Origin of the sequence: Pseudomonas sp. ANT_H4, from assembly GCF_008369295.1 — a bacterium.
GTDB lineage: Bacteria > Pseudomonadota > Gammaproteobacteria > Pseudomonadales > Pseudomonadaceae > Aquipseudomonas.
This window is the reverse complement of record NZ_VOBG01000007.1, coordinates 115079-171684: the sequence shown is the minus strand read 5'-3', so window position 1 is coordinate 171684 and position 56606 is coordinate 115079. Positions and strand designations below refer to the sequence as shown.

Here is a 56606-nt window from a genome sequence, read left to right as displayed (position 1 = left end):
CCTTGCTGTTTATCGCCGTGCCGTTGCTCAACGCGCTGACTACCACCGAGCACTTGGGCGTGTCCCTGGTCAAGGGCGATTGGGCCATGGCCGGTTTTGACTTGACGTGCCTGGGCAGTGGCGTGTTCCTCGCCTGGGCCGCCTGGAAAATGCAGCGGCGCACGGTCGCTCACAAAACCCTGCGCACCCGCCCCTTGACCCTCAAGAGCGAGGTGAATTGATGCTGCTGGCACTGTTGCTGTGTTACGCCGGGTTTAGCGCGTTGTGCTTGTCCACGGATCGTCACCACGGCGAGTTGCTGCACAGTAAACCCTCGCCCCGTCGGCGCTTGTGTCTACGTGTCGGCGGCTGGTTGCTATTGATCGTGTCAATCTGGCCAGCGGTGCAGGTGGCTGGTTGGGGCCAGGGCCTGGTGGAGTGGTGCGCAGTGCTAATGCTCAGTGCGTTGCTGCTGGTGTTGCTGTTGCCGTATCGGCCAAGGCTGGCCTTGACCCTCGCGGGTGTTGGTCTGCTGGCCAGTCCCGTCGCAGCCTTCGCGGCGCTCTGAGCAACTTATGATGATCACCACGCCGCCCGAAGCCCAGGATCGTCAGCACGCTGAGTCGACCGGCGGGCGCGCACATTTTCTGCAGGTATTCCTGTCCCAGCGCTCGCAGATGGAAGCGTTGGTCAGCCGTCGCGTCGGATGCCGGGCGACGGCAGCGGACCTGGTGCAGGATTTGTTCCTGCGCTTCTGGCGCCGGCCGCTGGTGCAGGTCGAAGAACTCAGCACCTACCTGCTGCGCTGCGCCGGCAACATCGCCATCGACCATTTACGCAGCGAAGGCGCGCGGGTGCGCGGCAATGAAGGCTGGTTGCCGGAGCAACCAGACCATCACGGTAGCGAGCCCCAGGCTGCCCTGGAAGCTGGCAACGACCTGCGTCAGGTCGAAGCCGCCTTGCGCAGTTTGCCTGCGCGCACGCGACAGATCTTTTTGCTTAACCGCATCCACGGTCGCAAGTACGCCGAAATTGCCAAGGCTATGGGCCTGTCCCAAAGTGCAGTGGAAAAACATATGATGCGTGCCCTCGACGCCTGCAAAGCCAGCCTGCGCGAATCGTCGCCTGCGCGCTTGCCAGGGAAAGCACCGTGATCAGCACTGCCCGCGTCACCCCGACACCCGACCAGGAACAGGCCGCACTCGCTTGGCTGAGCCTGCTGCATGATCAGCCCAGCAGTGGCGACCAAGCTACGTTTAGCCGCTGGCTGCGTGCCGATTCGGCCCACGTCGAGGCCTACTCCCAGGCCCAGGTGCTGTGGGAATTGAGTGAAGTGCCGGCCAGCAAACTGGCGGATGAAGAGGCCCTGGCGTTGCAGGGTTATCTGAATGCGATGAACCGTGCGAAGCGCTCAAGCGGGCGCCGCTGGTCTGGGGCGTTGGCCATGGCCGCGTGCCTGTTGTTGATGGTCTCCATTGGCGCCGGTTGGCAGCCTGGGCGCTGGGTCGACGACTTTGGCGCCGATTACGTCACGGCTCCCGGCGAAGTCAAAACCGTCACCCTGGCGGATCAAACCCAAGTCACCCTCGATGCCGACAGCGCCATTGCCGTGGATTTCAGTCACGGAGAGCGTCATATTCAGCTGCGCCGTGGCGCCGGTTTTTTCAACGTGACCCACACCGGGAAATCCTTCGTGGTCGAAGCGGGTAGCGGCGAAGCGCGGGTCTTGGGCACGCAATTTGAAGTACGCTTGCAACCGGCGGGCGCCGAGGTGACGGTGTTGTCCGGTCGCGTTGGTGTTGCGCCATCCAAGACAGGCACCCAACAAATGCTCACCGCAGGCCAGCAAGTGGCCTACGCCGATGGTATCGCCGATGAGCTGCATGCCGTTGACAGCGAGTCGCGCCTGGCCTGGCGCGACGGCTGGCTCAACTATTACAAGACGCCCATGGCCGATGTGGTGAAGGATCTGGCGCGCTATTACCCAGGCCGAATCCTGTTGCTCAACGACGAGCTCGGCGCCCGACGGGTCAGCGGCAGCTTCCCGAGCAAAGACCCCCAGGCGGTGCTCAATGCGTTGCAAGCGGTGCTTGGGTTTGAGCAGCACAATGTGTTGGGGCGGGTGGTTGTGCTGCGCTGAGGGTTTTGAAATTATTTTCAGATTCCCGTGAGGTAAACCCACCGCCCATTCGTGTAGTGCTTGAAACTGCGATTAATTCGCATTAACAGCGTTTTTACACACGGGTTCTCACCATGAAGTCCAGGGCAAAGTCGACGACACGCGGTTCGGTTAAACAATGGCTGGGAGCCTCGATATTGGCGGTTTCGGGGTTGGCGTTGTTGCCCTTGAGCGTGGCGCAGGCGGCGGACGCTGAGCAGCAGAGCGCGCTGTTCAGCTTTGCTTTGGCGGCCAAGCCTTTGCCCCAGGCCTTGAGCGATTTCAGTCGCATCACCGGCATCAGCGTGGTCTATACCGACGAAGCACCCTACGGCCTCAAAGCCCCGGCAGTCAGTGGCCGGATGAGCGCAATCCAGGCCATGCAGCGTTTGCTGGGCAACTCGGGGTTTACCTTCCGACAGATCGACGCCCGCACCCTGGCCCTCGAACCGCTGCCCACCGAAGGTGCAGTGAACCTGGGTGCCACCACCATCAGCGGTGCCAGCCAGCAGCAAGCCACTACCAGTTATCAGCCGCCGCCCACCAGTTCGGTGATGCGTTCCCACGGGCTGTTGCTGGAAACCCCGCAAACCGTCAACGTGGTACCGGCCCAGGTGATGCGCGACCAGCTGCCGCGCAACCTCGACGATGCCTTGACCAACATCAGCGGCATCACCCAATCCAACACTTTGGGCAGCACCCAGGACTCGGTGATGTTGCGCGGCTTTGGCGACAACCGTAACGGCTCGATCATGCGCGACGGCATGCCCGTGGTGCAGGGTCGTGCCTTGAACGAAACCGCCGAACGCGTGGAAGTGCTCAAGGGACCGGCCTCGCTGTTGTACGGCATCCAAGACCCCGGCGGCGTGGTCAATATCGTCAGTAAGAAGCCTGAACTCACTCAATCCACGGCCCTGACCGTGCGCGGCTCGACCTTCGGCGACGGCAAGAATGGCAGCGGTGGCAACCTCGATACCACCGGCCCTATTGGCGACACCGGCCTGGCCTACCGTTTGATCGTCGACCATGAAGACGAAGACTACTGGCGCAACTACGGCACCCACCGCGAAAGCCTGGTCGCGCCGTCCCTGGCCTGGTACGGCGACAGCACCAAGCTGCTGCTGGCCTACGAGCACCGCGAATTTCTCTCGCCGTTCGATCGTGGCACTGCCATTGACCCCAACACCAACCACCCGCTGGACATCCCGGCGACTCGCCGCCTGGATGAGCCGTTCAACAACATGGAAGGCCGCTCCGACCTGTACCGCTTCGAAGCTGATCACGATTTGAACGACGACTGGAAAGCCCACTTCGGCTACAGCTGGAACCGCGAAACCTACGACGCCAGCCAGGTGCGCGTGAGCAAGGTCAACGCCAACGGCACCCTGACCCGCAGCATGGACGGCACCCAGGGCGCGCTGACCACTGACCGCTTCACCACCGCCAGCCTCGAAGGCAAGGTCGACGTGTTGGGCATGCGCCATGACTTGGTATTCGGGCTGGACGACGAGTACCGCAAGATCTACCGCGCCGACCTAATTCGCCAGGCCAGCCGCAGCACCTTCAGCTACACCGACCCGGTCTATGGTCGTGAAGTCGCCGGCAGCACCGTCAGTGCGCCGGACAGCAACCAGACCGATCTGTTGCGCAGTGACTCGGTATTCTTCCAGGACGCCATCCACCTCACCGAGCAGTGGATTCTGGTGGGCGGGGTGCGCTTCCAGGAGTACGACCAATACGCTGGCAAAGGTCGCCCATTCACCGCCAACACCGACAGCAACGGCCAGAAATGGGTGCCTCGCGCCGGGCTGGTGTATCGCTACACCGACCAATTGTCGTTCTACGGCAGCTACACCGAGTCGTTCAAACCCAACTCGACCATCGCCCCGCTGGGCAACAAGACCGTGATCGACGGCAGCATCGCCCCGGAAGAGTCCAAGTCCTGGGAGCTGGGCGCCAAGCTCGATATGCCGGGTCGCATCACCGCCAGCGCGGCATTGTTTGATATCGACAAGCGCAACGTGCTGGTGTCCATCGGCGAAGGCGCGACCTCAATCTACAGCGTCGCCGGCAAGGTGCGCTCCCGTGGCCTGGAAATGGACCTGAGCGGCCAGTTGACCGACCAGTGGAGCCTGATCGGCAGCTACGCCTACACGGATGCCGAGGTGACCGAAGACCCGACCTTCCAAGGAAAACGCCTGCAGAACGTGGCGAAAAATACCGGCTCTGTATCCGCGGTGTATGACTTTGGCACCCTCGTCGGCGGCGACCAGCTGCGGGTCGGCGCCGGTGCCCGCTATGTCGGCGAGCGAGCCGGCGATGCCCTCAACAGTTTCGACCTGCCGGGCTACACCGTGGCCGATGCCTTCGCCACCTACGACACCAAGGTCGAAGGGCAGAAGGTCAAGTTCCAGCTCAACGTGAAGAACATCTTCGACCGCACTTACTACACCTCGGCGGTCAGCCGCTTGTTCGTGTCCATGGGCGATGCGCGGCAGGTATCGGTGTCCAGCACCCTAGAGTTCTAAGACCAGTGCAAGCCTGTGGCGAGCGGGCTTGCCCGCGTTGGGCTGCGCAGCAGCCCCAATAAGGTCACTGCGATCTATCAGAAAGACCGCAGTTGTTTGTTTTAGGGCCGCTTCGCGCCCCAACGCGGGCAAGCCCGCTCGCCACAAGGTTGTTGAGCTGCTAGCGTGGCCGTTTTTGATGATTGTCGGGAAACACTAATGCAGTTGGGACGATGGATGCACGCCAGCGGCATGCTGGTTGGATTGAGCTTGCTGCTGGGCGGTTGCGCCACGGTGTCGAAACTTTCCACTGAAGAGACGCTTGAGCAGCTGTTGGCCGATCCAGCGCTCAACGGTGCCACTGTCTCGCTGATGGTGCGCGATGCCCGCAGCGGCAGCACGCTGTATCAGCACAACCCTCGCAGCCGGCTGACCCCGGCCTCCAGCCTCAAACTGCTGACTACGGCTGCGGCGATGGATGTTCTCGGCCCGCAGTATCGGTTTTCCACACAGCTGCTGAGCGATGGTAACCAACAGGGCCAGCGCTTGATCGGCAATCTCTACCTGCGCGGCCTCGGCGACCCAACCATTCAGTGGGCTGATTACCAGGTCTTGGCCGCCAGCCTGGCCGGGCAGGGCATCAAGCAGATCCAAGGTGATCTGGTGTTCGATGACACCTGGTTCGACGCCGAGCGCCTGGGCACCGATTGGGCCAATGACGATGAAGGCAAGTACTACGGCGCGCAGATTTCGGCGCTGACAGTGTCGCCCAATGCTGATTTTGATGCGGGTACCTTGATCGTCACAGCCAAGGCGCCGATAGCGCTCGGCCAACCAGTGACCGTCGCTATCAGCCCGTCTACCGATTACGTGCAGATCAACAACCTTGCGGTCAGCGGATCGGGTAACAGCTATGGCCTCAATCGCCAGCACGGCACCAACCTGCTACGTCTTGGTGGCGCACTGGCGCCAGGTAAACAAAGTCGGCAATGGGTCAGCGTCTGGGAGCCGACGCAGTTGGTGGCCAATCTGTTTGAACGGGCGTTGGCGGAGCAGGGGATCACGGTCCAGGGCAAGCGCGTGATAGGCGCTGGCAGCCCGACGACGGCTACCGTTTTGGCGGTGCATGACTCGGCGCCGTTGCAGGAACTGATCAGGCCATTGCTCAAGCTTTCCAACAACAGCATGTCCGAAGCACTGCTTAAGGCCATGGGCCGCAAGACTGCCAATGTTGGCTCGGCGGCTGCGGGTGTGGCGGCGGTGGCGGGCTTCCTGAAACGTCAGGGGCTGGACCCGACGACGTTGAATCAGGTCGACGGTTCGGGCCTGTCCCGGCGCAATCTGGTGTCGTCGCAGAACCTTACCGACCTGTTGCTGGCCATGGGCAAACAGCCGTGGTTCGACGCCTGGTACAACGCGCTGCCCATCGCCGGCAGCCAGGATCGTATGACCGGCGGCAGCCTGCGTTATCGCTTGCGGGGCACTGCGGCGCACAACAACCTGCACGCCAAGACCGGCTCGATGGGCGCAGTGTCGTCGTTGACCGGCTACATCACTGATGTAGAAGGGCGGCGGTTGGTGTTTTCAATGGTGACCAACAATTATGTGGTCGATGGCGCGCGCATCAAGGCGTTGGAAGATCGACTGGCCGTCGCGCTGGCGCAGTGGTCGGATTGAACGCCTGGCGATATTCCCCCGGCGTAGCCGCCATTGCCTGGCGAAACCGATTGGTAAAGTGACTGGCACTGGAGAACCCGCAGGCCAGGGCAATTTCACCCAACGCCAGTGAACTGCTGCGCAGTAGCTCGCGGGCACGGCTCACGCGGCGGGCCAGCAGGTACTGATGGGGCGGTAAGCCAAAGCTTGCGCGAAACATCCGTGCAAAGTGGTATTCCGACAGCGCGCATAACCCCGCCAATTGCCCCAGGCTGATGGGCTCTGCCAGTTGGTGCTCGATGTACTCGACCAACTGTCGACGCTGATGGGCGGCCAGCCCACCTTTTAAACGCAACCCATCCCGCAGGCCTACCTGGCTGAGCAAGGTGTGGCTGAGCATTTCATGGGCCAGGCTGCTGGTCAGCAGGCGTTCGGCGGGTTCCTGCCAGTTCAGGTTGATCAACTGGTGAAAGCGCTGAGCCTGGCGGGCATCTTCAAGAAAGGTGCTTTCGCGCAGTTGCAGTTCGCGGGGGTCGCGGTCCAGCAGGGTGACGCAGCCCAAGGCAAATTGCTCGGTGCTGAAATACACATGGGCCAGGCGAATCTCGCCATTGATCACCCAGGCCGACTGGTGTTCGGCGGGCAGAATGCACAGCTTGTCGGGGCCGCCCTTGGTGCCGGGCTGGTCGCGGCGAAAGGTCCCGGTGCCACCACCCACATAGCAGGACAAGGTGTGATGGCTGGGGGCTTCATAGTTCTGGGAGTCGTGGTGGTTGCTCCACAAAGCCGCAGACAAGCCGTCACCGAGCTCGGCGCTCAGCTCAAGGCGAGCATTGGGCGAGCGGTTCAGGGCTTGAAAGACTTGCAGGGTTTCCAGTGGTGGCATATTCGTACTCTCTGACGACTCGCATCCTACTCCCGGCAGCTGGCGCTGTGATCCCGTCAGCCGACAAAAGCGCAAGAATGTGCAAGAGCCGCAGGTACGCGCAGGGCGACACTGTGGCTCAACCACCGGAGCCCGTCATGAACCTTTCCCTGTATTTACTCACCGTGCTGATCTGGGGTACGACCTGGATCGCCCTCAAGCTGCAACTGGGCGTGGTGGCCATTCCCGTGTCCATCGTCTATCGCTTCGGCCTGGCGGCGCTGGTGTTGTTTGTGATGTTGCTGCTCAGTCGCAAGCTGCAGGTCATGAACCGGCGCGGGCACTTGATTTGCCTGGCCCAGGGGTTGTGCCTGTTTTGCGTCAACTTCATGTGCTTCCTGACAGCCAGCCAATGGATTCCCAGCGGTCTGGTAGCGGTGGTGTTCTCCACGGCGACCCTGTGGAACGCGCTGAATTCCCGGGTGTTTTTCGGCCAGAAAGTCGCCCGCAATGTGTTGATGGGGGGTGGTCTTGGTTTGCTGGGGCTGGGGCTGCTGTTCTGGCCGGAACTGGTGGAGCACACCGCCAGCCCGCAAACCTTGCTTGGCTTGGGGTTGGCGTTGTTGGGGACGATGTGTTTCTCGGCGGGCAACATGTTGTCGAGCCTGCAACAGAAGGCCGGGCTCAAGCCGCTGACCACCAACGCCTGGGGCATGGCTTATGGCGCTTCAATGCTGGCGATGTATTGCGTGGTCCAGGGCATTCCCTTTGATATGGAATGGAACGCCCGTTATGTCGGTTCGCTGCTGTATCTGGTGATTCCGGGCTCGGTGATCGGCTTCACCGCCTACCTGACCCTGGTCGGCCGCATGGGGCCGGAGCGCGCGGCCTATTGCACGGTGCTGTTCCCGGTGGTGGCGCTGAATGTCTCGGCCTTTGTTGAAGGCTACCAGTGGACGGCCCCGGCGCTGGCCGGGTTGGTGCTGGTGATGTTGGGCAATGTATTGGTGTTTCGTAAGCCAAAGCCGGCGGTGATTGTAACCAGGGCGGCAGCATAGACCGGACTTGTTGTGGCGATCCGACCAGCGCCCTCGCCACAAAGGTAGCATCGGCAATACGCGTTTTATTTCATCCCCAACCGCTTGGCCATCCGTCCCAGGTTCGCCCGGTCCAGCCCCAGTTCACGGGCGGTGCTGGCCCAGTTGTGCTGGTGGCGTTCCAGGCAGGCGCTGATGACCTGGCGTTGGTAGTTTTCGGTGGCCAGGCGCAGGTCACCGGTGACGTGCGGCACCTCTGGTTGTTCTTCGATCAGCGGTGCAGACACGTTCGGCAAGTCCAGGTCCGCCGCGCTCAGGCTGAGAATTTTCGGCCGTTCCCGGCAATTGCCCAAGGCCTTCAAGGCGCTGCGGCCGATCAGGTGTTCCAGCTCGCGCACATTGCCCGGCCAGGCATAGGCGACCAGCGCCGCCTGGGCATCGCTGGTCAGGCGCAGGCTGCCCAGGCCCATGCGTGAGCGGTTCTGCTCAAGGAAAAAACCGGCCAGCAGCAGCACATCACGACCACGCTCGCGCAGGGCGGGGACTTGCAGCGGGTACACGCTCAAACGGTGGTAGAAATCGGCACGGTAACGACCGTTGCGCACCTCTTCGGCAAGGTCGCGGTTGGTGGCGGCGATCAGGCGCACATCCACCTGATGCTCCTTGTCCGAGCCCAGGCGTTGCAACTGGCCGCTTTGCAGCACCCGCAGCAGCTTGGCCTGAACCGCCAGCGATAATTCGCCCACTTCATCGAGAAACAGCGTGCCGCCATTGGCCAGTTCGAACTTGCCCCGTCGTTCGTTCAGCGCGCCGGTAAAGGCGCCGCGTACGTGGCCAAACAGCTCGCTTTCCACCAGTGTCTCCGGCAATGCCGCGCAGTTGAGGCTGATCAGTGGCTTCTCTGATCGCGAGGACGCAGCGTGGATGGCCTGGGCCACCAGCTCCTTGCCGACGCCGGTTTCACCGGTGATCAGCACCGTCAGGTCACTTCCACCCACCAGTTTGATTTCCTCTACCAGGCGCTTGTGGGTCTTGCTCTGGCCGATCATTTCCTTGTGCTGCTGGCCGCTGGCCTGGCGGTAGATCTCGGCGCGCTGGTGCTCGTCTTCGGCGCGCAAGGCCAGGCGTTCGATGCGTTCGGCGGCGCTGACCGTAGCAGCGGCGAGGCTGGCGAAGGCTTGCAGGGCGTCGAGGTCGACCCGCTCGAAACGCGACATGTCCAAGGCGTCGAGGGTCAATAGGCCCCAGGGCTGGTCATCGATAAACAGCGGACAGCCCATGCAATCGTGGACTTCCAAGTGCCCGTGCAGGCCATCCACCAGACCGTCGTAGGGGTCGGGCAGCTCGCTGTCGCTGTCGAAGCGGGTCGGGCCTGGGCTGCTCAACAGCACTTCAAAGCGCGGGTGTTCACTGACCTTGAATCGTCGCCCCAAGGTGTCGGCGCTCAAGCCGTCCACCGCCAGCGGCACCAGCGATTCACCGTCCAGGCGCAGCAGGGCGGCGGCGTCGCACGGCAGCAGGGCGCGCATGGCTTGCAGCAGGCGGCGATAGCGTTCACCTTCGGGCAGTTCGCGGGACAGATCGGCGACCAGGGGCAGCAGAGTGGTGAGCAGAGATTTCGCAGTCATAATGACTCCTTGTAGTCCTAATGACTATAGAGTGTTGAGAGTCATACTGACCACAAATAATTTAACTAGTTGATATTTAACGATTTATTAGTTGGCACGAATACTGAGTAGTACAGGGTAATCAGTCAGAAGCCGAAAAAGCTCAGGAGTTTCTCATGCTTAGCGTTCAAGACCGCGCCATCGTCAAATCCACTGTGCCGTTGCTGGAAAGTGGTGGCGAAGCCCTGATCACCCATTTCTACCGGATGATGTTGTCGGAGTATCCCGAAGTTCGTCCGTTGTTCAACCAGGCCCACCAGGTCAGCGGCGACCAGCCTCGTGCCCTGGCTAACGGTGTGCTGATGTACGCCCGGCATATCGACCAGTTGGACCAATTGGGCGATCTGGTGGCGAAGATCATCAACAAGCACGTGGCCCTGCAAATCCTCCCGGAACATTACCCGATTGTCGGCAGTTGCCTGCTGCGGGCGATTTCTGAAGTGTTGGGTGACGAGATTGCCACGCCTGAAGTGATGAGTGCCTGGGGCGCCGCTTACGGCCAACTGGCAGACATCCTGATCGGTGCCGAAGCCGCAATCTACGAAGAGAAGGCCCTGGCCCCCGGCGGCTGGCGCGGTGCGCGCTCGTTTACCCTGGTAAACCGCGTGGAGGAGAGCAGTGAAATCACCTCCTTCTATTTCGCACCTATGGATAAAGGTCCGATTCTAGCCGCCGAGCCTGGGCAATACATCGGCATGAAGCTGGCGCTGGAGGGTGAGGAAGTTCGACGTAACTACTCGCTGTCAGCCGGCACCGACTCGGGTCAGTACCGCATCAGCGTCAAGCGCGAAGCGGGTGGCCGAGTCTCCAACTACTTGCACGACCAGTTTCAGGTCGGTGCCGCGATCGAGCTGTTTGTGCCAGCGGGTGAGTTCACCCTGGTGGCCAGTGACAAGCCGCTGGTGCTGATCAGCGGTGGCGTTGGTATTACGCCAACCTTGCCGATGCTGGAAGCCGCGCTGGCAACCGAGCGCCCGGTGCACTTTATCCACTGCGCGCGAAATGGCGGCGTGCATGCATTTCGTGACTGGGTTGATGCGCTCGCCGCGCGTCATCCGCAACTCAAGCGCTTCTATTGCTACGCCGAGGACGACGGCGTGAGCCCGGCAGCGGACAAGGTCGGGATGCTCAGCCAGGAGCAACTGGCAGCATGGTTGCCTGAGCAGCGGGATGTGGATGCTTACTTCCTGGGTCCAAAAGGCTTTATGGCGGCGATCAAGGGCCACCTCAAAGCGTTGGGTGTGCCAGAGAAACAGAGCCGGTATGAGTTCTTCGGGCCGGCGTCGGCGCTGGAGTAATCCACACTCCCTTGCAAGAGCGAGCTTGCTCGTTCTTGCAGAGGCCTTATTAATCCGCCGTTAACTCCTTTCTGTTTAACCTCCTGACGCCTAGCCGCTCAACTTTCACGTCCTGCGTGTAAACTTGCGGCCATTGGCATAACCATCATTAGGCAAAGGGAAACGGGGATGAGTGACGAAATGCGATTGGCGCGTGAGCGGCGCGCTCTGGTGTTGCTGGGCATTATCTGCCTGGCGCTGATCGGCGGGGCGCTGTACATGCAGGTGGTGCTGGGCGAGGCGCCGTGCCCGCTGTGCATCCTGCAGCGCTATGCCTTTTTGTTGATTGCGATCTTTGCTTTTATCGGTGCCGCCATGCGCACCACCTCCAGCGTTACGGTGTTTGAAGTGCTGGTGGTCATCAGCGCCCTCGGTGGCGTCGCCGCAGCCGGGCATCATGTGTACACCCAGTTCTACCCGGCGGTCAGTTGCGGCATCGATGTGCTGCAACCGATTGTCGACAGCTTGCCCCTGGCGACGATCTTCCCCCTGGGCTTCCAGGTCGACGGCTTTTGCGGCACGCCGTACCCGCCTATTCTCGGCCTGTCCCTGCCCCAATGGGCGCTGGTGGCCTTTGTGCTGACGGCGATCCTGGTGCCGCTGGGCATCTACCGCAATCGCCAGAGCAAAGCCTAACTAAGTCGTTACCCAAAACGCCCCGATCTTCTCCAGAGAAGGTCGGGGCGTTTTTGTATGCGGTCATTTTTGTGAAAGTGCCGTGACCTCGGACAAGGTTAGGCGGCCATCATGTGCGACATGTTGTCACACTGAGACTGCCACAGGACCTTTTCTATCCCTTGGGCAGTCCCTTAAATGACGGCCGATTTGACAAATGGGCCTGTCAGTTCATCGTTCGGGCAACGCCGCGTTCCATCTGCCGTCCACGAGATTGCGTGATGTCTGAATGCCTTGTTTTTAGCGGGCTTGGATGGGTTTTACGCATCCATCAAAGAGCGCGGGATGCGACAGGATGGCCAATAACACGGCACTTTTTGTGGTTTTTGTTGAGAATTAAACGCGATACGATCCCGAACCTTGGCAACAATGGTGCAAGATTATTGCTGGAAATGATAAAAATAATTTCTGGATAAGACATGGTTTATACATCGCTAGCTAACTACAATCGCCCGCACTGAATGTCCGGTGCTGCTCATCCCTGAGCACATAAGGGCGGTCGAGGAGCGGTTTTTGCTTCATGCGACCCCAGGTGCCGGCAACCTTTCTACTATCCGCACCAAATGGAATTGGTCTGCAAAGGCCTTTGACCACGAATTCGAATAAGAACTCACCGCTAGTCCTGGACGTGTCAAACCCATAGCTGCGCCGGGCAGGCCCTTATTCAATCGAAGAGAAATGCCAACCCTTGGCAGGGTGAAGTGTTGGCGATCAAAACCCAACTGCATTGCGCAAGCTGCTTTAGAGGTCGTGAGATGAGTAAAAACAGGTACACCCGATTACTAGGCTTATTGCCGCTGGCCGGCATGTTATTGCTGGGAGGCTGCAAGTGGACTTTGCTCGATCCCAAGGGCCAGGTCGGTCTGGAACAACGCAACCTGATCATCACCGCCACCTTGCTGATGCTGCTGGTCGTGGTACCGGTGATCGTGATGACCTTCGCGTTTGCCTGGAAATACCGCGCGTCCAACACCAAGGCCACCTACGCGCCGAAGTGGTCGCACTCCACCAAGATTGAAATCGCGGTGTGGGCTGTTCCGGTACTCATCATCATTGCCCTGGGTTACATCACCTACACGTCGACCCACGCCCTGGACCCGTACCGTCCGCTGGAATCCGACGTCAAGCCAATCACCATTGAAGTGGTCGCGCTGGATTGGAAGTGGCTGTTCATCTATCCAGAGCAAGGGATCGCCACGGTCAACAAGATCGTCTTCCCGGCCAATACGCCAATCAACTTCAAAGTGACCTCCGATTCGGTGATGAACTCGTTCTTCATCCCGGGCCTGGGTGGCCAGATCTACGCGATGGCCGGCATGCAGACCAAACTGCACCTGATTGCCAACGAGAACACCGAGCTTGAAGGTATCTCCGCCAACTACAGTGGCGCGGGTTTTACCGGCATGAAATTCAAAGCGATTGCAACGTCCGAGGCTGATTTCAACGCCTGGGTCGCTGAAGTCAAAAGCTCACCTAAACAGCTTGAAAAAGCTGAGTACGAAGCTCTTGCCAAACAAAGCCAGAACAACCCTGTAGAGCTGTACTCCTCGTTCACGCCGGACCTGTTCCAGAACATCATCAATAAGTATGAAGGGATGAAACCAGGCAAGCCGGTCAAGCATGAGAAGAAAGAAGTGGCTGCTACAGAAGTGATGGGCACGAGCTCGCATTCAGCCGCCGGGGCAGAGGAGTAAACAATGTTTGGTAAATTAAGTTGGGAAGCGGTCCCGTTCCACGAGCCGATTGTGATGGTGACCATTGCCATGATCGCGCTGGGTGGTCTGGCGCTGTTTGCGGCACTCACCTACTTCAAGAAGTGGACCTATTTGTGGACCGAGTGGCTGACGTCGGTCGACCACAAGAAAATCGGCGTGATGTACATCATCGTCGCCATGGTCATGCTGCTGCGCGGTTTTGCCGACGCCATCATGATGCGTACCCAGCTGGCCATGGCCACCGAGGGTTCGCCTGGCTACCTGCCGCCTGAACACTATGACCAGATCTTCACCGCCCACGGTGTGATCATGATCATCTTCATGGCGATGCCATTCTTCACCGGCCTGATGAACCTGGCAGTGCCGCTGCAGATTGGTGCCCGTGACGTTGCCTACCCGTTCCTGAACTCCCTGAGCTTCTGGCTGCTGGTATCCGGCGTGGTACTGGTCAACTTGTCCCTGGGCGTCGGCGAATTCGCCAAGACCGGTTGGGTTGCCTATCCGCCGTTGTCGGGGCTGCAATACAGTCCGGGCGTGGGGATGGACTACTACATCTGGGCGCTACAGCTATCAGGACTTGGGACGACACTGACGGGGGTCAACTTCCTGGCCACCGTCTTGAAAATGCGTACCCCTGGCATGAAGCTGATGGACATGCCGATCTTCACCTGGACCTGCACCTGGGCCAACGTGTTGATCGTGGCTTCGTTCCCGATCCTCACCGCTACCCTGGCACTGCTGACGCTTGACCGTTACATGGATTTCCACATTTTCACCAATGAACTTGGTGGCAATCCAATGATGTACGTCAACCTGTTCTGGGCCTGGGGTCACCCCGAGGTGTACATCCTGATTCTGCCGGCGTTCGGGATCTTCTCCGAAGTCATCTCGACCTTCTCCGGCAAGCGTCTGTTCGGCCACCACTCGATGATCTACGCCTCTGGCGCGATCTCGGTACTGGGCTTCATGGTTTGGCTGCACCACTTCTTCACCATGGGTTCGGGGGCAAGCGTCAACGCCTTCTTCGGCTTGGCGACGATGCTGATTTCGATCCCGACGGGGGTGAAGCTATTTAACTGGCTATTCACCATTTATCACGGCCGTTTGCGTATCACCAGCCAGGTTCTGTGGACCCTGGGCTTTATGGTGACCTTCGCCATCGGCGGCATGACCGGCGTACTGCTGGCCATCCCGGGTGCTGACTTCGTGCTGCACAACAGCCTGTTCGTGATCGCTCACTTCCACAACGTGATCATCGGCGGTGCTGTATTCGGTTACATCGCTGGTTTCAGCTACTACTTCCCGAAAGCGTTCGGCTTCACGCTGCACGAAGGTTGGGGCAAGGCTGCATTCTGGTTCTGGATCACCGGCTTCTTCGTCGCATTCATGCCGCTCTATGCACTGGGCTTCATGGGCATGACTCGTCGTCTGAACGCCACCACCAACCCTGATTGGGTGCCGTACCTGTACGTCGCCATGTTCGGTGCGGTGATGATCGCTTTTGGTATCGCCTGCCAGTTGATCCAGCTGTATGTCAGTATCCGTGACCGCAAGCAGAACGCCTGCGACTCCGGCGATCCATGGAACGGCCACACCCTGGAATGGTCGACCTCGTCGCCACCGCCGTTCTACAACTTCGCCGTGCTGCCGAAAGCTGAAGGCATCGACCCGTTCACCGAAGCCAAGGAAGACGGTACCGCATACCAGAAACCTGCTCGCTACGAGCCGATCCACATGCCTAACAACACCGCGACCGGTGTGGTCATGGGCGCACTGTTGACGGTGTTTGGTTTCGCGATGATCTGGCACATCTGGTGGCTGGCGATCATTAGCCTGGTCGCAACCATTGGCTACTTCGTGATCCACGCTGCCCGTGATGATCAAGGCTACATGGTGCCGGTCGAGGTGATCGAACGCATCGAAGCCGAGCAGCACGCTCGCCTGGTAGCCGAGAAGAAGATCCCGGCCAACCGTGTTGAAACCTCGCTGGAACAGGCTTAAATCATGTCGAACTTAGTGACCAATGCTGGACACGCCCATGTCGATGACCATGGGCATGATGACCACCACCACGATTCGAGCGAGACAACCGTCTTTGGTTTCTGGCTCTACCTGATGACCGACTGCATTTTGTTTGCGTCGATCTTCGCGGTGTACGCGGTACTGGTAAACAACGTAGCGGGTGGCCCGTCGGGCCACGACATCTTCGAACTGCCTTACGTGCTGGGCGAAACCGCCTTGCTGTTGTTCAGCTCGATCACCTACGGCTTCGCCATGCTGGCGTTCTTCCGGGGCAACAAGAAGCAGGTCCTGGTCTGGCTGGGCCTGACCTTCCTGCTCGGCCTGGGCTTCATCGGCATGGAGATCAACGAGTTCCACCTGCTGATCTCCGAAGGCTACGGCCCTAGCCGCTCAGGCTTCCTGTCCGCGTTCTTCACCCTGGTCGGTACCCACGGTCTGCACGTGACCAGCGGTCTGATCTGGATGGCGATCATGATGTATCAGGTGCAGAAAAACGGCCTGACCACCACCAATAAGACCCGCCTGACCTGCCTGAGCCTGTTCTGGCACTTCCTGGACGTGGTCTGGATCTGCGTCTTCACCGTTGTCTACCTGATGGGGGCTCTGTAATGGCTAATGCTCACTCTCATGATGCCCAGAACAGCCATGATGCTGGCCACGGCAGCGTAAAGTCGTACACCATTGGCTTCATCCTGTCGGTGATCCTGACGATCATCCCGTTCGGCCTGGTGATGTACCCAACCCTGCCGAAATCCATAACCCTGATGATCGTCCTGGCATTTGCGGTGATTCAGGTTGTGGTTCACCTGGTGTACTTCCTGCACCTGGACCGTTCCGAGGCCCAGCGTAGCAACGTGATTGCGTTTGTCTTCGCAGCCATGGTGATCGTCCTGCTGGTTGGCCTGTCGTTGTGGATCATGTTCAGCATCCACACCTACATGATGGCGAAGTGAGGTAAGACCCGATGTCGCTTAAGCACTTTATCCAAATCACCAAACCGGGGATCATTTTCGGTAACGTGCTTTCTGTGGCAGGCGGCTTTTTCCTGGCCTCCAAGGGGCATGTCGATCTGGCCATTTTCCTGGCGGCAATGATCGGCACCTCCCTGGTGGTTGCATCCGGTTGCGTGTTCAACAACTGCATCGACCGCGACATCGACCTGAAGATGGAACGCACCAAGAATCGCGTGCTGGTCCAGGGCCTTATCTCCCTGAAACTGGCACTGATCTTCGCGACCGTCCTAGGCATTGCCGGTGTGGTGTTGTTGTCCACGGTGGCCAATCCGCTGGCGGCGCTGTTTGCCGTGATCGGCTTTGTCATCTACGTCGGCTTCTACAGCCTGTACTTCAAGCGCAAGTCGGTTCACGGCACGCTGGTGGGCAGTCTGTCGGGGGCGATGCCGCCGGTGATTGGTTATGTGGCTGTGACCAATAGCTTCGACATGGCCGCGCTGGTGCTGCTGGTGATGTTCAGCCTGTGGCAGATGCCGCACTCTTATGCCATCGCGATCTTCCGCTTCAACGACTACCGGGCGGCCTCGATTCCGGTATTGCCGGTCAAGCGTGGCATCCGCGTAGCGAAGAAACACATCCTGCTCTACATCCTGGCCTTCCTCGTGGCGACCTTGATGTTGACCTTCAGTGGCTACGCCGGCATGAGCTACCTCGCCGTGGCCGCCGCGATGGGCATGTACTGGTTGTACATGGCCTGGACCGGCTACAAGGCGGTGGACGACACCGTCTGGGCGCGCAAGCTGTTCGTCTTCTCGATCTTTACCATCACTGCGTTGAGCGTGATGATGTCCCTGGATTTTCAGGTGCCTAAAGAGTTGTTGCTGACTTACGCGCACTGAGTGGTATTGCTGTGAAAAAGCCCCGCCTTTGAGAGAAGATCGGGGCTTTTTATTGGGTGGGGGGTGTACATATCCATTGCTGCGCATAACGGATATGCACTCCAGGCTCCAGTCCCGCTTAACCAATCTGCAATACCGTATGTTGAAGCTCATAAACCCCATATAACAATCGTTCCTATCTGGCTCGATAAATTACTAGCTACCGGGATGTTTCATGTTGTTACCGGAAAAATTGCTGTACGGTGTTTAACCCACCGTTCTAAACGTTAGCGCTATTCTCCATTCCTATTATTAACAAGCTGCACGACAGCTTGGCGTTCTCTTGGCAGTTATAAAAAGGGCTCTTAAAGTCCGTTCAACTTCAGTGAACGAAGTACTCAGCCTTTTGCCGTGAAGTCGAAATTGGCCCTGCGCCGATAGTTGCTCGACTCATGAGGAGATATCCCCGTGATAACCCGAAGAAAACTCCTATATTCAGGCGCGGCCTTGACCGGTGCCGGCCTGTTCGCCCCACTGTGGGCGAGCTCTGCGCTGGCGCAGGACGTCAACAGCGCTGCCAGCGACGATATTGAATCCTTGCGCCAATTGTCGATGTTCCTCCTCGAACGCCAGACCCTGGATGCCACATTGTCCTTGCGCATCCTGGCCCAGTGCACGCAGAGCGACCCACAGTTCCCGGACAAGATGAAAGCCTTGTGGAGCAAGGTCGGCCAGCATCACTTGCGCAGCGTCAGCCAGTTGTCCGGCAGCCCGTTCTACCGTGACTCGGTAATGAAAGACACCGTGCAAAAAATCGTCTCGGCCTGGTACCTGGGTTACACCGGCACACCGGTCTCCCTGCGCGCTACTGACGGCACGCGCCTGGTCACGTTCACCGGGGCCCTGGCCTACGAGCCAACCACGGACGCCACAGTGATCCCGACGTACTCCCGAGGAAAAACCAATTACTGGGTTAATCCTCCGGCCACGCTGGCCAACGACTAAGACAAGGCACTTTTATGAATCAGGATTATGACGCCGATGTCATTGTGGTTGGCTCCGGCGCTTTAGGCAGCAACGCGGCGTTTGAATTAGCCAAACTCGGCAAGTCAGTGATTATTCTGGAAGCGGGTGAACATATTCCTCGCTGGAAGATAGTTGAGAACTTCCGTAATTCCTCGAACAAGGGCAATTACAACTCGCCCTATCCCAATGAACCCTGGGCCCATCATTCTTATGATGAGCAATACATCGAGAACACCGGTTCTTTCGAGTTTCGTCCAGGCATGTTGAAACTGGTGGGCGGTACCACTTGGCACTGGGCGGCAGCGTGCTGGCGTTATCTGCCTAACGATATGAAGCTCAACACCCTGTATGGCGTAGGTCGCGACTGGCCGCTGGAGTACAGCGAGTTGGAACCCTATTACGTGCGGGCGGAAATTGCCCTGGGCGTGTGCGGCAATGACACCCAGGATCAGAGCGGGCAGGGCGGCGGCGCTTTCCCTCCGCGCTCCAGCCCTTATCCGATGGCTCCGGAAGGCGATACCTACCTGTTCCAGCGCCTGCGCGAGCGCATGGCCCCGGCCGGTTATCACTTTATCCATGAGCCCAATGGCCGAGCCACTGAACCCTACGACGGGCGCCCAGCGTGCAGCGGCAATAACAATTGCATGCCGGTCTGCCCCATCGGTGCCATGTACAGTGGCGACGTCCACGCTCGCCACGCGCAGCAGGCCGGCGCCAAGCTGATCACGGACGCCACGGCCTACAAGCTGGAAAAAGGTGCGGACGACAAGATCGTTGCCATCCACTACCGCAGCTCCACCGGCGCCGATGTGCGACTCACCGCCAAGTACTTCGTGGTCGCTGCCCATGGCCTGGAAACCCCCAAGCTGCTGCTGATTTCCGACGTCGCCAACTCGTCCGACCAGGTCGGTCGCAACCTGATGGACCACACCGGCCAGGGCCTGCAGTTTTTGGCGGATGAGCCCTTGTGGCCAGGACGCGGGGCGGTACAGCAAGGCGGGATTTTCAATCGCCGCGACGGTGAGTTCCGCAAGGAACGGGCCTCGGTCAAACACTCGATCTCCAACAACGTGCCGAACATCGCCGTGGCCAAAAGGCTGATTGCCGAGGGCGTCTACGGCAAGGAATTGGACGAACGCATCCGCCACGACGCGGCGCGTTGGGTCGATGTGTCCACTGTCTATGAAACCCTGCCATTGCAGACCAATACAGTGCGCCCGAGCCGCACCCGCAAGGACGCCCTGGGCATTCCGATGCTGGTGGTCAATTACGAGGTGGGCGATTACGTCAAGGCGGCCAAGGCCGGCGTCGACGAGGACTACGCGCACTTTGTGCAGCTGATGGGCGGCAAAGTGGTGGAAAACAATACCGGCTACCAGAACCGCGACCATCTGATGGGTACCGTGATCATGGGCGCCAATCCCAAGGACTCGGTGGTCAACCACGAGTGCCGCACCCACGACCACGCCAACCTGTTCCTCGCCACCACCGGGGTGATCCCGGCGTCTGGCACCATTAACCCGACCCTGGCTGGCGTGGCGCTGAGTATTCGCATGGCCGACATCATTGCGCGGGAGGTCTAGGTCATGGGTTTACTGAAGCTTCCCCTGTTGGCACTGCTACTGGCCGCGTTGCCGGCATTTGCCGCTGAAGATAATGCCGCGCTGATCCAGCAGGGCGCCTATGTCGCCCGTGCTGGAGACTGCGAGGCCTGTCACCGCACCGCCGAAAATGGCGGCGCGCCGTTGGCCGGCGGCTATGTGATCGACTCGCCCATGGGCAAGATCATCTCCAGCAACATCACTCCGTCCAAGACCTACGGGATCGGTAACTACACCGAGCAGCAACTGGCCGATGCCTTGCGCAAAGGCGTCAACGCCAAGGGCCAGCACCTGTACCCGGCGATGCCTTACACCTCGTATCAGGGCATGAGCGAGCAAGACATCCATGCCTTGTACGTGTACCTGCAACAGGGCGTGAAACCGGTGGACCAGCCGGTGCCGGAAACGCGACTGGCATTTCCCTTCAACATCCGCCAGTTGATGTTCGGCTGGAACCTGGTGCTCCTCGATAGCCAGGGTTTTGTGCCCAAGCCCGGCGCCACCGAACAGGTCAACCGTGGCCAATACCTGGTGGACAACCTGGCTCACTGCGGCGCCTGCCACACCCCGCGCAACGTCTTGATGGCCGAGGACAACAGCCAATACCTGGGCGGGGCGAAACTGGGGGGTTGGGTTGCGCCCAACATCACCTCGGACAATGTCAGCGGCCTGGGTGACTGGAGCGAGGATGACCTGGTCGACTTCCTGAAAAACGGCCACCTGGCCGACAAGGTCCAGGCAGGCGGTGGCATGGCCGAGGCGGTGGAAAACAGTTTCCGCTACCTCAGCGACAGCGACCTGCACGCCATGGCCGCCTACCTGCACACGGTCCCGCCGATCCGCGATCCGCAGCAGAGTGAGCGCGTGGTTCGTGAGGTCAAGCCAGTAGACATGAGCACCCTGGAAACCGGCCAGGGCGATCAAGCGTCACTGTCCGATGCCAGTAGCCTGGATGGCGCGCGTCTCTACAACTCGGCCTGCTCCAGTTGCCACGGCCGCGATGGCCAGGGCACGGCTGACACGTTCTATCCGTCCCTAAGCCTCAACAACGCACTGAACGGCAACCAGGCCAACAACCTGGTGATGGCGATCATCGCGGGTATCGACCGCAAAGGCGCCGATGCCGCGGTTAGCATGCCCGCATTGGGCGGCGACCTGAACGATGCGCAAATTGCCGCTATCGCCAACTACAGCCTGCAAACCTTCGGCAACCCGGCGCTGAGCGTCAGTTACGATGAAGTGGCGAGCCTGCGTCGCGGTGGGGATGCGCCGTTGTTGATCACGGCCATGCCCTATCTGTTGTGGGGCGGTGGGTGGGTGGTGTTGCTGCTGATCATTGCGCTGGTGCTGTGGCAGCGTCACCGCAAACACCTGCGGGATGTGGAAGCCAAGCGGATCGCCTTGAATCGGCGTTTTCATTCCAAGTGAGCTGAAATTCAAGGCTGGAAAAAAGCCCCGCCTTCTGTATGAAGAGCGGGGCTTTTTGTTGACTGGGTAAATCCCCCGGCTTTTTTCTCGTCATACCCAACTGTATAAGCTGTTGTGAATCGCGCACCTGAACCCGCGAGCTGGCAAGGAGTAGTCACCATGGTCAACGTGAGTCGTCGTTCACTGATCGCGCTGGGCGCGGCCCTGCCGTTGCTGGGGCGGCTGGATTGGGCCTTGGCGAGCCCACCGGTCCCGACGTCCGACAAGGTGCTGCTCAACTACAACGAAAGCCCCTATGGCCCATCGCCGGCCGCGCGCGCGGCGATGCAGCTTGGGGTTGGTGCGTCGGGTCGTTATCCCTACAAGGATCTGTACGCGTTGGCCGAAGTGTTTGCCAATCAGCACGGTATTTTAGACGAGCACGTGATGGTTTGTGCCGGGTCCATGGCTGCTTTGCGCTACGCGGTACTGGCGTTTACCAGCGAAACCCGCGGCGTGGTGATGGCGACGCCTTCCTATGAAGTACCGCGCCAGGCTGCCGAAGCGCGCAAGGCACCGGTCCATGAAGTGCCGCTGACGGCCGACCATGCCCATGACATTCCCGGCATGCTCGCCGCCGACCCGAAGCCCGGTGTGATCTACCTCTGCAACCCCAACAATCCCACCGGCACACTGACGCCGACCAAGGCCATCGAGCACGCGTTGGCGAGCAAACCCAAGGGCAGCATCCTGGTGGTGGACGAGGCTTACATCGATTTCTGCGACGCGCCCAGCTGTGTGTCCTGGGTCAAGGACCACGACGATCTGCTGGTGCTGCGCACCTTCTCGAAAATCTACGGCATGGCCGGTGCGCGCCTGGGCCTGGCGCTTGGGCAGCCGGTGCTGCTGGAGCAGTTGGAAGCTTTTGGCGGCCACAACGTCCCGGCGGCCTCCAGCCTACTGGGCGGCCGTGCCAGCCTCGAAGAACCCTCGTTGGTGCCCGAACGCAAGGCGCTCAACACCCTTGTGCGCGATGAGACCGTGGCCTGGCTGAAGGCTCGAGGATTCACGTGCACGGCGTCCCACAGCAATTGCTTCATGATCGACGTGGGTCGCCCAGCTGAGCAGGTCATCGAGCGGCTGTCCGCGCAAAACGTCATGATTGGCCGGGTCTTTAGCACCTGGCCGAATTGGGTGCGGGTGACCGTGGGCAACGCCGGTGAGATGCAGCGATTTCGGGAAGCGTTTGCGGCGCAGGTGAGTTTTTTGTAGGCGCGAGCTTGCTCGCGAAAAACCTGAGAACGCCGCGTTAAACCAGGCACGCTGCGTTATCGTTGACGTTTTTCGCGAGCAAGCTTGCTCCATGGGAGCAGGCCCGGAGTTACTGCGCGGCGATGCTGTACCCATCAAACGCCGTCTGCTGCTGCAGCGCGGTGATGATGCTTTTACGGGTCAATGGCTGCTCGGCACCGGCGTTATCCACAAAGGTCTCAACGTTCAGCTCTGCTTCATCGCCTTCACCGACAAAGGTGAACCCCAGGAACTCAAACGCCTCGCGGTCGACATTCGGCTTGGAGCGCGGCGAGCGCAGTGGCAAGGTGACGCTGATGCCGTCCTTGCTGATGGCGAACACTTCGACTTCCTTCTTCGCCCGTGCGGCTTTGCCTTTGCCGGCGCTCGGGTTACTGATGGCCTGGTGGGTCTGGTTCAGCACCTTGAGGGCCAGGCCGTAGACCAGCTCCTGAAACTCGGGGTCGTCCTTGAAGCTGGACAGGATGCGGCTGATGGAAAACTTACTGTTCAGGTCTTCCAGGGCGGCGTTGTCGGCGGCCTCGGCATCCTTGAGCTGCTTGAGTTCACCCATCAGGTCGTAGGCCTTGTCATCGTCGAAGGCATCTTGAGCCTGACGGATGGCAACGCGCAACTCGCGGATCTGGTCGCTTTCCTTGGAGGTGTGGAACGCGTCCAGCACCATTTCACTGATGCTCTTGGCTGCCGGCAGGTGCTGTGAAAGATTGATGGCGTTTTCGTATTCAGCTTTGGACTGCAAGGTGACTACGGATTCTTCGGTACGGGAATCAGACATTGAAATTTCACTACTTCAGTAAACGGGGAGACGGGAAAAACGTCGGGCATTTTCAGGGGGGAGGGGGATCAGGTCAAGGCAGGATGCTGAAGGGAAAAAGCGGCACATCAGGATTTTTATCCTTTCTCTCGGCCCTGATCCACATCAAAGGGCTTCCTCGAAAAATCCGCTACAACAAAGCTGGGGCTGACCATGCCCCGGTTATCGGCCTGATGACCTCATAAAAACGATTGCAGACCTGTACCCAGGGGCAAACCCCCAGGCCAGGTTATTAAAGGAATAATGCGATGGCCCTTTCCCTCTCACGTCTGGCCCTGATGGGGGCGACGTTTTGTCTGGCTCTTCCCCTATACGCCAACGAACCTGATACCGCTCTGATCGAACACGGCAAATACGTCGCGCAACTGGGCGACTGCATCGCCTGCCACACCGCCAAACAAGGTGCGGTGATGGCCGGCGGTCTGGAGCTGAGCACGCCGATGGGCACGATTTACTCCAGCAATATCACCCCGGACCGCGAGACCGGGATCGGTCAATATTCTTTCGAACAATTCGACCGGGTCATGCGCGAAGGCGTGACCCCGGCCGGCATGAACCTGTACCCGGCAATGCCATACCCGTCCTACGCGAAGATGAGCGAAGGTGACATGCGCGCCTTGTTCGCCTACCTGATGCAGGACGTGAAACCGGTGCGCCAGGCCAACCTGGACGCCGAGATGGGCTTCCCGTTCAACCAGCGCTGGGGCCTGGCGTTGTGGAATTTGGTCTTTCTCGACAGCCAGCCGTTTGAAGCCAATCCGGCCCAGGATGAAGTGCTTAACCGTGGCGCCTACCTGGTCCAGGGCCTGGGGCATTGCGGCTCGTGCCACACTCCGCGCGGCATCGCCTTCCAGGAAAAAGCCATGAGCGATGCCGGCCGCAGCGGCCAGCATTACCTGGCCGGGGAAACCGTCGAGCATTGGCGTGCCCTAAGCCTGCGCAACCTGTGGACCGTGGAAGACACTGTGCAACTGCTCAAGACCGGGCAGAACCGCTTTGCTACCGTCTCCGGCAACATGGCCGATGTGATTCACCACAGCACCCAGCATTTCAGCGACGCTGACCTGACGGCAATTGCTACCTACCTCAAATCTCTGCCACCGGGCAAAGACGACCTGCCGATGCCTACCGTAGCGCAGGCGCCCGCCGTACCGCCCAAAGATCTGTTCACCAGTCGCGGTGGCCTGGGCTACATGCAGTTTTGCAGTGATTGCCACCGCAGTGACGGCGGCGGTGTGAAGGGCTTGTTCCCGCCCCTGGCCGGCAACCCGAGCGTGGCCTCCAGCAACCCGACCTCGCTGTTGCACATCACTCTTACCGGTTGGGAAACGGCTGAAACCGCGACCCATCCACGGGTCTACACCATGCCGGGTTTTGCCCGTTTGGCCGACGAGGAAATCGCTGAAATCCTCAGCTTCGTGCGCACCCGCTGGGGTAACGAGGGCTCGCTGATCAGCGCCGCCCAGGTCAAGACAATGCGCGACCAACTTAACCCGGTCAGCACCGATTCCTCGACCTTTGAAACCCCGCGCCTGGCCACCCTGCTGGCGGCGCCGAACGCCGACCAAGTGGTGCGAGGCATGCGCCTGCACCTGCAAACCAAGGAGCTGCTGCCGGACAACGTCGGTAACTCGCTGAACTGCACCAGTTGCCATCTCAACGTCGGCACCGTGGCGGACGGTTCGCCCTTTGTCGGCGTCTCGGCGTTTTTCCCCGGCTACGCGCCGCGTGCCGGTAAGGTGGTGAGCCTGGAAGAGCGCATCAATGGCTGCTTGCGCCGCTCGATGAATGGCAAGCCCGTGCCGCCGCAATCGGCGGATATGCAGGCGATGGTTGCCTACTTTGACTGGATGAAAAACAACACCCGCCCCGAAGACAAAGTCGCCGGGCGCGGCGTCGGCAAGATTGCCCCGGCCATCAAACCGGACCTGGCCAATGGCAAGCAGGTCTACGCCAAGCAATGCGCGGTATGCCACGGCGATAACGGCGAAGGCCTGGCCCGTGCCGACGGCACCTTGGTGTACCCGCCATTGTGGGGTGATCAATCCTTCAACATCGGCGCCGGCATGGCCCGCACTTACACCGCGGCGGCGTTCGTCAAACGCAACATGCCGATTGGCTTCCACGAGAAATTCCCGTTGGGGCAGGGCGGTTTGTCGGATCAGGAAGCGGTGGATGTCGCGGCGTACTTCTCCGGCCAACCGCGCCCGGACTTCCCGGACAAGGTGAAAGACTGGCCGAACGGCGGCAAACCGGTGGATGCGAGGTACTAGAGGCTTTTACTTAAGGCGAGCGCCTTGCACAAATCGGTGACGATTAAATGTGGGGCTGCTTCGTAGGCCAAATATCATTCCTTGCTGAGCGGCTGCGAGGCATTGCGCAACTTCTCCTGCACAAAATCCATCACCTTCAACGACCGGTAGATGGCATTCGCCGCGAGCAGCCCAAACGGCCCGCCGTTCCAGTCCAGCAGGTAGGGTTTGAACAGCTCATGGCGGGTGCTTTCGCCGCACACTGCTTCGGCGATCACTCGTCCGCCGATGGAGCCGGTGTTCAGGCCATGGCCACCAAACGAGGTGCAGGCCCACACACCTGGTTCCAGCAGCCCCAGGTTGGGCATTTTGTGGGTGGCGTAGCCCATCAGGCCTGACCAGGCCAGTTCGATATTTACCGCTGCCAATTGTGGATAAACCGAGACCATGTCGGCCTTGAGCATGGTCGCCAGGGCTTTTTCGTTCTGTTCGTTGCGGGTGGTAATACGCCCGCCCCACAGCAGGCGGTCGCCTTCGACGACGCGGTAATAGTCCGAGGCGCGCCGGTCGTCGGAGAACGCGGCGCTGGAGTCGAGGACGTTTTTGATGCTGTCGCCCAAGTGCTCCGTCAGCACCACATAGGTGGCGATGGGCAGGTAGGCGCGGTTGAGTTTTTGCAACTCCGGGCCGCCGTAGCCGCCGGCGCAGAACACCAGGTCCTTGCAGCACACCGTGCCCTCGGCGGTCTGCACGATGCGGTCGCTGCCTTCGCGGTGCCAGGCGAGCATTTTTGATTGTTCGAAGATGCGCCCGCCGGCTGTTTCGATAGCTTGGGCCAGGCCCAGGCAATAATTCAACGGATGAAAATGCAGGGCCTTGGGGTCTTCAATGCCCTGGAAATAACGTTGGGTGTGGGCCCGTTCACGCACCTGGCGGGTGTCGAGGTAGTTGAGTTCGTAGTTGAAATCCCGACGCATGCTTTCGATATGGTTTTTCACGCCCGCGCTGTCGTCGTAGCGCTTGACTCGAATGGTGCCGGGCGCAGGATCGCAACCGGGGAGCGCCAGGTTGGCGATGTTGTCGCGCACGATCTCGACGCCTTCCACCGAGAGGTTGAACAAGGCTTTGGCTTGTTGCAGCCCGAGTTTTTTGCCGATCGCCGCCGAACCTTCGGCCCAGCCCGGCGAGACCACACCACCATTGCGCCCGGACGCGCCCCAGGCGATGTGATGGGCGTCGAGAAGGATCACTCGTTTACCGCGCCGGGTCAGCTCCAGCGCAGCGGTGAGCCCGGCGATACCGGCGCCAATGATGCACACGTCGCAGGTTTCATCGGCGCCCAGGCTGGGGCGGGTGGTGCGTGGGAGCGAGGTTTGTGAATACCAGGTGGTGGGCATGGCCAATCCTTGAAAGTCTCTTTCTGTGAACACCGATCTCTGTGGCGAGCGGGCTTGCCCGCTCGCCACAACAACCGCCCGCTCGCCACAGGGGTTCGGCAGGTGTTATTTGACGGTGGAGTAATCGACGCCATACCACTTGGTCGACAGCTTGGTCAGTGTGCCGTCCGTATGCATCGCCCCAATGACTTCGGCGAGCTTGGCAGTAAGCTCCGGGTCACCCTTGTCGGTGGCAATCGCCAGCGGCTCGTAGAACACCACGCCGTCGATAGCCTTGAGCGGGTAGTTTTTCTTGATGGCTGCTTCCAGGGTGCTGCGCTGGGTGAGGATCGCGTCCAGACGCACACCGTCCCCCAAACGCAGGTCGTCCAGAGGCGCCAGGGAGCCGGCGTAAGTGCGCAGTTCGCCGGCCTTGATGTCGCAGGAGGCGGGCGGGATGTCGCTGGTTTCGATCGCCAGCGCCTGGTTCAGGCAGTCCTCGGAGGTGGTGCCGCCTTCCACGCCAATCTTCTTGCCGTTGAGGGCCTGGCGGTCGGTGACGGTCGATTTGTTATGCACCGCGAATACATAGGGCACGTAGTAGTAAGTGGCCGGGAAGTCGAGAATCCGCGCGCGGCTTTTGGTGGCGGTCATGGAACCCACCGACATGTCCCAGCGCCCGTTCCACTTGCCGGCAGTGATCACGTCCCAGTCTGGGGTGATGAACTTGACCTCAACCCCCAGGCGCTTGGCGATCTCCTTGGAGACGTCGATGTCGAAACCGTCGATCTCATTCTTGTCGTTGATAAAACCCTGGGGTGGCCAGATGGCCGACGTCGCCACGGTCATGGTTTTGCTGCTTTGGATTTTGTCGAGGACGGCACCGGCGTTGGCCGTGCCGACGAACAGCAGCGACAGGGTTGCGGCCAGGGTGATTACGCGTTGTTTGCTGAGCATGTCCATCTCCACGTCTGGTTATTGTTATGGGTAAAGCGGCACTCAGTGACCGATGATTTGCGAGAGAAATTTCTGCGCTCGCTCGGTCTGGGGGTTGTTGAAAAACTCGGCGGGGGTGGCTTGTTCGATGACCTGGCCCTGATCCATAAACAGCACGCGGTCGGCGACCTTGCTGGCAAAGCCCATCTCGTGGGTCACGCAGATCATGGTCATGCCATCGGTGGCCAACTCGCCCATTACCTCCAGCACTTCGTGGACCATCTCCGGGTCCAGGGCCGAGGTGGGCTCGTCGAACAGCATCACCTTGGGTTTCATGCACAGCGCACGGGCAATCGCCACCCGTTGCTGTTGGCCGCCCGACAACTGGGAAGGGTACTTGTGGGCATGCTCGGCGATGCGCACTCGTTCGAGGTAAACCTGGGCACGTTTTTTTGCCTCTGCCGAGGACACGCCTTGCACCAGTTGCGGGGCCAGGGTCAGGTTGTCCAGCACGCTGAGGTGCGGGAATAGGTTGAAACTCTGGAACACCATGCCGATTTCCCGGCGCACGGCACTGACACTTTCCGCTTCGCTGGTGAGGTGGATACCGTTGACCTGGATCTGGCCTTTCTGGAAGTTTTCCAGGTGATTTATGCAGCGAATCATCGTCGACTTGCCCGAGCCGGACGGCCCGCACACGACCAGGATTTCGCTGGCGGCGACACTCAGGTCGACATCGCGCAAGGCATGGAAATTGCCATACCACTTGTTCAGGCCGCTGATGGCAATCATCGACGGGGCGACTGCCGCTTGTTCGCTGATAGGAACGTGACTGGTCATGGCTCAACCCCTCGCTGTGGATCGGTTGACCCGTTTTTCGATCCGCGCCTGCACCCGTTCAAGGATGAACGACAGCGCCCAGTAAATCATCGCGGCGGTGATCAGCATTTCCAGGTGGCGGAAGTCGGCGCGGCCTTGGGTCTTGGCCAGGTACATCAGTTCCCAGACGCCGATCACCGACACCAGGGAGCTGTCCTTGAGCATGGCGATGAACTGGTTGCCGGTGGGCGGGATGATTACCCGCAAGGCCTGGGGCATGATCACCCGGCTCAGGGTTTTGAACGGGCTGATGCCCAGGGCGCGCGAAGCTTCCCATTGGCCCACCGGAATACTCTGGATACCTGCGCGGAAAATCTCGGTCATGTAGGCGCCGTAGCACAGCGATAACGCCAGGATGCCGGCCGGCACCGCATCGACCACATAGCCCAACTGCGGCAGCCCCAGGTAAATCAGGTAGATCTGGATCAGCAGCGGCACGCCGCGAAAGAATGAGGTGTAGAACGAGGCCAGGGCGTTGGCGATGCCGTTGTTCGACAGCTTGGCGACTGCGCCAATAAGGGCCAGGACGAAGGCAATCACGATGGCGATGGCGGAGATGTACAAAGTGGTGGCTGCGCCCTGGATGATCAGGAAACCGACCTTGTCGAGGATAAAGCTGTAGGAGAGGTTGAAGGTGTCGAAGAATGCCAGGAACAGAATCAGCAACTCGATCCAGACCACGGTGGTCTGCACCTTGAGTTTCAAGCGCCCGAGGACATGAAAGTTCAGTGTGCCGAGCACGGCAATCGCCAGGCCGATGGCGATGTTGCGCGCCGCCAGGCTGTCTGGAGCGTTGCCCAGCACTGGCTGCAAAAAATGGCTGATGGCGCTGTTACCCAGGTTCATCAGGTACGCGCCGAGGAACAGCACCACCGCTACGCCGAGCAGGAATCGAGGATCGTTGGACTTTTTCTTATAAATTATATTGTCGTGATACATGGATGCCTCTGGCTTGTCAGTGGTAATGATCTCGTCAGATAAAGGGGTGTTGACCAGTATTGCCGGGCGAAATTGCCCACGACAAGCGACCATAATTCGTTATGTCAGTCCCTGAGGTCATCCTGGTGATGGCCTCAGGGAGCAGTGAATCAGTCCAGTCTGGCCAGGCATGCCCCAAGGATATCCAGGCCTTCCTCCAGTACCTTTGCCTCGATGGTCAGCGGTGCGAGCAGGCGGATGATGTGGCGGGATTTGCCGCTGGGCATCAGCAGCAAACCGGCGTCACGGGACAGGGCCAGCAACTGGCTCAACTGTTTGGAGGCCGGTGTGCCGTCGGCGTTGGCCAGTTCGATACCGCGCATGGCACCGACACCGGTCAGGCGCCCCAGGTAGGGTGAAAGCTGGTTGGCGCGCCACGACTGATACCGGCTGACAATTGCCTCTTCCTGCTGTGCCCCCCAGGTGTGCAGGTGTTCATCCGTCATCACGTCCAAGGTGGCCAATGCCGCCGCGCAGGCGATGGGGTTGCCGGAATAGGTGCCGCCCAGGCCGCCTTTGGGCAAGGTGTCGAGCAACGATTTACGACCCACCACCGCCCCCAGCGGCACACCGCCGGCAATACTTTTACCCAGCAGGATCAGGTCCGGCTCGATGCCCAGCCGCGAGAAGGCGAAACGCTGGCCGGTGCGACCAAAGCCGGACTGGATTTCATCGGCGATCAACAGGATGTTTTTCTCATCGCACAAGCGTCGCAGTGCCTGGGCGAACTCCACGTCGAGGGTCAGGAAGCCGGCTTCGCCCTGCACCGGCTCGATGATGAAACAGGCCACGTCGTCGACGTCGATTTCCACGCTGAACAAGCGGTCCATAGCCTTCAGCGCATCGCTGCAGGTGACGCCGTTGTCCTGGCTGGGATAGGGCAGGTGGTACACGGGGCCGGGCAGTACACCGACTTTTTGTTTGTAGGGCGCGACCTTGCCGTTGAGATTGAGAGTGGCCAGGGTACGGCCGTGGAAAGCGCCATCAAAGGCGATAACCGCCGTGCGGCCGGTGGCGCCACGGACGATTTTCAGTGCGTTCTCAGCCGCTTCTGCGCCGCTGTTGGTAAGCATGCCGCTGACCGGGTAACCCACCGGGATGAAGGCGGTGAGGCGATCCATCAGTTTGATATAGGGCGCGTGGGGGGCGGCGTTGAAGGCGTAGTGGATGAGCTTGGTCGCTTGCTCGCGAATCGCCTCCACCACCGCCGGATGGCAATGGCCCAGGTTGAGTACGCCGATACCGCCGACAAAGTCGATGTAGCGCTTGCCCTCGGTGTCCCAGACTTCGGCATTTTTGCCATGGCTGAGGCTGATGGGGTGGACGATGGAAATCGACTGGCTGATGGTTTCGCGGCTCATGGATCTCGGACTCGGCAAGGGGTGCTTGCTTTTATCTAAGCCGCGGGACGCATTGCCCTGCAAACGAAATAAAGTCGCCGAGTCATTATTAAAAGTCGGGATGTGGGGTGATGTACCCCACCATCCAGGCCAGAAATGCCTTCACCTTGGGAATCTCCCCGGCATGTTCGGCATGGGCGATAAAGTGCGCGCCGGCACTGGGCATCGCGTAATCCCACGGGATCATCAAACTGCCCAGGGCCAATTCCTCGGCCACCAGATACTGTGGCACCAACGCCACGCCGTACCCCGATTGCGCTGCGCGGATGCACATGTAGAACGTATCGAAACGCGGCCCGTGGTAGCTGTTTTGCGAATGCAGGCCCTGTTCCAGAAACCATTCGTGCCAAGCCTCTGGCCGCGAGGTGCATTGCAGCAGGGTATGGCGGGACGAAGCATCGCTACCTTCGGCGACAAAGCCTGGCGCACACACTGGCACCACGGCTTCGCGAAACAGTTCAATGCAGGTCGCCCCAGGCCACGAACCCTGGCCGAAGAAAAACGCGATATCGGCCTTGGCCTGCAGCACGTCGAAGGGCTCCAGCTCGTTGCGAATGTCCAGGTGGATATTAGGGTGCAGCGCGGCGAAATCCCTGAGCTTGGGCACCAGCCAGCGATCACCGAAGGTCGGTTGGGTGGCGATGCGCAGCACCTCGGTTTCGCCGCCGTAGGTCAGGATGTAGCGACTGGAAATGTCCACCTGAGTGAGGATTTTGTGCACTTGCGCCAGGTACAGCGAGCCCGCTGGCGACAGGTACAAACGCTGGCGCACCCGCTGGAACAGGTTGTGGCAGAGCATCTCTTCGAGTTGCGCCACCTGCTTGCTCACCGCGCTCTGGGTCAAGTGCAGTTCTTCGGCGGCTCGGGTGAAGCTGAGGTGGCGGGCGGCGGCTTCGAAGCACTGCAAGGCGGTCATCGAAGGGGTTAAACGTTTTGAAATCACGGGATTACCTGACGGGTCTCTTGAGGGAGTTCATTCCAAATCGGAAGGAGCCCTTGCCTGAATGTCGTTTGTGGCCGAGGCGTAAAGCCGTTGATACTCTTCAATCACTATAAACCGGCGCGGGTTTGGGGCGCCGAATAATAAAGATCAACAGGGAGAGCCTTGCATGAAGAACCTGAAAACCACTTTGGCCGCACTCACCGCCGCTGCTGTACTGAGCATGACGGGCGCTGCGCACGCGGGCGCAACCCTGGACGCGATCCAGAAGAAAGGTTTTATCCAGTGTGGCGTCAGCGATGGTTTGCCGGGCTTCGGCGTGCCGGACGCTCAGGGCAAGATGACTGGCATCGACGTTGACGTCTGCCATGCCGTCGCCGCCGCACTGTTTGGTGATGCCTCGAAAGTGAAGTTCAGCCAGTTGACCGCCAAGGAGCGTTTCACCGCCCTGCAGTCCGGGGAAATCGACCTGATTTCGCGCAACACCACCTGGACCAGTTCCCGGGACGCCGGCATGGGCCTGGTATTTACCGGCGTCACCTACTATGACGGCATCGGTTTTCTGGTGAACAACAAACTCGGAGTCGCCCACGCCAAGGAGCTGGACGGCGCGACCATTTGCATCCAGGCCGGCACCACCACCGAGTTGAACGTCTCCGACTACTTCCGCGCCAGCGGCATGAAGTACACCCCCATCACCTTTGATACAGCCGATGAAAGCGCCAAGGGCCTGGAAGCCGGTCGTTGCGACGTGCTGACCACCGACCAATCGGGCCTGTACGCCCAGCGCATCAAGATGGCCCACCCGGACGAATTCATCGTGTTGCCGGAGGTGATCTCCAAGGAACCCTTGGGCCCGTTGGTGCGCAAGGGCGATGAAGAGTGGTTCAGCATCGTCAAGTGGACGCTGTTCGCCATGCTCAATGCCGAAGAAATGGGCATCACTTCGCAGAACGTCGAAGATCAGGCCAAGACCACCAAGAACCCGGATGTTGCCCGCCTGCTGGGTGCCGACGGTGAGTACGGCAAGGACCTGAAGCTGCGCAAGGATTGGGTGGTGCAGATCGTCAAGCAAGTGGGCAACTATGGCGAGGTGTTCGAACGCAACATCGGCCAGGGCAGCGTGTTGAAGATCAAGCGTGGCCTCAATGCCTTGTGGAACAACGGCGGCATCCAGTACGCGCCGCCGGTTCGATAAAGCCAACGGATGCGTGCGAAACGTTTACCGCGGTGCCCTCATCTTCGTACGCGGCGAGCCATTGGCGTTGTGCTGGTAAATCGCCTCAGGCTGGCCTTGTTCGTTGAAGAACACTTGGCCGATGCCTGCCGAGTTCCACAGCCGCTCGCCAGCCTCGGCATGTTCCGGGATATGCGGTACCACTTGCATGGTGCGCCGCCGGGTCAGCCAGTTCAGGGGTGAGCGGGGTGAATAGAGCCAGCGGTTGAGACGGTCGAACCATTCCAGCAGGCCCCTGGGGAATTCGTTCTTGATGCCGCTGCTGGTGATCTGCCAGATTTTTGGCCCGGCGTTGCGGTGGCGAATCAGCACTTCGTAAACGAATGAGTAATGTACGTCTCCCGACAGGATCACGTAGTTACCCGGCGTGCGCGAGTGACGGAAGATATTCAGGATCACCTGCGCCGCGCCGCGATGGGCCATCCAGTTTTCCGCGTCCACCAACAGCGGGTAGCCGCACCAGCTGAAGACTTTCTGTACGGTCTCGATCAGCTTTACGCCAAAGATTGGCGCCGGTGAAACGATGATGGCCGACGGGTGATCGAGCAGTTCCTGTTGCAGCTCACTCAAGGCTTCCCAGTCCAGCAGGCCGGACGGTTGCTTGAGGGTGAATTCGCTGCGCCAGCGCCGGGTACGGGTGTCGATCACCACCAGGGCGGGGGTGGTGGGCAAGACGTAGTGCCACTGCTGGAACTTCAACAGTTCATCCACCAGTTCGTCCTGGGCTGGCGCGTCCAGATAGTGGTCGTGCGCCGGGGCTTGCGTGGTGAGTGCCAGGGTCTTGCCCAGCAGCTGTTCAAACGCATCAGGATTATTACCCCAGCCCTGGCAGAGCATATAGGCCAGCAAGGCATTGCCGATGATGCGCTTGGAGAACGGGTTGCCGTAGGCGGTTTCTTCCCATTGGGCGCTGAGGTTCCAGTCGTCGGTGATGTCGTGATCATCGAAAATCATCAGGCATGAGATATGCGCAAACACCCTGGCCACGCCGCCCAGGCCGTCGCGAAACTTATCCACCTGCAGTTGTTCGTGGGCATAGCGTTTCTGTTCTTCGGCCTTCAGCTGCGGCGGTTGCGGGGCGATCAGCGTCCAGGGAGTGGGCGACCACACCAACAGGTACATCGCCAGCACTTCGGCGAAGGTCACTAGGTGATTGTCGGCGGTGCTGGTGGTGAAAATCGGCTTCTTCACGCCACCGAAAAACCGCTCGCGCAGTGTTTCGTTGCTCTCCAGGGCCGGCAACAGGTCGGCGCGATGGTAGTAACTGGCTGGATGGCCGTAGAGCATGGCGCTGTCGTCCACCACGGCGCCGTCCAGGTGTTCCTCGAACAGGCCCAGGCGGGTGATCAGTGCATGAATGGCCCGCAACATAGGCCCGGCCACATCGTCGGCGTAGACCTGATCGCCGCTCATCATCAACAGAGCCGGGCGTTGTGCCGGGCTGCGGCCTTCGGCCAGCAAACGATCGACACACAGCAGGCCTTCATCGGCGTAGTGGTGGGGTTTGCGGCAAGAACCGTGCATCAGTTGCTGGATACGGCTGTGCAGGACGAAGTCCGGGGTGCGTGCGTTGGCATGGAGCAGGTGGGGCGCCCATTCGGCGATGCCGCTGGGATGAGCGCCGGTCTCGTTGATCAGCAGGTCATAGCCGATGGTCACGTCCTGGGGCAGGGCGTTGCTCAGCGGCACGTCGATCAGGTGGATAAACGCGTGACGTCCCACGGGGACGACCTGGCAGAGTGTCGCGTCCAGATTGATATCGAGGGTGTGCTCGCGCTCGTCCTGGGTGAACTGCAACCTCAGGGTCAACGCAAGGGCTCGGCTGCCCACCAGCCACAACACCAGGCGCCCCGGTTCGAGGCGGCGCAGCAGGGGGCCAGCGAGGACGGCGGGCAATGTGTCGGCTTGAGGCATGAAACACGGCTCTGTGCAGGATCGGGTCACAAAGGATAGCGCAGTGGATGTCAGCGTTTTGTTAATGCACACGGCCTCAAATTATGACGTCGTGGCCGAACGTTCACCCTGGCTAATCAGCCAGCGCAGCACATCGTCCATCGCCACGCTGTGCTTGCACTCGACCCAGCGCACTCCTTGCGGGCTGTATTGTTCGATATACCGGCTGAGCACGAGCTGACCCTGGTCAGATGACATCTGCAAGCGAGTTTCCCGGCAGATCAGCGTGTTGGCGCCGCGTTTGCGGACCTGATGATGCAGCAGTAACGAGCTGGACTCAGAAGTCATCGCGGCCACCCTCTGCGCATCGATTGGCCGGCGGTGTGGTGGCCCCTTCCTTGCCTTCCCGCACGTAGGCGGCACGGTGTTCGGCCACCACATTACGCAGTGCGCTGTAATAATCCGGCAACTGCTGCAGGCTGTCGGTAAGTGGCAGCAATGAGGCGCGAGTATCCACCGTACCGCCCACCATGTTGATGGTTTCAAGAGTCTGCACCGTGTCGCTGTCCCCCAAAGGGGCCACCAGGAAGCTCAACACTTTGCCTGCGGCGTCGCGGCTGTTGCCGGTGCCCAACAAGGGCAGTTCGACGATCGGCCCGTTGCCGATGCCCCACACGCCAAAGGTCTGGCCGAAGTCGGCGGTGTGGCGGGGAATACCCAGCGAATCTGAAACATCCAGCAGGCCGACAATTCCCACCGTGGTGTTCACGGCAAAGCGTCCCAGGGTATTGACTGAGCGACGCGGGTTGCCCTGCAGCACATCGTTGATAAACACCTTGGGCTCGCTGAAGTTGCTGGAAAAGTTATGCACACCCTGCTGGAAAAACTCCGGCAGGTATTTATAGCCATGGGCTACAGGCGCCAGGGCATAGTCATCGACGGTGCGGTTGAAGGCGAACACCCCACGGTTGATCGGTTCGGCGGGGTCGTATACCGGGTAGGAAACTTGCGCGCAGCTTGTGGTACTCGCCACCGGTGCCGGGCTCGCACAGCCTGTGAGGTAAGACACGGTCAACAGCAGTACGGCCTGGCGAGCCAGGTGCTGGGGGTACGTCAGCGAGTGCATAAGCACAGTCTCCGGAAAAGGGAGGCGGATGCTGGCATTCGGGTTTTGCGCAAAGATGTCTGCTTTATTGCACGATTGAAATATATGACGGGCTGCGCCGAATGGTTTTAGATGTTGCCTCGACAAACTCAAGTGATGCCCACCGGTGAGCCATCTTTTGATCGTGGACGATGACCTTGAGGTCCTCGCGCTGCTGAAGAAATTTTTCCTGCAACATGGCTATACGGTGCAGACCGCCGCCAATGGCGCAGACCTGTGGGCGGCCATGGAGCAACAGGCCGCCGACCTGATCATTCTCGACCTGATGCTGCCGGGAGATAACGGCCTGCTGCTGTGCCAGCGCCTGCGTCAGCAATACGCGACGCCGGTGATCATGCTGACCGCCATGGGCGAGCTCAGCGATCGCGTAGTGGGCCTGGAAATGGGCGCCGATGACTACCTCAGTAAACCCTTTGATGCCCGCGAACTGCTGGCCCGGGTGCGTGCCGTGTTGCGCCGCGCCGGTGAAAGCGGGGCGCCGTCGGGCGATGTTTCGCGACCGTTGATCCGCTTCGCCGGCTGGCAGCTGGACCTGACTCGCCGGGAACTGCGCTCGCCGGACCAAGTGATGATCCCGCTGTCGTCCGGGGAGTTCGACCTGCTGCTGGTGTTCGTCGAGCATCCCCAGCGTGTACTGACCCGCGAGCAGTTGCTGAACCTGGCGCGGGGCCACAGCCATGATGCGTTCGACCGCAGCATCGACGTTCAGGTCAGCCGCCTGCGACGCAAGCTGGAGTTCGACACCAAGCGCCCGGCGATGATTCGCACCGTGCGCAATGGCGGCTACCAGTTCACCGTCAGCGTGAGCCGCTCATGAAAAATACGGTGGCCCGCTGGATCGCCCTCACCATCTTGATTGCCATGCTCACGGCCCTGGCGTTTAACGCACTGTTTGCCCAACTGGCGGGCGTCTGGGCCAGGCCGCCCCTGACCGAGACCGGTTTGTTGGACAAGGTTGCCGTTATCGTGCGGGTGATTGAGGCCGCAGAGCCGTCGCAGCGCTCACATCTGGCCCAGGCAGTCGGTGATGAAAGTTTCAGTGTCAGTTGGGCGGTCAGTCGAGAGGGGATTGATTTGCCTGTTTTGGACGACCCCGGTTTTCACTCTACCGAGGCCGAGGAGACGTTCAAGCACCTGCTCAAGGGACCGCAACGCCGGATGGAGGGTTATGAGCCGTCCGACTGGCCAGGCCCCGGCGGGCGCTATGCCTTGCTGGTTGAACTGGCGGACCATACCTGGCTGATGTTCAGCTCTGAGTCGCGCAGTTGGGGGTTATCGGAGGGGCCACGCAGTCTGGTGGTGTTGGTGCTGGTGCTGATTTCCACCGCGCTGGTCACGTTGATCGCCACCCGGCGACTGGCCAGGCCGCTGCAACATTTCGCCCAGGGCGCCCGACGTTTCGGTGCCGACTTCCGCGCCCCGCCCATCGACCCTGTCGGCCCCCATGAGATTCGCCAGGCAATCCTCGCCTTCAACGGCATGCAGGCGCAGTTGCAACACTTCATCCAGGATCGAACCCAGATGCTCGCGGCGATTTCCCACGACCTGCGCGCGCCCTTGACCCGCCTGCGCCTGCGGGGCGAGTTTATCGAGGATGCCGACCAGCAACAGCGGCTGTTCCGCGACGTCGACGAGATGCAGGCAATGATCAGTACGGCCCTGGAGTTCTTTCGCGACGACGCCCGGCTGGAACAGGCTACCCAGTTGGACCTGGCGGAACTGCTGCAAACCCTGATCGACGACTACCGTGACCAGGCCATCGACATCAGCTTTGACGGCCCGCCGCGCCTGGTTTACTTCGGTCGGCCCCTGGGCCTCAAGCGGGTGATGACCAACCTGATGGACAACGCCATCCACTATGGCCTGGCGCCGGAAATTGAACTGCAACAACGGCCGGGCCAGGTGACCATTCGCGTGCTGGACCGTGGGCCGGGGATTCCCGTCGACCAGCACGAACAGGTATTCCTGCCGTTTTTTCGCCTGGAAGGCTCGCGCAACAAAAGTACTGGCGGCGTCGGCTTGGGGCTCTCCACCGCACGGGCGATTGTGTTGGAGCACGGCGGCACGCTAACCCTGGTCAATCGCCAGGGTGGTGGGCTGGAGGCGGTGGTGGTGTTGCCGGTGTAATGGCAGTCCGCAGGTAGGTGATCAATACATGGATGCACCCTTGTCCAAGGCAGCCTGCACACAATCGAGCAGCCTTTGGGTACTCCACGGCTTGGGCAGGAACCGCACCGTGCTGCCCAACTGCTCCGCCATCACTGTGTCGCCTGAGGTCAGCACCACCGACACCGACGGCCAGCGATGGGCGACCACCTTGCTCAAGTCATAGCCATTAAGCAGGCCGGGCATATGGATATCGCTGACAATCAAATCCACCGGATCATCGGCCCGCTCCAGAAAAATCATCCCTTCGTCCGCAGAGGGAAAAGAGGTGACCACCGCGCCGAACTCCTCCAGCACGACGATCATCAGCGAGCGAATGATCTCGTCGTCCTCCAGCACCAAAATCGATGGCTGAGCCATGATCACTACTCCTCCATCAGGGTTAAGTAAGGTGGAGTGGGTGGTGGTTGGATAGGTTCGATTTGATGTGTTACTTGCGATGGGTGGTCATTTGGTAGCCTTTGGGTTGCGCTGTGTCATACGCTCGCCATGTGGGCGAGCATGGCGCTCCCTGTATCTACAGCGGGCAGCTGGAGGGGTATGCGTTCGTGAGCCAGACCTAAAAGCGCTCATCCAATATCGCCGGCAAGCCCGCCCTCTGTCACCTCTCGCTAATCAAGGAGCACCATGTTTATCCGCAATCCCCTGGTCCCTGAACTGGTGGTCACTGACCTCACCACCAGCCTCGACTTCTGGGTCACCCAGATGGGCTTCGACATCGCCTACCAGCGCCCCGAAGAAGGTTTTGCCTACCTTGATCTGCAGGGCGCGCAAATCATGCTGGAACAATACGAGCCCCAGGTCGGGCAGTGGCTCACCGGGCCTTTGGAAGCACCCTTGGGCCGAGGCATTAACCTGCAAATCGATGTTCCCGCCGTAGCGCCGGTCCTGCAGCGTTTGAACGCCATTGGCTGGCCGCTTTTCCGTGACGTTGAAGATGCCTGGTACCGGGCGGATGAGGTGGAGGCGGGGCAAAGGCAATTCCTGGTTCAGGACCCGGACGGTTACCTGGTGCGTTTGGTGGAACGGCTGGGGGAAAGGCCGCTTCAGCAGGCATAATTGACCACGACACCTGATCTGGAGCCCTCAATGACGCACGCCGCTTTACTGACCCTCGTCTTAGTCCTCAACGCCGGCCTGTTCAGCGCTCCGGCGGCAGCGGCGGGCGATGCCGAGGCCGGCGCCAAGCTGTTCAGCAAAACCTGTGGCGGCTGCCATAGCGTCGGGTTGAACGCGCGCGGTTCGTTCGGGCCGCAACTCAACGGCGTGATCGGGCGGCTTGCCGGGACCACCACGGACTATCAGTATTCCGACGCGATGAAAAACTCCGGCGTGGTATGGACCCGGGAGAAGCTGGCCGCGTATATCGAGGCACCGAAAAAAGTGATCAGCGGCACCCGCATGATTTTCTGGGGCATCAGCGATCAGGAAAAGATTGCAAACCTGTTGGCTTATCTTGAGACGTTTCAAACACCATAAGTAATGGGTCGCATACGACATCGAAAAGGACTTCACCACATGGCTGCACCTCGTATCCGGGCGCTCGCGCTCTGCATCTTTCACCGCAATGGACAAATCCTCGTCCATCAGTTCTACGACTCCACCAAACACCACCACCTCTATCGCCCCATCGGTGGCGGCATCGAATTTGGTGAAACCAGCGCCGAGGCCATCGTGCGGGAGGTCCAGGAAGAACTGGAACAACCCATCCACAGCCTGCGACTGTTGGGCACCCTCGAAAGTATCTTCATTTACGCCGGCAATCCGGGACACGAGATTGTCCAGGTCTACGATGGGCAATTCGAGGACCAGCGTCTGTACGAGCTGCCGCATATCGACGGTGAGGAAAGCAATGGTGCTGCGTTCAAGGTGAGCTGGCAGGACAGTTCAAGTTTCAGCGCTGACTCGCCGCTGGTTCCCGAAGGGCTTTACGATTTGCTCAAGGGCGCAGGGTTGCTGAAATGAGCCGCAGACAAGGAGTGAGTACACAGTTTTTTAAACCGGATTCAGCCCCCGCTTTGCAAGGCGGCTGACCCGGAGCCGTATTACGACCCGTGTGGCATTTCTCCCCGTGCGTGGGGCTCATTGTGTGTCCGGGTGTTGACTGAGCGATAGAGAGGGGGCTTGCCATTGGGTTCCTTTATGGCTGCTTGGAGGGTTGGGGCGGCCATGTACCTTGATAACGGAAAGATATTTGGTAGTAGAAATTGGCGGGTTCAATTAGGTGCTGGAAATGAGGTTGGAGGATCGCTATCCAACTTGGGAGGACGTCGAATCCGCCAGCATAGATTTGGGGCTCTTCGTCTAATCCGAGCGCGGTAAGGATGCTTTCGTTGTCCTCAAAGTTTGCTGAGTATTCATCGGCCTCTAAGTTTTCGGTGCGCTTGTCATACCATGCCAATCTGACTTTCATACTCATGAAGAAGTCTCCACTTATTTGTTTATACGGCGTTCATCTTTTGCTGGGCCCCGGCGTTCGCCGGTATAGGGATCAAAGGAGCCCGAGCGCAATGAAAATGCTGTCGTCAGCATGAAAATTTGCTGAGAACTCATCCGCTTTCAAGTATTCACCGTGCTTGTCGTACCGATCACAATCGGATTCTCATGATTGATTACCAAGACTCTCTGTAATCTAAAGCCAGGAAGTAGTCACTTTCAGGAAAGATGATTTTATGTAAGAAGTACGGCTGGATTGTTGTCAGCCATTCTTCACGTAGCTCGAAGACACCGTTGTTAACGTCCTCTTGAACTGACAGTCCTAGCGCCGTCACCACAGCATCATCGTCTCCAATATCTGTCGAACGTTCCATGCCGATACCACGCTCTGTGGTTTTATCGAACCATTGCAGCCTTAGTTTCAATCCCATACGTCCTCACAAATACTTTTTGATATTGCGTTTCTTCTTCATTTTTTTCAGCCGCTGACCAGTAACGTGGCTGAAAGCGCCCAAATGGCTCCCGTCGCTGGCTCTATAAACTTCAAGCTCGCGGTGCTGAGAGTCCCACTCGTAAACTCGTCTTCCCTTTTTATCGTTCCACCGTTCCCTGAGTCCGGCACCGCCTTGCTTGGGGGTTTTAGGTGTCACCGATATCAAATCCGGAAAGCCGACGATTTCGTTTGTATCGGGGGCGAGGTGGTACTTGTGATTCCCCGTCCGAACACTCACCACCACATACAGCGGCCGAACTCCTGAGTCCGCCGGAAACACCAGAATAAAATCCCGATACTCCGGCGGATAAATCGGGTTGACCAGAATCTGCCTGGCTACCTCTGTCGGCGGATAGATCCACATCACCGGCGCTTGCGGCGCAGCTTCCAATGCCGGAATGCCAAGGGTGTCGCCAGGATCAATGGCGGGTGTCCAAATCAGCTCCACGCCCTCGCCGAGCTCTGCCACGAATTGACTGTCGCGGCTTTGGAACTGAACCACGTCGATCATCTGCCAATCGGCATTGTTGCCGGTGTAGAAGCCATACCCTTTGAGCGTGCCGTCCGCCTGCTGCTCGATGTGCAGGCGCATGCGCGAGCGGGCTTGTTGCATCGAACGCAGCTGTTCTTCGCTATAAAGGGCGCTGTCACCCAGCTCCGACGACCAAGCCAAAGCCACCAGCCCTGTCAGCAGTCCGCTTGCCACGGTACCGACCGCCGCTGTAGCGGTTTGCAGTGCCGACCCGCCGAGTACCAATTGCCCGAGGCCTGCGGGCAGGGCATTGCCACTGATTTTGCTGAGAGGAACGCCGTCACCATCGGCCGCACGCCCACCCAATAGTGCGAAGTGGCCGTACTCCTTGACCAGTTCCAGCGGCACGTAACCGGTGGGGTTGTTGTAGCTGATGATGCCGTTTGGCAGTTGGCACGACTTGGCGAATATGTAGCCGGGAATCTTGGCGGGCTCAGGTGCTGGGACAGGCGTTGTGTTGATTAAATCAATGGACGGTGAATAAGGTGCCCGGGAAGGTTGCGGGGTCAGGATTCGTCGTCGAAGAAGTTCTTCTTCACTGATTGGATAGGCGCGTTCTGGCATGGCTGGCTCACTTCCCTGTGCGAGGAAGTGAGCCTATGAGAGCGGGCGAGAACCTGAAATTCTCATTGTTCGATGGTGTGTGTGGGAAAAGTCAGTTTATCAATGGATGCTAAATCCCAGCACTATGGAAAAACCGCCTGCGAATTTTTGGAGACGTCGCTCCGTGTAGAACCAGCGGCGCCAAGAACTTCAGCGATCAATGCGCTACTGGTGAGTCGGCGGCAGGATATTGCTTGTGCTCATGTAGTGAACCTCTGGCGCCAGGTCCGGGTAGTTGAGCGTCATGTCGGTGAGGCATTGCTGTAGCAGCCTCGCGTCTTGGGGCAAGTGTTCGGAGAAGATATCCCAGCCTGAGAGTTGCAGCGTGATGGGCATTTCTACCAGCCCGGTAATGGCATCCCAGAATGCATCCCAGTTTTGGCCGTACCAGTCCGGGAAGCCGAGAACATTGCTCAGGGTGGAGTGGAGTTCTTGGGAGTCCTTGATACTGCTCAAGTCTATTTTTATGACGGGTAATCTAGTCATGTATTCAGTGGGCGTCGGGGTGGGGGGTGTAAGTGTCCCGTCTTTCATGGGGCTTGTTCACTGGATGTCTTTCAAGTAGTCCTTGAGTGTGAGCAGCGGGGCGTTCAGTTTCTCAAGTGTCTGCGCCTGGCTGACTTCAGCGGCCAGCCGCTGCAGCTCGCGACCGAGCGGCTTATCCGTGCCGCCTAAAGCCACCAGTGCCAATCCTGCGCACTCCGAGACTTTAGATTGGATAGCGTCGATATCACCCTGACGCACGAGCAACCCAAAAACCTCCCTCTCATACTCACTCATGACCAGATCGTCCCGCAAAATCGGGCTGCCACCGTCTATCTCATAAGCCAACTTGAGGGCGAAAAGCGCAACCGTCTCCAGCGTCAATTCCATGGTCCAGGTTCCTCTACAGTCGTGTGCGTCTGCCAACAATCACTTTTCTACAGGCGAAAAAAAAGACCTTGAATTTCAAGGTCTTTTTTAAGATGGTGCCCCGAGGGAGACTCGAACTCCCTCAAAAACATCATAAGACCCAGCAATGCCGCGAGTTTAAAGGCTTTCAGTGGCTTTGGGTAGAAATTTTGGGTAGAATTTTGGGTAGAAATGACTAGCGAAGGCTTTTGCTATGACCGATTTTTTAGTCCTGAAATCCGGCACCTACTACGTCCGTCTGGACGTTCCAGAAGACGCACGGGAAGCCTTTTCCGGGCGTAAGGTTTTGACTAAAAGCCTCAAAACTGGCAATCGTTCGGAAGCCCATATTTTCAAACTACGATGGTTGCAGCAGTGGAAAACCGAAATCGAAAAAGCCCGTAGGGGTGAAATCGGCAATTTCCGTGATGATGTTCTTCAAATAGTTGAAAAGCATCAAAGGGCCATAAACCAAGATAAAATTAAGGGGAAACCCGCAAACAATGAAACAAAAATGGGTTTTGAAGTAATCCAATATACACAAGATAAGAAGTTAAGCATCGACCTTGTTAATGAAGCAATTGATATTGCAGCAGGTCGTTCGGACTACTCACCAAAAACCCCATTTTTCAAAAGTCGCCTTGATGGTTTCTATAACTATGAATTAAATCAACGAAAAGTAGACTTGAATACAGTTGATAGACATATAAAGAGAATTAAAGCACTTGATGCCTTTTTGAAAGCTGAGGACTTATTGCTGGATTATGAGGCAGTTGCTTCATTCTTGATTTCAAAAAATCTGGAATCGAAGACAAAGAAACAATATTTGTTTTCGTTTAATGCCTTCTATAATTTCTTGATTAAAAAAGAACCACCATTCAAAGAACGTTATCCAATCAATCCTTTCAAAAGTCATGAATTGAGCCAAGTTAGACGTGGAACACTCAAAAAAGATGAAAGACGTGCTTTTACGGCGGAAGAGGTTGAAACCTTGCATAGTAAAGCAGTTGAAAAAGGAAAGCGTCAATTAGCCGATTTGATTAAGATAGCGGCCTATACGGGAGCACGCATTGAAGAAATATGCCGTTTAAAAACATCGTCAGTTGTTAAAGAGGATGGTGTGGATTGTTTTCATATTACAGAAGGTAAAACACAAGCATCCGTTCGTTTTGTGCCAATTCATCCGGTTCTCATGGAAACGGTCAAACGGCTTGTTAGTTCATCGGACGATGGGTATTTGTTGAAGACAAGCAAAGGTGGGAAGTATGAAACCAAATCGAAAGGTTTAGGTAATCAATTTTCAATCTTCAAGACAGATTTAGGTTTTGATAAAAAATGTGTTTTCCATAGCATTCGCAAAACTGTAATCACTACATTAGAGCGTGCTGATGTTAAGAACCTTGTCATCATTTCGTTGGTTGGCCACAAAGCTGATGGACTGCTAAGAATGACTTTCGATAGATATTCGGAAGGCCCAACCCCAGCATCTAAAATGGATGCTGTTAAACACCTACAATATAAATTCTCAGTATAATTTTTTATTGTTGTCATCATTCATGAGGCTACCTAATTAGGTGGCCTTTTTAATGCCTGCTATACATTGCTATACGTTGCTATACATTGCTATACGTTGCTATACGTTGCTATACGTTGCTATACATTGCTATACACTTTCATTCTTTGTTATCTGGCTTATTGAAAGCTATACAACTTGAAAACATTTTAATATATGTTAACTTGATATTAGTAGTTCGAAAACATTACAGGCGAGCAATGTAAATGTATAGCACCTCACTTCGTTCGTTGCTTACATTTACGCTCGATTTTTCGCACTACGTTTGAAAAATTAAAATCAACAACCATGAGGAATGTATGAGTGATAATAAAAAACCAAGACAGATGAATGTAAGAATATCCGAAAGTGATTACGAAAAGATTGAGCACGAAAGGGGAATTATACACAAAAGCCAGTCCGGCTATATTTCCCACATCATTAATAATGGCATCAGTGAAATTATTGAAATCACCAATCCTGAGCTTAGACAAGACATTGATAAAATTGAAAGGTTTCTGGGCGGATATGGAAACAACCTAAATCAAATAGCTAAAAGTCTAAATGCGAATGAGACACCACCTTTTGATATTCTAAAAACGCTAACTGCACTCGACCAAAACATAACTATACTTACTAAAAAGTTGGGCAAATTAAAAAAGGAGACATTAAGAAACGTAGGTAAGTCATGATACGTGAAAAGCTAAGCACTCAAAAATCTAAATCAAAGATTTACAAAACAGCCAAATACTTCAATAAAGAAGAAGGCTGCGTTTTATTCGAGTCAAATATTTACACGCCTTTGAATGCTTCAAAGAAAGATATTGCGAAAGCAATATCACAATCAATTGAAAGCGATATTACTGACAACAAGAAAGGTAGAAAGCAATCCGTTAGAACCCAGCACGATGTTGTTAGCTTTCATACGAATGACAATATTACACCAGAGCAAGCCCGTGATATTGCAAAAGAACTTTATGAGGCCACGCATAAACTTTCAAATAGAAAGTATTCGTTAGGCGTTCACATTGATACAGATGAGGTTCATGTTCATATTGTGTGGGCTTTAAAAGATTTTAATGGCAAGTGTTACAACGTCAGCAATGACTACCGTGTTATTGAAAGAGAATGTGAAAAGCTTGAACAAAAATACAATCTAATAGTTCCCGAAAATCGAATTTCAAGAGACATGGATGAACTCGACAAAATAAAAGAGCTAACACTGCAAGATAAGAAAGACATTATCAACAAGAAATACAAAGACAAGCATCCATCAACAAAAGAAAGAATGCTTGACGTTCGTGGCGTTATTTCTAACAAGAAACAAATGAAAGACGCTTTGAGTGATTTCCTTAACAATGCTTCCAGCCCATCCGACTTCATCAACCAGATAACCGAGAATGGTTTCAATGTCATTCACAATGGCAAATCATCTTTCTCCATTCAACATGAAGACCAGATATTCAAAGCATCCGAGCTTGGCCTATCTTACAAAACACTTAAAGCGAAACTAGGTGATGACACTGGCTTTGAGCAGACTTTAAAAAATAAGCACAACGTAAAGGAATACGAAAATTGTTCAATCGCTTCAACCGAAGCAGAACCCGACTACATGAAAAAGATTAAACCAAACTCAGTGCTTGCTACTAAGTTCAAGTTTATTCAGCATAGTGACAAGGTTGAATATTTCTATAATTCAGCCAGTAGCAAGAAATCATTCGAGTATTACAAAGACCCATCAAAAGTTTCATTCCATGATTTATCAAGACTGTCAGCAAAGGCTGGCATTCAAAGACTTGTTGCCGACGCCAAACCACCACAATCATTTACAGTGAATGGCCCTGATTACTTCAAGAAGAATGTATGGCTCGAATTTCAGCTAATGGGATTGGAAGCCAAAGGCTTCAAGCTTGAAGGCTACAAACCTACCCCAGCAGATTTAGACGAATTGAAGAAAATTCAGGAGCAATATGCTTCGATGAATAAGAAGGCCGATCCTAAACCGCAACCAGCACCAGAAGCCCCTACGGTGGCCGTAGAAGCACCTAAACCAGTTGAGCCTGTCATGCCTATACCTCTTCAAAAAGCTCCTGAGAAGCCACCAGAGCCTACAAAGAAGGTTGAACAAGAAAAGGTTACGCCAACCAATGATGGCTTAATTGATGACTTGCACGATATGTTCCGGCCAGCCATAGCTACCCCTGTCGCACAAGCTCCCACAGAAGCCGTAGAACCACCTAAACCAGTAGAGCCTGCCATAGATGAGTTTTACATACCGATGGCACCAGAACCGCTTGCAGAGCCTGAAAATCACAAGATTGATGGAGACTATTCAACATATTCGAATGATGAACTTGTTGAAGAATTTGAATGGTTACAACCGAGACTAAAGAAAAGTTCATTTCCGGGTAATAGCAAGAGAGATATTGCCGGACATAGAGAGATGGACAACATCCCAGAAAATCGTAATGGAATAAAAACTGGAGATGTTAAACGTCAATATGAATTCAGAGAGAAGCTCTATAATCTATTTGATGAAATTAAAGAAAGAGACCCAGCGGCAGCAAAACAGCTTGAACAAGCTTTTAAAGCACAGATGGCAAACAAAAGAGCGGTTACGTTTGACTTAAAACCACAGTTAACAAAATAGCCCTATCAGGGCTTTTTATTTGTCTTGGATTTGAAAGTTTCTAATTCCAACTTGTAGCGTTACATCTTTGTTGAACCCGTTAACTTTGCTTGCATTTAAGTATTCTTTCATACAATCATTTATAAAGCGTGACAACGGAAATTTGTGAGTATTGGCAATTTCTCTAAATTGATTATGTGTTTCAGCGTCGAGTGTGATGGTGCAAACTTTAAGATTTGCTTTTGCTTTTGGTTTTTTCATTAGTGTCCCTTTCTTATTTATATATATTTATTAGAGCACAAATAAAAGCAAAGTCAAATAAATACATATTTTTCTTGACAAAATTCAGGCACAAAAAAACCAGCATTAGCTGGCTTTGTTATAAGTCTCTTATACATTCGTCTTGATATTCGTAAGGAACTCTACTTTGGTCTACCAGCACCTTGAATGTGTAATCTAATGGGTCAAAAATCAAATGACAAACACTTTTGTCATGTGCATTCTTAACATCTTTATATAAACCATAAAGACCTAGTTTTTTTGTATATTTTAAGATTTCTTTTCTTTTGCTAGTTACCCTTATTAGTTGCATGCTCATAATCTCCTGTTCTTGATAACAATATAACATGCGATTATAAATAATCAATAGATAAGTATTTATTTATTGCAACTCGGCAGCATCAAGCAATGCAGTATCAACAATTTTGTAATTTGCTTTTATATCAATCATTTCTTTTGTGCTCAAATCAATTATGTATTTACCTATTAGTCTTTTTCCGAAAACATCACCGAGCAGGTCATTCTTAAATACTTGTATTTTGCTGTATAGCCTCATTATTTTTAGGTTTCCATTTACAAATATAGAGAACCCAATGAAATCGTTCTTGTCCACAAATGCGAACGCCTTATCAATAACGTCATTCTTGCCTTTCAAGAATGATTTTCTTTTCAGCTCTCTCCACAATGAAAGCGTATTCTTAACGCCGAACATTGCATATCTACGCACAGACCACAGTGCTTGAACTGCTCTAACTTTTTTGTGATTTGAGATTTCCAACTTATCTACATTTAGGACGCCGCCTTTTAACTCGAATTCCAAATTGAATGACTTAGTTAGATACTTCATCACGTATGATGTTGCCTTGCTTTTCTTTGCGTCAATTTCTTCAATTCTTACGGCGTTTTCCGAGTGTCTAAAATGCTTGTTAATCAAGATTACTAATTCGTCATAATGTTTCTTATTAACATACATTAAAGCGTGCTTATGAAAGCACTGGTCTTTGTGAGGTTCGACTGCCCAGAAACCATTCATCTCAATCTTATGTCTATGGATGTCTTTTCTAAAAGCATTCCATAAGCCTTTCAAGTAATCATTGCTATCCTTTGGGGTTGAACCGTCCCAAGAACTAACGCCTTTCGACGGCTTTGGATGAAATCTTGCCGGAGCGGTAAAAGTTATGAAAAGAGGCTTATAGTCAAGTTGTTTGGCATAGGCGTCCAACGATGAGACTTGGATAAATATCTCAGCAAATCTTTGCTTTTCAGTGCTTGCTACTTTCCATAGTGGGATTTTCTTGTTGTTTTCATTAACAAGAGATTTCTTCATTATGTAATCAAGCTGGCTGGCTTCGTCAGCTTCTCTATTGCGAACAACTTCATCACTACAAATCTCAAATGCTCGACCGGAACCAATCAAACCTGAGTGCAGCTTTAAAAGTTCGCTTCTTTGTTTTTGTATTCTTTTTATTTGTGATTTAAGTCTTTTCTCATCAGCAATGTTGATGAGCTTGTCTTTTATAGTTGACCCTTTAATGTCCTTTATTTTGATACCATAACCGATATCCCAATCATTCTTTATGCGTGAAAAAATACTCTCGCCGGAGTCATCGTTGTCGAGGTTTCTCTGCTTTATTATTAGTTGCTCTTGAATTCTCTCGAAAACAAACGTGATATTTTTGACGATTTCGTCCAAATCGCCAGCTAGAATGTATTTATGTCGTATCTTCCAGCATCTATATTCACTGCAAGTGGCAACCCAAGTGAATTTATTTTTGAGGTTTCTTATTTCTTTGGCTATGTTTTCACGCTTTCTTTTTGATGAGTTATTTAACTTATTTTCAAGACATTCCTTTGCAATCATCTTTTTTTCGATGGCTCGCTCAAAAAAATACTGCCTTTCACATTCTGCAAAGAAAAATTCAGGAGTAAGATTTTTAAGGATTATGCGTTGTGGAATAAATATCATGAAAGTTATTATTGTTCGTTACTAATACAAATACCATGCCGTGCATGGTTGTCAAATAAATAAATATTTTTACTTTCTAACCTGTAAAAAAGCTGATTTTTTTACAAATCAAAAACGGTCAAAAAAACCTATAAAATCAACTTGCGACACTTATTTAAGAGTTATCCAAGAAGAGCGTAAAAAACGTAAAACCGCCCTAACAGGCGAAAAGCATCTGGGTATTGCGAACCAAGTTCGCATATGGAAATCAAAAGCGTAAAGGTGAGAATTTCATTCTCAATACAGTTTGAGCAGCAAAACTTTCAAATATCAAAACTTATGAAATTGTCGTTTTTAGACGGTTTACCATCTTGTGCGTATGGTAATACCTAAAATTGAAACACGCCGTTTTTAGCCTATTTTCGTTAATGCACTGAAAAAAGTGCGTTGAGTTTTTTCACGTTTTTATGTCAGTTTTTTGAGTTTTCTTTATCTTGGGCAGCCGTTTTTTGGCTTAAAAACAATGAAATTAGTTGTCAATAGAAAATCGAAAATATATTTAAGGTGCAACCTTAATCATCAAATAGAGGTCAACTCTAATTTAATAATTTTTACTTTTCTATCACAAGGCAGATTACCTGCCTGACGAGCCACTCCACGCTTTATCTGGTCGTTTTTAAGTCCTGAACAAGTTCAGCCGTCCAAGACAGCCGAGAAGTCCTATTTGCCGTTCTCCCAACTTATAGGTGCGTTAAATTCATCCGTGATTGACGCATGAGATTTTATGGTTCTTATTTTGTCAAACAAATCTTGTTCTTTTTTGATTTTTCGCTTTTCGAATGGCATCCGTGGCGTGAATAAGTTCCCTTCACTATTACAAAGCACAACCTTAATATCATCGCCACTGGCATCAACACTCTTCAGAAATTCGCCAAGTTCGTCCTGAATTGTCGTCTCAATCCATTTGTTTAATTTCTTATCGTCATTCATTTTTCATATACCCGTTAGCAACAAGATATTGATGAAATACAGGGTCAAAGCCAAATAAAGATGTTGCTTGCTGTTCTTCAAGTGTAAGAACTCGCATTGTCGTCGCAGGTGTGCTCATCATTTCATCTAGTAATCGAACAGAAACCCGCATCTCTTTCAAATATTCTTCAATCTCCTGCCCTACAACTTTATATCTTTTATCTTCTTGTTCGTAATCGAACCCTTTTTGTGTCGATGCCAAAGAATAGAAAGAATGTATTCCAATTTCCCCTGTGGGTAAGCGACTTACACCGCCAGCTAAAATCAGAACACACGCAGAGTAACACTTGTCATTGACGCCGACCAAAGTTTGAACTTTGTTCTTTCTTAAAGTCCGTCCTATATTCATTGCTTCGTGTATATCGCCACCAGCAGAACTGAGATATATGTATCCCAAGCGAGAACTTAAACCGTTCATATTAAGCATACGGTTTATTAAGCCTTCAAGCTTAACAGCATCCCCTTTCTCAATTGGTCCGTCCATCGTAACGGCATAACACATTTTTTTCCCCATGTAGGGGCAGAGTGCATTATCTTGTTGAATGTCATGAAATATTAGCTCCGCCGCACTTACGCTCGATGCAACAGATAGAAAAAATGGAATTATAAGCTTTGAAAGTAAGGTGCTTGGCATATCGTGCCCTTCTAAACATCGAGTTTACCCTATTGAACATTCTCACCCGGAATGTAGCCACTACCACAGTGGGGGAGTGGCAGCCAAGACGAGTGCTAACCTCATTTGGCTAACAGCCCTCCGACTTCATTCCGCAATTGTTCAACGACCACGTCAAGCATTTGAGGAAAAGTCTCTCCGAAAAATTTCGCCTCAGTCTTAAAGGGATGGCCCATAGATGCCTTGTTGACGCCGAAAGCTTCACCTTGATCGGTCAATTTCCTGAATGACTTCGTCACACCGTTGCCGGTGGTGCTCGCATACTCAAAATTTTCCGCGTAACCAGCTTTCAACAGAGCATTCATGATGGTGCTCGCGTCGAATGAGACTCCATGGTCAGCAATCAAGGCCTTCAGGGATTTTGCTTGCATGTGGCTTTCCTTGCGTGGTGGCGATGTGCCTAGGCTAATCCTCTCCTGAGCCACACATCTATGCAACCCATGGCTGACCCTTTTACGCACTGCTGCAGAGCCGCAGCACTTCAAACGGTCTGGATCAGAAAGGATGGCTTGAAAGCACAGTCTCTCGCGTGAATGCAAAGCAAGAAGACCACTGCCGGGAGGCAGTTTTTCCCAAGAAAAGGGTATGAGAAGGGTAGATTTTTTGGATAGAAAAAGGGGTAGAAATTTCTTTCTACCCCTTCTCTAAGTCCTTGATTTACAAGGAAAATGTTGGTGCCCCGAGGGAGACTCGAACTCCCACTTCTTGCGAAAACGGATTTTGAATCCGCCGCGTCTACCAATTCCGCCATCAGGGCTCAATGGCGGCGAAGTATAGAGATGAGATTACCGTTGGTCAATCACGTTTCATGGTCAATTTTCACTATTTCCGCTAGACTTCCCGGCCCTGCTAGACGAACCCCATCATGCGCGTTGCTGACTTTACTTTTGAGCTCCCTGATTCGCTGATCGCTCGCCACCCTTTGGCCGAGCGTCGCGCCAGTCGACTGTTGACCCTGGACGGGGTCAGCGGTGCCCTTGCACACCGTCAATTCACTGATTTGCTTGAGCATTTGCGCCCAGGCGATTTGATGGTGTTTAACAATACCCGGGTGATTCCGGCGCGGCTGTTTGGCCAGAAGGCTTCCGGCGGCAAGCTGGAGATTCTGGTGGAGCGGGTGCTGGACAGTCATCGCGTGCTGGCCCATGTGCGCTCCAGCAAGTCGCCGAAACCGGGGTCGAAGATTCTCATCGACGGCGGTGGCGAAGCCGAGATGCTGGCGCGTCATGATGCGTTGTTCGAGTTGGGGTTTGCCGAGGAAGTACTGCCGCTGCTGGAGCGGGTCGGGCATATGCCGTTGCCTCCTTATATAGATCGCCCGGACGAAGAGTCGGACCGTGAGCGTTATCAGACGGTGTATTCCGAGCGCCTGGGCGCGGTGGCAGCGCCGACGGCGGGGCTGCATTTTGATCAGCCGTTGTTGGACTCGATTGCCGCCAAGGGCGTCGAGTCTGCATTTGTGACCCTGCACGTGGGGGCCGGGACGTTTCAACCGGTGCGTGTGGATAACATCGAAGACCACCATATGCACAGCGAATGGCTGGAAGTCAGCCAGGACGTCGTGGACGCAGTCAATGCGTGCAAGGCTCGCGGTGGTCGTGTGGTGGCGGTCGGCACCACCAGCGTGCGTTCCCTGGAAAGTGCCGCCCGTGATGGCGTGCTTAAGCCCTTCAGTGGCGACACCGATATCTTTATCTTCCCAGGCCGGCCGTTTCATGTGGTCGATGCCCTGGTGACCAATTTCCATTTGCCGGAATCCACGCTGTTGATGCTGGTGTCGGCGTTCGCTGGTTATCCCGAAGCCATGGCCGCCTATAAAGCGGCCATCGAGCATGGATACCGTTTTTTCAGCTACGGTGATGCGATGTTTATCACCCGCAATCCGGCGCCGACTGCCCCTAAAGAATCGGGCCCAGAGGAACAAGCATGAGTCGTATGTCGTTTGAATTGTTGGCCACTGACGGCAAGGCCCGTCGCGGTCGCCTGACTTTCCCGCGTGGCACCGTCGAGACCCCAGCATTTATGCCGGTCGGCACCTATGGCACCGTAAAAGGCATGCTGCCACGGGATATCGTCGCCACCGGCGCCGAGATGATCCTCGGCAACACCTTCCACCTGTGGCTGCGCCCGGGCACGGAAGTGATCAAGAAGCACGGCGACCTGCATGACTTCATGCAGTGGAAAGGCCCGATTCTTACCGACTCCGGCGGTTTCCAGGTGTTCAGCCTGGGCGCCATGCGCAAGATCAAGGAGGAGGGCGTGACCTTCGCCTCGCCGGTGGACGGCGCCAAGGTGTTCATGGGGCCGGAAGAGTCGATGCAGGTCCAGCGCGACCTAGGCTCCGACGTCGTGATGATTTTCGACGAATGCACGCCTTACCCGGCCGATGAAGAAGTGGCGCGGGTGTCGATGGAGCTGTCGTTGCGCTGGGCCCAGCGTTCGAAGAATGCCCATGGCGATAACACCGCCGCGCTGTTCGGTATCGTCCAGGGCGGCATGCACCAGGGTTTGCGCGAGCGCTCCCTGGAAGGCCTCGACAAGATTGGCTTTGACGGCCTGGCTATCGGCGGTCTGTCGGTGGGCGAGCCCAAGCACGAGATGATCAAGGTGCTGGATTACCTGCCGGGTCTGATGCCGGCTGACAAACCTCGTTACCTTATGGGCGTTGGCAAACCGGAAGATCTCGTAGAGGGTGTGCGCCGCGGTGTGGACATGTTCGATTGCGTGATGCCAACCCGTAATGCCCGCAATGGGCATCTGTTCATTGATACAGGCGTGCTGAAGATCCGTAACGCGTTCCATCGCCATGATGATTCGCCGCTGGATCCCACCTGTGATTGCTACACCTGCCAGAACTTCTCCCGTGCTTATCTGCACCATCTGGACAAATGCGGGGAAATGCTGGGTAGCATGTTGAATACCATCCACAATTTGCGTCACTACCAAGTCCTGATGGCTGGTTTGCGCGAGGCTATTCAACAGGGTACATTGGCCGCCTTTGTCGATGCCTTCTATGCCAAGCGCGGGCTGCCTGTGCCGCCCTTGGACTGATTTTCCCGACCCTAAGATTCACTATTTGCAACTGGAGTGCTAAATGAGCTTTTTTATCTCTAATGCCATGGCTGATGCCGCTGCACCGGCCGCTGCCGGCCCTTTGGGTGGTGGTTTTGAGTGGATTTTCCTGGTCGGCTTCCTGGTCATCTTCTACCTGATGATCTGGCGTCCACAGGCCAAGCGCGCCAAAGAGCAGAAGAACCTGCTGGGCAGCTTGCAGAAAGGTGACGAAGTTGTGACCACTGGCGGCATCGCTGGCAAGATCATCAAGGTTTCCGACGCTTTCGTGGTCCTGGAAGTCTCCGACACCGTTGAAATGAAGTTCCAGAAAGGCGCCATCGCCGCCACGCTGCCAAAAGGCACGCTCAAAGCGATCTAAGTTCCTACCTTTACCAATCGACGGGGCGCGCAAGGCGCCCCGCGTTATAAGCGGGCGGCGTGATGCTGAACAAATACCCTCTGTGGAAATACGTACTGATCCTGGCGGTGCTGGCGATCGGTTTTATTTATTCCGCTCCCAATCTTTATCCTGATGATCCGGCGATCCAGATTACTGGCGCCAGCACTGCGTTGCAGGTCACTCAGACTGATCTGGACCGCACGAGCAAAGCGCTCACTGCTGCGGGTATCCAGGTTAAAGCAGCCACTTTGGCGGCTGACGCGAAGGGCGGCTTGTTGCGCCTGACCAAGCAAGAAGACCAATTGCCGGCTAAAGACGTTGTGCGCAAGGTCATGGGTGATGACTACGTTGTCGCGCTGAACCTGGCACAGACCACGCCAGCCTGGTTGCGCAGCATTGGCGCGCACCCGATGAAGCTGGGTCTGGACTTGTCCGGTGGTGTGCACTTCCTGCTTGAAGTGGACATGGACAAAGCTCTCGATGCTCGCCTGAAAGTCTACGAGGGCGACGTGAAGAGCCTGCTGCGCAAAGAGCGCCTGCGTTATCGCAGCCTGCCGCAGCTCAACGGTGCCATCCAGCTGGGTTTTGCTGACGAAGCCACCCGCGAACAGGCCCGTGCCCTGATCCGCAAGAGCTTTACCGATTTCGATATCGTACCTGCCGACCTCAATGGTCAAGCGGTGCTGCGTCTGGCGATGACCCCGGCCAAGCTGGCGGAAATCCGCGAATACTCCATCAAGCAGAACTTGACCACGGTACGTAACCGCGTCAACGAGCTGGGTGTGGCCGAGCCACTGGTTCAACGCCAGGGTGCCAACCGCATCGTGGTTGAGCTGCCAGGTGTGCAGGACACCGCTGAAGCCAAGCGGATCCTCGGCAAGACAGCCAACCTTGAGTTCCGCCTGGCCGCCGAGCCGGGTGCTTCCAAAGCCACTTCCGAGACCTTCGAGTTTCGTGAAGGCAATCGTCCACCGGCGCAGATCGAGCGTAGCCTGATCATCACCGGTGACCAGGTTACCGACGCCAAGGCTGGTTTCGGTGAGCAAGGCACGCCTGAAGTGAACATCCGTCTGGATGGTCACGGTGGCGAACTGATGAGCCGCGCAACCCGCAGCAACGTCGGGCGCAGCATGGCGGTTATCTTCATCGAACAGCGTCCAGTCACCACCTACACCAAACAAATGGTCAACGGTGTCGAGAAAGACGTGGCGGTGCAGACCTTCAAGGAAGAGAAGAAGATCATCAGCCTGGCGACCATTC

General features: G+C 56.3%; 56 protein-coding genes, 1 tRNA gene and 1 pseudogene (2 of these 58 running past the window's edge). 33 read left to right on the top strand and 25 right to left on the bottom strand.

The genetic code is table 11. From position 1 onward, the window contains the following. From FQ182_RS11560 to dacB, 6 genes are all read left to right on the top strand, one after another. Positions 1-221, top strand: the end of a protein-coding gene (locus tag FQ182_RS11560) for a PepSY domain-containing protein (protein WP_149411692.1). The gene continues 1351 nt to the left of window position 1, outside the view; the window shows 221 of its 1572 coding nt (coding positions 1352-1572); the start codon falls outside the window, past its left edge; the stop codon is at positions 219-221. After that, a complete protein-coding gene (locus FQ182_RS11555) occupies positions 221-547 on the top strand; it encodes a DUF3325 domain-containing protein (RefSeq protein WP_149411691.1) in 327 nt (108 codons plus the stop codon). Before FQ182_RS11560 ends, FQ182_RS11555 begins: the two co-directional genes overlap by 1 nt. A gap of 7 nt (positions 548-554) precedes the next feature. Further along, positions 555-1133 carry an RNA polymerase sigma factor gene (locus tag FQ182_RS11550; RefSeq protein WP_371923873.1) on the top strand — a complete coding sequence of 193 codons (579 nt, stop codon included), beginning with the start codon at positions 555-557 and terminating at the stop codon, positions 1131-1133. Further along, entirely contained in the window at positions 1130-2119 is a 990-nt protein-coding gene (locus tag FQ182_RS11545) for a FecR family protein (protein ID WP_149411690.1), read from the top strand. The genes FQ182_RS11550 and FQ182_RS11545 overlap by 4 nt, the downstream gene beginning before the upstream one ends. Before the next feature lie 113 nt (positions 2120-2232). Next, positions 2233-4665, top strand: coding sequence for a TonB-dependent receptor (locus FQ182_RS11540; RefSeq protein WP_149411689.1), 2433 nt, complete (start codon positions 2233-2235; stop codon positions 4663-4665). A gap of 198 nt (positions 4666-4863) precedes the next feature. Continuing rightward, a complete protein-coding gene (gene dacB / locus FQ182_RS11535; RefSeq protein WP_149411688.1) occupies positions 4864-6321 on the top strand; it encodes a D-alanyl-D-alanine carboxypeptidase/D-alanyl-D-alanine-endopeptidase in 1458 nt (485 codons plus the stop codon). On the opposite strand, the gene FQ182_RS11530 is transcribed toward dacB, so the two are convergent. Further along, positions 6269-7186 carry a helix-turn-helix domain-containing protein gene (locus FQ182_RS11530; RefSeq protein ID WP_149411687.1) on the bottom strand — a complete coding sequence of 306 codons (918 nt, stop codon included), beginning with the start codon at positions 7184-7186 and terminating at the stop codon, positions 6269-6271. The genes dacB and FQ182_RS11530 overlap by 53 nt on opposite strands. Before the next feature lie 137 nt (positions 7187-7323). On the opposite strand from FQ182_RS11530, the gene FQ182_RS11525 reads away from it, so the two are divergent. Beyond that, on the top strand, positions 7324-8223 hold the full coding sequence (locus FQ182_RS11525) for a DMT family transporter (protein WP_149411686.1): 900 nt from the start codon (positions 7324-7326) through the stop codon (positions 8221-8223). Positions 8224-8288: 65 nt separating this feature from the next. On the opposite strand, the gene norR is transcribed toward FQ182_RS11525, so the two are convergent. Further along, positions 8289-9830 carry a nitric oxide reductase transcriptional regulator NorR gene (norR, locus tag FQ182_RS11520; RefSeq protein WP_149411685.1) on the bottom strand — a complete coding sequence of 514 codons (1542 nt, stop codon included), beginning with the start codon at positions 9828-9830 and terminating at the stop codon, positions 8289-8291. 155 nt (positions 9831-9985) lie between these two features. Here norR and hmpA point away from each other — a divergent pair, with 155 nt between their 5' ends. Both hmpA and FQ182_RS11510 read left to right on the top strand, forming a co-directional pair. After that, positions 9986-11167 carry an NO-inducible flavohemoprotein gene (gene hmpA, locus FQ182_RS11515; RefSeq protein WP_149411684.1) on the top strand — a complete coding sequence of 394 codons (1182 nt, stop codon included), beginning with the start codon at positions 9986-9988 and terminating at the stop codon, positions 11165-11167. 168 nt (positions 11168-11335) lie between these two features. Next, positions 11336-11842: a disulfide bond formation protein B gene (locus FQ182_RS11510; RefSeq protein ID WP_149411683.1), complete on the top strand. Its 507-nt coding sequence runs from the start codon at positions 11336-11338 to the stop codon at positions 11840-11842. A gap of 557 nt (positions 11843-12399) precedes the next feature. Here FQ182_RS11510 and FQ182_RS30670 read toward each other — a convergent pair. Beyond that, positions 12400-12609: pseudogene (locus FQ182_RS30670) on the bottom strand (hypothetical protein). Positions 12610-12636: 27 nt separating this feature from the next. Here FQ182_RS30670 and cyoA point away from each other — a divergent pair. From cyoA to FQ182_RS11460, 9 genes are all read left to right on the top strand, one after another. Beyond that, entirely contained in the window at positions 12637-13575 is a 939-nt protein-coding gene (gene cyoA, locus FQ182_RS11500) for a ubiquinol oxidase subunit II (protein WP_149411682.1), read from the top strand. 3 nt (positions 13576-13578) lie between these two features. Then, positions 13579-15597, top strand: coding sequence for a cytochrome o ubiquinol oxidase subunit I (gene cyoB, locus FQ182_RS11495; RefSeq protein WP_149411681.1), 2019 nt, complete (start codon positions 13579-13581; stop codon positions 15595-15597). A gap of 3 nt (positions 15598-15600) precedes the next feature. Next, the gene (locus FQ182_RS11490) at positions 15601-16227 is read left to right on the top strand and encodes a cytochrome o ubiquinol oxidase subunit III (RefSeq protein ID WP_149411680.1); all 627 of its coding nucleotides are present in this window, start codon (positions 15601-15603) and stop codon (positions 16225-16227) included. Continuing rightward, positions 16227-16571 (top strand): cytochrome o ubiquinol oxidase subunit IV, encoded by a 345-nt coding sequence (cyoD, locus tag FQ182_RS11485; RefSeq protein ID WP_149411679.1) that lies wholly within the window; start codon positions 16227-16229, stop codon positions 16569-16571. Before FQ182_RS11490 ends, cyoD begins: the two co-directional genes overlap by 1 nt. Before the next feature lie 11 nt (positions 16572-16582). Further along, positions 16583-17470, top strand: coding sequence for a heme o synthase (gene cyoE / locus FQ182_RS11480; RefSeq protein WP_149411678.1), 888 nt, complete (start codon positions 16583-16585; stop codon positions 17468-17470). A gap of 447 nt (positions 17471-17917) precedes the next feature. Further along, positions 17918-18454, top strand: a complete 537-nt coding sequence (locus tag FQ182_RS11475; RefSeq protein WP_256666150.1) for a sorbitol dehydrogenase family protein — start codon at positions 17918-17920, stop codon at positions 18452-18454. Between the two features lie 14 nt (positions 18455-18468). After that, positions 18469-20058: a GMC family oxidoreductase gene (locus FQ182_RS11470; protein WP_149411677.1), complete on the top strand. Its 1590-nt coding sequence runs from the start codon at positions 18469-18471 to the stop codon at positions 20056-20058. A gap of 3 nt (positions 20059-20061) precedes the next feature. After that, positions 20062-21504 carry a cytochrome c gene (locus FQ182_RS11465; RefSeq protein ID WP_149411676.1) on the top strand — a complete coding sequence of 481 codons (1443 nt, stop codon included), beginning with the start codon at positions 20062-20064 and terminating at the stop codon, positions 21502-21504. 159 nt (positions 21505-21663) lie between these two features. After that, the gene (locus FQ182_RS11460; RefSeq protein ID WP_149411675.1) at positions 21664-22755 is read left to right on the top strand and encodes a pyridoxal phosphate-dependent aminotransferase; all 1092 of its coding nucleotides are present in this window, start codon (positions 21664-21666) and stop codon (positions 22753-22755) included. A gap of 109 nt (positions 22756-22864) precedes the next feature. Here FQ182_RS11460 and FQ182_RS11455 read toward each other — a convergent pair whose 3' ends face one another. Beyond that, positions 22865-23569, bottom strand: a complete 705-nt coding sequence (locus FQ182_RS11455) for a hypothetical protein (protein WP_149411674.1) — start codon at positions 23567-23569, stop codon at positions 22865-22867. Here FQ182_RS11455 and FQ182_RS11450 point away from each other — a divergent pair. Beyond that, on the top strand, positions 23569-23793 hold the full coding sequence (locus tag FQ182_RS11450) for a hypothetical protein (protein ID WP_149411673.1): 225 nt from the start codon (positions 23569-23571) through the stop codon (positions 23791-23793). The two genes, FQ182_RS11455 and FQ182_RS11450, sit on opposite strands and share 1 nt — an antisense overlap. A gap of 63 nt (positions 23794-23856) precedes the next feature. Then, positions 23857-25881 (top strand): c-type cytochrome, encoded by a 2025-nt coding sequence (locus tag FQ182_RS11445; protein ID WP_149411672.1) that lies wholly within the window; start codon positions 23857-23859, stop codon positions 25879-25881. A gap of 74 nt (positions 25882-25955) precedes the next feature. On the opposite strand, the gene FQ182_RS11440 is transcribed toward FQ182_RS11445, so the two are convergent. The 6 genes from FQ182_RS11440 to FQ182_RS11415 form a co-directional block, all read right to left on the bottom strand. Further along, positions 25956-27263, bottom strand: coding sequence for an FAD-binding oxidoreductase (locus tag FQ182_RS11440; RefSeq protein WP_149411796.1), 1308 nt, complete (start codon positions 27261-27263; stop codon positions 25956-25958). A gap of 99 nt (positions 27264-27362) precedes the next feature. Further along, positions 27363-28193, bottom strand: coding sequence for a transporter substrate-binding domain-containing protein (locus tag FQ182_RS11435; RefSeq protein WP_149411671.1), 831 nt, complete (start codon positions 28191-28193; stop codon positions 27363-27365). Positions 28194-28235: 42 nt separating this feature from the next. After that, positions 28236-29012, bottom strand: a complete 777-nt coding sequence (locus FQ182_RS11430; RefSeq protein WP_306108725.1) for an amino acid ABC transporter ATP-binding protein — start codon at positions 29010-29012, stop codon at positions 28236-28238. 3 nt (positions 29013-29015) lie between these two features. Next, positions 29016-29990: an amino acid ABC transporter permease gene (locus FQ182_RS11425; RefSeq protein ID WP_149411670.1), complete on the bottom strand. Its 975-nt coding sequence runs from the start codon at positions 29988-29990 to the stop codon at positions 29016-29018. A 149-nt stretch (positions 29991-30139) separates the two neighbouring features. Continuing rightward, positions 30140-31390, bottom strand: a complete 1251-nt coding sequence (locus FQ182_RS11420; RefSeq protein ID WP_149411669.1) for an aspartate aminotransferase family protein — start codon at positions 31388-31390, stop codon at positions 30140-30142. Between the two features lie 88 nt (positions 31391-31478). Beyond that, the gene (locus tag FQ182_RS11415) at positions 31479-32369 is read right to left on the bottom strand and encodes a LysR substrate-binding domain-containing protein (RefSeq protein ID WP_178114439.1); all 891 of its coding nucleotides are present in this window, start codon (positions 32367-32369) and stop codon (positions 31479-31481) included. 169 nt (positions 32370-32538) lie between these two features. Between FQ182_RS11415 and FQ182_RS11410 the strand changes: the two genes are divergently transcribed. After that, positions 32539-33567, top strand: a complete 1029-nt coding sequence (locus tag FQ182_RS11410; RefSeq protein WP_149411667.1) for an amino acid ABC transporter substrate-binding protein — start codon at positions 32539-32541, stop codon at positions 33565-33567. 24 nt (positions 33568-33591) lie between these two features. Here FQ182_RS11410 and FQ182_RS11405 read toward each other — a convergent pair whose 3' ends face one another. The 3 genes from FQ182_RS11405 to FQ182_RS11395 form a co-directional block, all read right to left on the bottom strand. After that, positions 33592-35520, bottom strand: coding sequence for an alkaline phosphatase D family protein (locus FQ182_RS11405; RefSeq protein WP_149411666.1), 1929 nt, complete (start codon positions 35518-35520; stop codon positions 33592-33594). Positions 35521-35601: 81 nt separating this feature from the next. Beyond that, the gene (locus FQ182_RS11400; RefSeq protein WP_149411665.1) at positions 35602-35847 is read right to left on the bottom strand and encodes a hypothetical protein; all 246 of its coding nucleotides are present in this window, start codon (positions 35845-35847) and stop codon (positions 35602-35604) included. Further along, a complete protein-coding gene (locus FQ182_RS11395) occupies positions 35837-36625 on the bottom strand; it encodes a VacJ family lipoprotein (RefSeq protein WP_149411664.1) in 789 nt (262 codons plus the stop codon). The genes FQ182_RS11400 and FQ182_RS11395 overlap by 11 nt, the downstream gene beginning before the upstream one ends. Before the next feature lie 145 nt (positions 36626-36770). Between FQ182_RS11395 and FQ182_RS11390 the strand changes: the two genes are divergently transcribed. Then, complete coding sequence (locus FQ182_RS11390) at positions 36771-37481, top strand: response regulator (protein ID WP_149411663.1); 711 nt, start codon at positions 36771-36773, stop codon at positions 37479-37481. Beyond that, positions 37478-38791 (top strand): ATP-binding protein, encoded by a 1314-nt coding sequence (locus FQ182_RS11385; protein WP_149411662.1) that lies wholly within the window; start codon positions 37478-37480, stop codon positions 38789-38791. Before FQ182_RS11390 ends, FQ182_RS11385 begins: the two co-directional genes overlap by 4 nt. A gap of 21 nt (positions 38792-38812) precedes the next feature. Here FQ182_RS11385 and FQ182_RS11380 read toward each other — a convergent pair whose 3' ends face one another. Beyond that, positions 38813-39190: a response regulator gene (locus tag FQ182_RS11380; RefSeq protein WP_149411661.1), complete on the bottom strand. Its 378-nt coding sequence runs from the start codon at positions 39188-39190 to the stop codon at positions 38813-38815. Between the two features lie 267 nt (positions 39191-39457). On the opposite strand from FQ182_RS11380, the gene FQ182_RS11375 reads away from it, so the two are divergent. From FQ182_RS11375 to FQ182_RS11365, 3 genes are read left to right on the top strand one after another with little or no spacing between them, the layout of a single operon-like run. Continuing rightward, positions 39458-39889, top strand: coding sequence for a VOC family protein (locus tag FQ182_RS11375; protein WP_149411660.1), 432 nt, complete (start codon positions 39458-39460; stop codon positions 39887-39889). Between the two features lie 30 nt (positions 39890-39919). Continuing rightward, positions 39920-40309, top strand: a complete 390-nt coding sequence (locus FQ182_RS11370) for a cytochrome c family protein (protein WP_149411659.1) — start codon at positions 39920-39922, stop codon at positions 40307-40309. A 39-nt stretch (positions 40310-40348) separates the two neighbouring features. Next, positions 40349-40795: an NUDIX hydrolase gene (locus FQ182_RS11365; RefSeq protein WP_149411658.1), complete on the top strand. Its 447-nt coding sequence runs from the start codon at positions 40349-40351 to the stop codon at positions 40793-40795. Positions 40796-40970: 175 nt separating this feature from the next. Here the strand turns inward: FQ182_RS11365 and FQ182_RS11360 are convergent, their stop codons facing one another. The 5 genes from FQ182_RS11360 to FQ182_RS11340 form a co-directional block, all read right to left on the bottom strand. Then, a complete protein-coding gene (locus FQ182_RS11360; protein ID WP_149411657.1) occupies positions 40971-41249 on the bottom strand; it encodes a colicin E3-like toxin immunity protein in 279 nt (92 codons plus the stop codon). Between the two features lie 193 nt (positions 41250-41442). Then, positions 41443-41697 carry a colicin E3-like toxin immunity protein gene (locus FQ182_RS11355; protein ID WP_133102064.1) on the bottom strand — a complete coding sequence of 85 codons (255 nt, stop codon included), beginning with the start codon at positions 41695-41697 and terminating at the stop codon, positions 41443-41445. 6 nt (positions 41698-41703) lie between these two features. Beyond that, on the bottom strand, positions 41704-42855 hold the full coding sequence (locus FQ182_RS11350) for an S-type pyocin domain-containing protein (RefSeq protein ID WP_149411656.1): 1152 nt from the start codon (positions 42853-42855) through the stop codon (positions 41704-41706). A 204-nt stretch (positions 42856-43059) separates the two neighbouring features. Continuing rightward, complete coding sequence (locus tag FQ182_RS11345) at positions 43060-43380, bottom strand: barstar family protein (RefSeq protein ID WP_149411655.1); 321 nt, start codon at positions 43378-43380, stop codon at positions 43060-43062. Positions 43381-43437: 57 nt separating this feature from the next. Next, positions 43438-43767 carry a hypothetical protein gene (locus FQ182_RS11340; protein WP_149411654.1) on the bottom strand — a complete coding sequence of 110 codons (330 nt, stop codon included), beginning with the start codon at positions 43765-43767 and terminating at the stop codon, positions 43438-43440. A 232-nt stretch (positions 43768-43999) separates the two neighbouring features. On the opposite strand from FQ182_RS11340, the gene FQ182_RS11335 reads away from it, so the two are divergent. The 3 genes from FQ182_RS11335 to FQ182_RS11325 all read left to right on the top strand — a co-directional run bounded on the left by FQ182_RS11335 (position 44000) and on the right by FQ182_RS11325 (position 47987). Beyond that, complete coding sequence (locus FQ182_RS11335; protein ID WP_028624202.1) at positions 44000-45319, top strand: DUF6538 domain-containing protein; 1320 nt, start codon at positions 44000-44002, stop codon at positions 45317-45319. Positions 45320-45657: 338 nt separating this feature from the next. Further along, complete coding sequence (mobC, locus tag FQ182_RS11330; protein ID WP_149411653.1) at positions 45658-46029, top strand: plasmid mobilization relaxosome protein MobC; 372 nt, start codon at positions 45658-45660, stop codon at positions 46027-46029. Next, entirely contained in the window at positions 46026-47987 is a 1962-nt protein-coding gene (locus FQ182_RS11325) for a relaxase/mobilization nuclease domain-containing protein (RefSeq protein WP_149411652.1), read from the top strand. Before mobC ends, FQ182_RS11325 begins: the two co-directional genes overlap by 4 nt. Positions 47988-48002: 15 nt before the next feature. On the opposite strand, the gene FQ182_RS11320 is transcribed toward FQ182_RS11325, so the two are convergent. The 6 genes from FQ182_RS11320 to FQ182_RS11295 form a co-directional block, all read right to left on the bottom strand. Beyond that, on the bottom strand, positions 48003-48227 hold the full coding sequence (locus FQ182_RS11320; protein ID WP_149411651.1) for a hypothetical protein: 225 nt from the start codon (positions 48225-48227) through the stop codon (positions 48003-48005). A 400-nt stretch (positions 48228-48627) separates the two neighbouring features. Continuing rightward, entirely contained in the window at positions 48628-50211 is a 1584-nt protein-coding gene (locus FQ182_RS11315; protein ID WP_149411650.1) for a replication endonuclease, read from the bottom strand. A 699-nt stretch (positions 50212-50910) separates the two neighbouring features. Beyond that, complete coding sequence (locus tag FQ182_RS11310) at positions 50911-51180, bottom strand: hypothetical protein (protein WP_149411649.1); 270 nt, start codon at positions 51178-51180, stop codon at positions 50911-50913. Then, positions 51173-51853, bottom strand: a complete 681-nt coding sequence (locus FQ182_RS11305) for a hypothetical protein (protein ID WP_149411648.1) — start codon at positions 51851-51853, stop codon at positions 51173-51175. Before FQ182_RS11305 ends, FQ182_RS11310 begins: the two co-directional genes overlap by 8 nt. A gap of 101 nt (positions 51854-51954) precedes the next feature. Further along, positions 51955-52263, bottom strand: a complete 309-nt coding sequence (locus tag FQ182_RS11300) for a hypothetical protein (RefSeq protein ID WP_149411647.1) — start codon at positions 52261-52263, stop codon at positions 51955-51957. Between the two features lie 301 nt (positions 52264-52564). After that, positions 52565-52649 (bottom strand) — tRNA-Leu (locus tag FQ182_RS11295). A 108-nt stretch (positions 52650-52757) separates the two neighbouring features. Here FQ182_RS11295 and queA point away from each other — a divergent pair. The 4 genes from queA to secD form a co-directional block, all read left to right on the top strand. Next, the gene (gene queA / locus FQ182_RS11290; RefSeq protein WP_149411646.1) at positions 52758-53822 is read left to right on the top strand and encodes a tRNA preQ1(34) S-adenosylmethionine ribosyltransferase-isomerase QueA; all 1065 of its coding nucleotides are present in this window, start codon (positions 52758-52760) and stop codon (positions 53820-53822) included. Positions 53823-53827: 5 nt separating this feature from the next. Next, the gene (tgt, locus tag FQ182_RS11285) at positions 53828-54943 is read left to right on the top strand and encodes a tRNA guanosine(34) transglycosylase Tgt (protein WP_178114438.1); all 1116 of its coding nucleotides are present in this window, start codon (positions 53828-53830) and stop codon (positions 54941-54943) included. Between the two features lie 43 nt (positions 54944-54986). Next, a complete protein-coding gene (gene yajC, locus FQ182_RS11280) occupies positions 54987-55325 on the top strand; it encodes a preprotein translocase subunit YajC (RefSeq protein WP_133102070.1) in 339 nt (112 codons plus the stop codon). 62 nt (positions 55326-55387) lie between these two features. Next, a protein-coding gene (gene secD / locus FQ182_RS11275) for a protein translocase subunit SecD (RefSeq protein ID WP_149411645.1) crosses the window boundary here: on the top strand, positions 55388-56606 show its 5' portion. Its footprint extends 650 nt past the window's final position; the window shows 1219 of its 1869 coding nt (coding positions 1-1219); the start codon lies at positions 55388-55390; its stop codon lies off the right edge, out of view.

What these genes read in the sequence shown, in the direction of transcription:
- cyoE (WP_149411678.1), top strand. Translation starts at nt 16,583, where the DNA reads ATGTCGCTTAAGCACTTTATCCAAATCACCAAACCGGGGATCATTTTC.
- FQ182_RS11355 (WP_133102064.1), bottom strand. Translation starts at nt 41,697, where the DNA reads ATGGGATTGAAACTAAGGCTGCAATGGTTCGATAAAACCACAGAGCGT.
- FQ182_RS11305 (WP_149411648.1), bottom strand. Translation starts at nt 51,853, where the DNA reads ATGCCAAGCACCTTACTTTCAAAGCTTATAATTCCATTTTTTCTATCT.
- FQ182_RS11460 (WP_149411675.1), top strand. Translation starts at nt 21,664, where the DNA reads ATGGTCAACGTGAGTCGTCGTTCACTGATCGCGCTGGGCGCGGCCCTG.
- norR (WP_149411685.1), bottom strand. Translation starts at nt 9,830, where the DNA reads ATGACTGCGAAATCTCTGCTCACCACTCTGCTGCCCCTGGTCGCCGAT.
- FQ182_RS11410 (WP_149411667.1), top strand. Translation starts at nt 32,539, where the DNA reads ATGAAGAACCTGAAAACCACTTTGGCCGCACTCACCGCCGCTGCTGTA.
- FQ182_RS11470 (WP_149411677.1), top strand. Translation starts at nt 18,469, where the DNA reads ATGAATCAGGATTATGACGCCGATGTCATTGTGGTTGGCTCCGGCGCT.
- yajC (WP_133102070.1), top strand. Translation starts at nt 54,987, where the DNA reads ATGAGCTTTTTTATCTCTAATGCCATGGCTGATGCCGCTGCACCGGCC.
- FQ182_RS11300 (WP_149411647.1), bottom strand. Translation starts at nt 52,263, where the DNA reads ATGCAAGCAAAATCCCTGAAGGCCTTGATTGCTGACCATGGAGTCTCA.
- FQ182_RS11340 (WP_149411654.1), bottom strand. Translation starts at nt 43,767, where the DNA reads ATGGAATTGACGCTGGAGACGGTTGCGCTTTTCGCCCTCAAGTTGGCT.
- FQ182_RS11315 (WP_149411650.1), bottom strand. Translation starts at nt 50,211, where the DNA reads ATGATATTTATTCCACAACGCATAATCCTTAAAAATCTTACTCCTGAA.
- FQ182_RS11395 (WP_149411664.1), bottom strand. Translation starts at nt 36,625, where the DNA reads ATGCACTCGCTGACGTACCCCCAGCACCTGGCTCGCCAGGCCGTACTG.
- FQ182_RS11550 (WP_371923873.1), top strand. Translation starts at nt 555, where the DNA reads ATGATGATCACCACGCCGCCCGAAGCCCAGGATCGTCAGCACGCTGAG.
- FQ182_RS11455 (WP_149411674.1), bottom strand. Translation starts at nt 23,569, where the DNA reads ATGTCTGATTCCCGTACCGAAGAATCCGTAGTCACCTTGCAGTCCAAA.
- FQ182_RS11320 (WP_149411651.1), bottom strand. Translation starts at nt 48,227, where the DNA reads ATGAAAAAACCAAAAGCAAAAGCAAATCTTAAAGTTTGCACCATCACA.
- cyoB (WP_149411681.1), top strand. Translation starts at nt 13,579, where the DNA reads ATGTTTGGTAAATTAAGTTGGGAAGCGGTCCCGTTCCACGAGCCGATT.
- FQ182_RS11555 (WP_149411691.1), top strand. Translation starts at nt 221, where the DNA reads ATGCTGCTGGCACTGTTGCTGTGTTACGCCGGGTTTAGCGCGTTGTGC.
- cyoD (WP_149411679.1), top strand. Translation starts at nt 16,227, where the DNA reads ATGGCTAATGCTCACTCTCATGATGCCCAGAACAGCCATGATGCTGGC.
- FQ182_RS11325 (WP_149411652.1), top strand. Translation starts at nt 46,026, where the DNA reads ATGATACGTGAAAAGCTAAGCACTCAAAAATCTAAATCAAAGATTTAC.
- FQ182_RS11310 (WP_149411649.1), bottom strand. Translation starts at nt 51,180, where the DNA reads ATGAATGACGATAAGAAATTAAACAAATGGATTGAGACGACAATTCAG.
- FQ182_RS11540 (WP_149411689.1), top strand. Translation starts at nt 2,233, where the DNA reads ATGAAGTCCAGGGCAAAGTCGACGACACGCGGTTCGGTTAAACAATGG.
- mobC (WP_149411653.1), top strand. Translation starts at nt 45,658, where the DNA reads ATGAGTGATAATAAAAAACCAAGACAGATGAATGTAAGAATATCCGAA.
- FQ182_RS11375 (WP_149411660.1), top strand. Translation starts at nt 39,458, where the DNA reads ATGTTTATCCGCAATCCCCTGGTCCCTGAACTGGTGGTCACTGACCTC.
- queA (WP_149411646.1), top strand. Translation starts at nt 52,758, where the DNA reads ATGCGCGTTGCTGACTTTACTTTTGAGCTCCCTGATTCGCTGATCGCT.
- FQ182_RS11430 (WP_306108725.1), bottom strand. Translation starts at nt 29,012, where the DNA reads ATGACCAGTCACGTTCCTATCAGCGAACAAGCGGCAGTCGCCCCGTCG.
- FQ182_RS11345 (WP_149411655.1), bottom strand. Translation starts at nt 43,380, where the DNA reads ATGACTAGATTACCCGTCATAAAAATAGACTTGAGCAGTATCAAGGAC.
- FQ182_RS11525 (WP_149411686.1), top strand. Translation starts at nt 7,324, where the DNA reads ATGAACCTTTCCCTGTATTTACTCACCGTGCTGATCTGGGGTACGACC.
- FQ182_RS11380 (WP_149411661.1), bottom strand. Translation starts at nt 39,190, where the DNA reads ATGGCTCAGCCATCGATTTTGGTGCTGGAGGACGACGAGATCATTCGC.
- FQ182_RS11365 (WP_149411658.1), top strand. Translation starts at nt 40,349, where the DNA reads ATGGCTGCACCTCGTATCCGGGCGCTCGCGCTCTGCATCTTTCACCGC.
- FQ182_RS11465 (WP_149411676.1), top strand. Translation starts at nt 20,062, where the DNA reads ATGGGTTTACTGAAGCTTCCCCTGTTGGCACTGCTACTGGCCGCGTTG.
- FQ182_RS11335 (WP_028624202.1), top strand. Translation starts at nt 44,000, where the DNA reads ATGACCGATTTTTTAGTCCTGAAATCCGGCACCTACTACGTCCGTCTG.
- FQ182_RS11400 (WP_149411665.1), bottom strand. Translation starts at nt 35,847, where the DNA reads ATGACTTCTGAGTCCAGCTCGTTACTGCTGCATCATCAGGTCCGCAAA.
- hmpA (WP_149411684.1), top strand. Translation starts at nt 9,986, where the DNA reads ATGCTTAGCGTTCAAGACCGCGCCATCGTCAAATCCACTGTGCCGTTG.
- FQ182_RS11530 (WP_149411687.1), bottom strand. Translation starts at nt 7,186, where the DNA reads ATGCCACCACTGGAAACCCTGCAAGTCTTTCAAGCCCTGAACCGCTCG.
- FQ182_RS11445 (WP_149411672.1), top strand. Translation starts at nt 23,857, where the DNA reads ATGGCCCTTTCCCTCTCACGTCTGGCCCTGATGGGGGCGACGTTTTGT.
- tgt (WP_178114438.1), top strand. Translation starts at nt 53,828, where the DNA reads ATGTCGTTTGAATTGTTGGCCACTGACGGCAAGGCCCGTCGCGGTCGC.
- FQ182_RS11490 (WP_149411680.1), top strand. Translation starts at nt 15,601, where the DNA reads ATGTCGAACTTAGTGACCAATGCTGGACACGCCCATGTCGATGACCAT.
- FQ182_RS11360 (WP_149411657.1), bottom strand. Translation starts at nt 41,249, where the DNA reads ATGAGTATGAAAGTCAGATTGGCATGGTATGACAAGCGCACCGAAAAC.
- FQ182_RS11510 (WP_149411683.1), top strand. Translation starts at nt 11,336, where the DNA reads ATGAGTGACGAAATGCGATTGGCGCGTGAGCGGCGCGCTCTGGTGTTG.
- FQ182_RS11370 (WP_149411659.1), top strand. Translation starts at nt 39,920, where the DNA reads ATGACGCACGCCGCTTTACTGACCCTCGTCTTAGTCCTCAACGCCGGC.
- cyoA (WP_149411682.1), top strand. Translation starts at nt 12,637, where the DNA reads ATGAGTAAAAACAGGTACACCCGATTACTAGGCTTATTGCCGCTGGCC.
- FQ182_RS11420 (WP_149411669.1), bottom strand. Translation starts at nt 31,390, where the DNA reads ATGAGCCGCGAAACCATCAGCCAGTCGATTTCCATCGTCCACCCCATC.
- FQ182_RS11435 (WP_149411671.1), bottom strand. Translation starts at nt 28,193, where the DNA reads ATGCTCAGCAAACAACGCGTAATCACCCTGGCCGCAACCCTGTCGCTG.
- FQ182_RS11350 (WP_149411656.1), bottom strand. Translation starts at nt 42,855, where the DNA reads ATGCCAGAACGCGCCTATCCAATCAGTGAAGAAGAACTTCTTCGACGA.
- dacB (WP_149411688.1), top strand. Translation starts at nt 4,864, where the DNA reads ATGCAGTTGGGACGATGGATGCACGCCAGCGGCATGCTGGTTGGATTG.
- FQ182_RS11425 (WP_149411670.1), bottom strand. Translation starts at nt 29,990, where the DNA reads ATGTATCACGACAATATAATTTATAAGAAAAAGTCCAACGATCCTCGA.
- FQ182_RS11385 (WP_149411662.1), top strand. Translation starts at nt 37,478, where the DNA reads ATGAAAAATACGGTGGCCCGCTGGATCGCCCTCACCATCTTGATTGCC.
- FQ182_RS11405 (WP_149411666.1), bottom strand. Translation starts at nt 35,520, where the DNA reads ATGCCTCAAGCCGACACATTGCCCGCCGTCCTCGCTGGCCCCCTGCTG.